The organism is Lentzea sp. NPDC005914 (assembly GCF_040629405.1).
GTDB lineage: Bacteria > Actinomycetota > Actinomycetes > Mycobacteriales > Pseudonocardiaceae > Lentzea.
The window spans coordinates 1-56,229 of the sequence record NZ_JBEXVQ010000049.1; the positions used below are offsets into that span (position 1 = coordinate 1).

Consider the following 56,229-nt stretch of genomic DNA (forward strand, 5'->3'; position numbering starts at 1 on the left):
CAAGTCGACACGCTTTTCGTCGACTTGACCCATCCCTCCGAGTGTGGCTCGCTCCGGCTCGGCTTGTGACGGGACCCCACCCGGACCGCACCACCAACGCAACAGGCAGCCGCCGAAAGCAACAGGCGTGCCATCAACCCGCAAGCGGCGCTGGACCCCCCGATCAGATTGGCGGGGGTTTGGGGGCAGCGCCCCCAAGGAGAAGCACGCAACCGCAAGCCGCCCAACGCAACCGGGGAACGCTATCGGACTAGCAACAGAAACCCCGCCAACGCAACACAACAACCCACGAAACCAAGGCGCACCCAAAGCAAAAGGCCCCCGGCAAAAACCGAGGGCCTCCCACAACAAGCCAACCCCTACTTGGAGTCATCCTCCGACCCAGGCAGCTGAACATCCTCAACAGCCTTCCCACCCTTGGTAGGCGAAGGCATCAAGGAATCCAACGCCGCCCCAGCGATCCGCCGAAACGCCCGCCGAGGCCGAGCCCTCTCCAGCACAGCAACCTCAAGCTTGCTAGCAGGAAGAATCTCCGCAGAACCGTTCCCAGTGGACGGCGACCCAGCGGACAACGCCTTGACCGCAACAGGAACCGCCTCAGCCAACGAAAGCCCGTCAGCAAAGGCGTCCTTCAACGCGGAGTTGGCAGCATCCACGGTGCCACCCATCACGATGTACTGCGGCTCGTCTACAATGGACCCGTCGTACGTCAGCCGATACAGCGTGTCCGACTCGGCGGAGTCCGACACCTCGGCCACGCAGATCTCCACCTCGAACGGCTTGATCTGCTCGGTGAAGTAGGTGCCCAGCGTGGTGGCGTAGACGTTCGCGAGAGACCGGGACGTCACGTCACGCGGGTCGTTCTGGTATCCGCGCACGTCGGCGAAGCGGATGCCGGCCTGGCGGAGGTTCTCGAACTCGCTGTAGCGGCCGACGGCGGCGAAGCCGATGCGGTCGTAGATCTCCGAGACCTTGTGCAGCGTGCTGGACGGGTTCTCCGCGACGAACAGAATGCCGTCGGCGTACTTGAGCACGATGACGCTGCGACCCCTGGCGATGCCCTTGCGGGCGTACTCCGAGCGGTCGCGCATCACCTGCTCTGCCGATGCGTACAGCGGCATCGTCATGGGTGGTGCTCCTGACGTCGAACCTGATGGGGACTCAGCCTGAGGGGCGGGACCGGCGGCCTTCGACGACCGCGTTGGCGACCGTGGCGATCTGGGGCTCCGGTACCTCTACGGCACCGTCGGCGCCGTTGATCGTGACCACGACCGGGTAGAGGCGGCGGACCGGGTCCGGGCCGCCCGTGGCCGAGTCGTCGTCCGCCGCGTCGTACAGCGCCTCGATGACCGAGCGGATCGCGGCGTCGACGTCCGCGTCCGGGTCGTAGAGCTTCTTGAGGGCCGACTTCGCGAACAGCGAGCCCGAGCCGACGGCCTGGTAGCCCTGCGACTCCTCGTAGCGGCCGCCGGTGACGTCGTAGGACACGATGCGGCCCGCGCGGTCCGAGTCGGTGGCCGAGGTGTCGTACCCGGCGAACAGGGGCACCACGGCGAGGCCGGCCATGGCCGCGTCGAGGTTGCCCCTGATCATCGCCGAGAGGCGGTTCGCCTTGCCGTCCAGGGACAGCGAGACGCCCTCGATCTTCTCGTAGTGCCGCAGTTCGACCGTGTACAGACGCACGATCTCGATCGCGATGCCCGCCGTGCCCGCGATGCCGACGGCCGAGTGGTCGTCGGTCACGAAGACCTTCTTCATGTCCCGCTGGGCGATGACGTTGCCCATCGTCGCGCGCCGGTCGCCGGCGATCACGACGCCACCCTTGTAGGTGGCCGCGACGATCGTCGTCCCGTGCGGGGCCTGGACGGTCCCCTCCGGGAGCTTCCGGGCGGAAGGCAGCATGTCCGGTGCCTGCGCCCGCAAGAAGTCCGTGAACGACGACGAGCCCGGCGTCAGGTACGCCGAAGGCAACGCCGCGGCCGGGTAACGCCCGGTCGAGCTGTGGTCCATGTGTTGGTTGTTCTCCCGTCCCCGAAGTGGTCAACAGGCCCGGAAGGCCTACTGACCACCCTTCTGCACGTATGCGCGGACGAAGTCCTCCGCGTTCTCCTCGAGCACGTCGTCGATCTCGTCGAGGATCGCGTCCACGTCCTCGCCGAGCTTCTCGCGGCGTTCCTGACCTGCTCCGGCAGCGCCCTCGGCACCGTCGTCGCCGTCGCCACCACCCTGATGCTGCTTCTGTTCCTGGGACATCTCGGCCTCCCGCTTGCTCGCCTGACAAGAACACTACCCAGCGGCACCGACAAAAATCCTGAGCCACTCGGGTAGACGATCACCCGCGAGTCAGTGCATCGACCAGCTGCTCGGCGGTGTCAGAGGCCTCCAGAAGCGCTCCGACGTGGGCTTTCGTGCCTCGCAGCGGTTCCAGGGTGGGAATTCGCACGAGGGATTCCCGACCGAGATCAAAGATCACCGAGTCCCACGACGCGGCCGCGACCGAGGTCGGGTAGCGCTCCAGGCACCGGCCGCGGAAGTACGCACGCGTGTCCTCGGGCGGCGTGGTGATGGCCGCGATGACCTCTTCCTCGCTGACCAGGCGCTTCATCGAGCCGCGCGCGACCAGGCGGTTGTAGAGGCCCTTGTCCAGGCGCACGTCGGAGTACTGCAGGTCGACCAGGTTCAGCCGCGCGGAGCCCCACGCGAGGCCGTCGCGCTGCCGGTAGCCCTCGAGCAGCCGCAGCTTGGCCACCCAGTCGAGCCGGTCGGCGCACTCCGCCGGGTCACGCGCCAGGGCGTCGAGCACCTCGCCCCACACGCGCAGGACGTCGCGGTCGCCGATGCCCTCCTTCTCGATGAAGGCGGCGGCCCGCTCGTGGTAGGCGAACTGCACGTCCAGGCCGGTGAACTTGCGCCCGCCGGTCATCTCGACCTTGGTCTTCAGGGTCGGGTCGTGGCTGATCTGGTGCACCGCGCGCACCGGGTCGACCATGCGCAGGTCGTCGAACCGCTGACCGGCCTCGATCATGTCCAGCACGATCGACGTGGTGCCGACCTTGAGGTACGTGGAGTACTCGGCCAGGTTCGCGTCGCCGATGATGACGTGCAGGCGGCGGTACTTGTCCGCGTCCGCGTGCGGCTCGTCGCGCGTGTTGATGATGCCGCGCTTCAACGTCGTCTCGAGGCCGACCTCGACCTCGATGTAGTCCGCGCGCTGCGAGAGCTGGTAGCCCGCTTCCTCGCCGGACGGGCCGATGCCCACGCGGCCGGAACCGGTGATGACCTGGCGCGACACGAAGAACGGCGTGAGGCCCGCGATGACGGCCGTGAACGGCGTCGACCGCTGCATCAGGTAGTTCTCGTGCGTGCCGTACGACGCGCCCTTGCCGTCGACGTTGTTCTTGTAGAGCTGCAGGCGGGGCTGGCCGGGCACGGTGGCGGCCTTCAGCGCGGCCTCCTCCATCACCCGCTCCCCCGCCTTGTCCCAGATCACCGCGTCACGCGCGTTGGTGACCTCGGGAGCCGAGTACTCGGGGTGCGCGTGGTCGACGTAGAGCCGCGCGCCGTTGGTGAGGATGACGTTGGCCGCCCCCAGGTCCTCGACGTCGGAGTCGGCGGGGTGGCCACCGGGGCTGCCCAGGTCGAACCCGCGCGCGTCGCGCAACGGTGACTCCACCTCGTAGTCCCACCTGGCACGCCTGGCGCGCGGTATGTCCGCCGCCGCCGCGTACGCGAGCACCACCTGTGTCGAAGTGAGCACCGGGTTCGCGGTCGCGTCGCCCGGCACCGCGATGCCGTACTCGACCTCGGTTCCCATGATCCGCCGCATGCGCAACACCTTATGACCTGACCCCGACAACAGCGTGAGGGGAGCTTCGCCGTGAAACTCCCCCTCACCCTATTCACCCAGAGGCCAGTCCTGCCGCCGGGCGAATGCGAGATGCGCCTCGCGAGGGCCCGAACGCCGCCACCACGGCCAGCACGACGACCGCCGCCGCGCCGATGACCAGCGGCAACACCACCCGCATCCCTGGCAGTGACATGTCGATCCCAGTGGCCAGGATGGCGATTTCCGCGTAGCCGAACCCGAGCACGCCACCGCCGATGACGCCCACGAGCGCCAGCATGATCGCTTCAGCGATGACCCCGCCCTGCAGTCCGCCCCGAGTGACGCCCAAGGCCCGCCTCAGCGCGAGCTCCTTGCGGCGCTCCTGCACCGAGATCGTCAGCGCGGTGCCGATACCGGTCACGGCGACCGCCACGGACAGCCCCAGCAACACCATCATCAGCACGGTGCCGAGGTGCATGTACCGGTCGGTCTGCGCACGCTCGTCGGCGTCGGTCTGCACGATCACCGTCGGGTTGTTCGGCAGCGCGGCCTGCAGGTTCGCCCGGAACGCCGCCGGATCCGCCCCCGGCTTCAACGCGACCAGCACCTTCTCCGCCGGGCTGGAGGTCAGGCCGCCGATGATCGGCGTGTAGCCGGTGATGCCGCCGGGAATCGTGCCGACGACCTTGTACTGCTTGCCGTCGTTCTCGACGAACGGCCGGTCCGACCAGTGCTCCGGCACGATCGCCGTGCCTGAGACGAACTGGTCCACGCCGCCCACGTTCTGCGCCTTGAGCCACGCCTTGAACTCCGCCGGGTCGACCCCGGACCCGTTCTCGGCCTCGTGCAGCACGACGCTGGCGGCCACCTCGGGCTGCACCGGGACGACCGGCAGTGCCCGGTCACCGGCGTCGACCACGGTCGCGTCGGGGCGTTCCTCGTTGGAGTACGCGAACGCCATGTCCTGCGCGCCACCCAGCACGACCAGGAAGAACGTCACCATCGAGCTGGCCAGCAGCAACGGCAGCGCCACCGACGCGGACCGCTGCGGCATCCTGCGCACCTCGGCGCCGGCGAGCTTCCACTGGGTACCGCCGATCTTGCCGAACAGCCGCGCGATGAACGGGACCGTGACCGGGCCGAGGATCCAGAACAGGCCGGTCACCGCGGCGATCGCGGAGAACGTCACGGCCAGAGGAGCAGCAACGGTCCCCTTGGCGGCGATAGCGACCATCGCGAGGAATGCAGCGCCACCGGTGAACAAGACACCGAACACGAGTCGTAGGCGACGCACGGACCGTGGCGGCACCTCGTTCTCCGCGTCACGCAACGCGGCGAGAGGCGACACACGCGCAGCGTTGATCGCAGGCCGAACAGCGGCCATCACGCTCAACATCGCGGCAACAACAACTCCGAGAATCACGTACCCGAGCGACGGCAGCAGGTCCGGGCTCAGCTGCACGGCGCCGAACAGCACCGAGATGCCGGTGACGTCGAACGTCCTGGCCAGCAGCCATGCCATCGGCCCGCCCAGCAGCGCACCGCCGACCCCCGCCAGCGCACCCGTCAGCAACGCCTCGAACAGGCTCCTGCGCACCAACGGCCCGCGCTGGGCCCCGATGCACCGCAGCAACGCCGTCTGCCGCTGACGTTGCGCGTAGACCGCGCGGAACGTGGCCGCCGCGACGAACACCGCCGTGGCCAGCGCGAGCACGCTGAACGGCAGCAGGAGGAACGTCAGGTCGTTGCCGATCTTGTCGGCGTCCGGGCTCGGGTCGAACACGACGTACGAGGCCCCGGCGGCGCTCGCGACGGCGGAGCGAGCACCGCCGATCACCCACACCGCGATGGTGTCGGGCCGCGGGTCGAGCTTGCGGGCGAGGTCGGGCCCGGCGACCAGGATCGGCCGCGCGTCCATCCCGCCCTTCTTCATGACACCGCTGACCGTGACGTCGAACGGCTTGCCGTCCGCGGCGGCGAGCTTGATCTTGTCGCCCGGCTTGAGACCGCGTTCGTACGCGGTGATCTTGTCGACGGCGACCTCGTCGTCGGCGGCCGGCGCCTTGCCCTCGGCCAGCGGCCAGCGCACCAGGTCCGGCTGCTGGACCTGCACCTCGGCCCGGTGCTCCCCCGCCCGGCCGTTGCCGTCCAGCAGGTCCGCGTGCGCCTCCTGCACCGGCACCGCCCTGCCGACCGCGGAGAGCTTGGCCAGCAGCGCGCCGTCCAGCTTCGGGCCGTTCGTCTCCGCGGTGTCCGAGCCGTGGTCGGACGGCTTGACGTTCACCACGTGTTCCACTGTGGACGGAGTGACGGGCGCGCCCTCGTCGACCGACCTGGTGAGCGCGTCGCTCAGCACCAGGGCGGCCAGCAGGCAGGCCACGCCGACGACGAGCGCGACGCCGGGCAGCAGCGCGCGGCCCGGCCGGGCGCGGAACTCGGCGACGCCGAGCCGCAGGGAAGTGGACACGAATCCTCCTCGGTGACACGTCTGACGGTCACGAAGGTAGGAAGGATCGCGATCAGCGGGCGTCGGACTGAGGTAGCAAGCTCGCGTACGACCACAGGAGGACCCCAGGATGATCAACCTCTACGACGAGGACGCGAACGTGATCGGAGAGGTGACCCGCGAGCGCATGCGCGCGGAGAACCTCTGGCACGGCTGCGTGCTCACCCTCGTGCTGTCACTGGACGGGGAGAGGATCTACGTGCACCGCCGCACGGACACCAAGGACATCTTCCCGGGCCTCTACGACTACGCCGCGGGTGGCGTGATCGACGCGGGCGAGACGCCGGACGAGGCCGCCGCACGCGAACTCCACGAAGAGCTCGGCGTGCGAAGCCCACTCACTCCGCTCTTCCGGACCACCTACGTCGACGAACTGACCCGCTACCACGCGTGGATCTACGAGACGCGCAGCGACGGCCCGTTCACCCACCAGCCCGAGGAGGTCGCCTGGGGCGGCTGGATGGACCTCGGCGAGCTGCGCGGCAAGATCGACGACCCCGGCTGGCCTCTGGTGCCGGACGGCCGTGCGATCGGCCGGGAGTGGTTGCGCCGCACCGGTTCCCGCTAGAGCCAGCCGCGCTCGTCGGCCACCCGCAGGGCCTCCGTCCGGTTGCGGGTGCCGGTCTTGGTGGTGGCTCCGGACAGGTAGTTCCGGACGGTGCCCTCGGCGAGGTACAGCCGGGCCGCGATCTCGGCCACGGTGGCGCTGGAGCGGGCCGCGATGAGCACGTCGCGTTCGCGGGCGGTGAGCGGCGACTCGCCCGCCGCCAGCGTGGCCGCGGCCAGCGCCGGGTCCACCACGCGTTCACCGGCCATCACCCGCCGGACGGCGTCGGCAAGAGCGTCGGCCGGGGCGTCCTTCACGACGAACCCGACGGCGCCCGCCTCCATGGCCCGGCGCAGGTAACCGGTGCGGCCGAACGTGGTCAGGATGACCACGCGGCAGCCGGGCACCTGCGCGGTGAGCACGGCGGCGGCCGCGAGCCCGTCCAGCCCCGGCATGTCGATGTCCAGCAGCGCGACGTCCGGGCGGTGTTCCAGCGCAGCGGCCGTGACCTCGTCGCCGCGGCCGACCGAGGCCACCACCTCGAAGTCGGGTTCGAGGCCGAGCAGGACGCCGAGCGCGTGCCGGATGAGCTCCTGGTCGTCGGCGAGCAGCAACCTGATCGTCATACCGCTACCCGCAGACACCAGCCGCGCGGCTGTGCCGGACCGGCCGTCAGCACGCCGCCGGCCGCGGTCACCCTGGTCCGCAGACCGTCCAAACCGGACCCGGTGCCGGCCGGGCCACCGACGCCGTCGTCCCGGACCTGCACGGTGGACGCGGTGAGCTCCACCGTGCACCGGCCGGCCCTCGCGTGCCGCACCACGTTCGTCACCCCTTCCCGGACGACCCAGCCGAACAGTTCCTGACGCTGCGGCGGCACCGCGTCGACTGCGGTGGGCAGGTCGGCGGCGACCCCGGCCGCCCGCAGCAGTTCCCGGCCCTTGGCGAGCTCACCGGCGAGCGTGACGTCCTGGTAGCCGGACACCGCGGCCCGCACGTCGGACAGCGCCTGCCGGGCCAGTTGCTCCACCGACTCCATCTCGGCCCGCGCCTGCGCGGGTTCCAGCCTTCTGGCCAGCGCGCTCTTCACGGTGATCGCGGTGAGCGAGTGGCCGAGCAGGTCGTGCAGGTCGCGGGCGATCCGGTTGCGCTCGGCCTCCGACGCGAGCCTCGCCACCTCCGCCCTGGCCTCGCGCAGCTCCTGATTGGCCCTGGCGGTGCGGCTGAACGCGAGCACCAGCAACGTCGTGAACACCACGGCCACCGCGAAGTACCAGCTCCCGTCGGTGCTCCAGCCCACCGCCCTCGGCACCAGCACACACGCCGCGGCACCCAGCACCACCAGAGCCGCCGCCGTCCGGGCACCGGCTCGCGCCGCCATCGACGGCACGATCACCGCGGCCAGGATCAGCACCATGTCCCTGGCCAGCGGCGCGAGCAGCACGGCCAGCACCGTCATCAGCGCCACCAGCCACCAGTACATCCGCCACGCCGACCGCATCGAGGCGATCACGACGCCCAGGTAGCAGGCGGAGATGGCCACCAGCAGCAGGTAGCCGGCCACGAGACCGCCGCCGTGCGCGTACTGGTTGACGCCCGCGGCCGCGAGGAACGGGTAGCAGAGCATGCCCAGGGAGAGCAGCAGCCGGCGTCGGTCGTCCAGGCCTCGCAGTTCGTCCACGACGGAAACCGTATTAGGCCGCGAACGCGGCGCGCACGCTGCGGGCGAACGTGATCAGGACGACGATGATCAGCAGCGCGCCGCACACGCCGTTCGCGATCTTGAACCAGACGGGGAACGAGCCGGGGATGGACTCGATCACGAGGACGGCCACCACCTGGGCCGACGCGATGATCTTCACCCTGCGGTAGTTGCTGCGCGAACCGCCCGCCATGGAGACACCGAGCGCGAACGTGATCAGCGACGCGACCGCGAGGATCGAGCCGCGGACCCACACCGCGTCGGTGACCATGTCGGGGTTGCCGCTGAACACCACGATCGCCAGCAGCGTCAGCACGCTCACGGCCGCGTAACCGCCGAGCAGCTTCTTGGCGATGTCCAGCTTCTCGCGGGCGTCGGGGTCGGTCACAGTCAGCTTCGTCATGCCCGAAAGCCTGCTCGTCCGGCGTCTTCGCGGGTAGCGATGATCCGCACGTCCTCGCCGTGACATCTGTCAGAAACCGGGCAATTCAGTTCCAGCTGAGCCCGGCGCGGGTCGTCCAGTACTGCTCGGCGGGCTCGGCCAGGTCCGGCAGGTCGACGTCGATCCGCATCGCGTCCACATTGGACCTCAGCTGCTCCGGGCTCGCTGCGCCGGACAGCACGACGTCCACCCACGGCCGGCGCGCGATCGCCGCCAGTGCGACCGCGTCCGGTCCGACACCCAGTGCTTTCGCCTGTGCCGCAACCGCTTGCGGAGGCTCCACGACGAGCCGCCCGTTCGCCACGCCTTCCTTGACGATCACCCGCAGGCCGGCGTCGTGAGCCTCGGCCAACGCCTTCCCCGCCGACGTTTCGAGAACGTTCCAGGTGGACTGGACGGACCGGAAGATGCCGAGGTCCACAGCCTTGCGGATGGCGTCGGCCTGCCGCGGGCCGGACGTCGAGAAGCCCAGCGGCACCCCGATCTCCACCATCGCGTCCTGCAGGGCGCGATCGGAGAACAGCGGGCTGTCGGCGGTCAGCGAGTGCACCTGGTAGAGGTCGACCTGGGGAAGCAGGGCCTGAGTTTCCCGCCACTGCTGGGTGAAGCGGGCGAGCGAATGCTCCTTCACCTCGTGCACCTCGGCGTCGGGCCGCCAGTCCGCGGTGTAGGCGTAGCCCCACTTGCTGGAGATCGTCAGACCGTCGTGGCCGGGCAGCCACGACGACAGGAAGTCCTCCGACAGCCCGTACGAGCGGGCCACGTCCACCCACCGGATGCCCAGTTCGTAGGCCGTGTCGAGCACCAGGTGGCACTGCGCGCGCATGGACTCGACGTCGCGCACGGCCGGCAGCGCGCCCTCCCGGCCCAGGTTGATGTAGGCGGGACGACCGAGCGAGGCGAGACCGAGCGCGAGTTGAGCCATGCCCTCAAACTTAGATCACCACTGGTCGGGCGACCGCACGATGTCACGCACCCAGACACCGGCCGGCTTGAGCTTGCTCGTGCCGCTGAACGACGTGCCCGAGCAGGTGCCCTCCTTGAACACCGCGCCCGAGCGCTCGTCGTCGGAGAAGTTCCAGTTCGTCCAGGAGATCTTCTTGCGCTTCATCAGATCGATGTACTTCTGCGACATGGCGAAGTCGTTCGGGCCGTCACCGGTGGCCTCCTGCGTGCCGAACTCCGTCACGAAGACCGGGACCTGACTCGACACCCGGTCCAGCACCGAGACGTAGTCGTCGCGGTGTTCCTTGGCGTAGAAGTGGAACGAGTACATGAAGTTCGTCGCGTTGACCTTGTTGTTCAGCACCACCGACGGGTCCTGCTCGTCGGAGTGCCCGAACGTCGACCAGCCGTTCGTGCCGGAGATGATCAGGCTGTCCGGGTCCTCGGCGCGAATGACCGGGATGAGCTGCTCGGCATAGGACTTGATCTTCGGCCACGACACGTGGTTCGGCTCGTTGGCGATGTCGTAGATGATGTTCGTCTTGTCCTTGTGCCGCTGGGCGATCTCCTTGAAGAACGTCTTCGCCTTCGCGGTGTAGACGTTCGGGTCGCCTGGGTCGAGCTGATGCCAGTCGACCAGCACGTAGAGGCCGCGACGCGTGGCCTCCTCGATGTAGCCGTGCATCAGGTCCGTGAACTTGCGCGGGTTCGTCTCGTAGCCGTCCTCGCCCTTCGCCACGTACATCGCGACGCGGACGACGTCTGCCTTCCAGTCGTTCTGCAGCGCGTCCCACCACTGGGACTTCGCGCACTGCTGGTACCACTGGATGCCGTGCGTGCTCATGCCGCGCAACTGGATGGCCGTGCCGTTCTTGTTGCACAGCTGGACTCCGCAGACCTTCAGCTGCCCGTTGACCGCCGCGGGCGATCCCGCCGGCATCGCGGGAGCCGCTGCCACCGCCGTCACACCGGCGAACGCGAGCGCGACCGCCGCAGCGCATGCCGCCACAGACCTCAGCCAAGCCATACAGCTTCCCCTCTCGAACTGCGCGGCGGCGTTGGAGGAAAGGTATGGATCTCTTCAAGAGGCGGTCAACGAATCTCGCCAGAACTGTCCTAAAAGGCAAGCGGCACAACGGAGAGCGGCGGCCCCTGCAAGGACCGCCGCTCTCGTGACCCGCCGGGGTCGGTTCTAGCGATTTGCCCTGATGTGGTTGCGCACCCACTTGCCGGCTTCCTTCAGCGGGCCCTCGCCCGTGAAGTTGCTGCCGGAACAGGTGCCTTCCTTGAACACCGCGCCGGACCGCTCGTCGTCGGAGAAGTTCCAGTTCGTCCAGGAGATCTTGGCGGAGTTCATGAACGTGATGAACTTGTTCGCCATGGTGAAGTCGTTGGGACCGTCACCGGAGGCCTCCTGCGAACCGAACTCGGTGACGAAGACCGGCACCTGGCTCGAGACCGTCTTCAGGGCGTTGAGGTAGCTGTCCCTGTGGTCCTTGGCGTAGAAGTGGAACGTGTACATCAGGTTCGAGGCGTTGACCTTGTTCTGGCTGACCTCGTTGATGTTCTTGCCGTCGGACAGGCCGAACGTCGACCAGCCGTGCGTGCCCACGAGCACGAGGCTGTCCGGGTCCTCCGCGCGGATCGTCGGGATGACGGCCTCCGCGTAGGACTTCACCTTCGACCACGACACGCCGTTCGGCTCGTTCGCGATGTCGTAGATGATGTTCGTCTTGTCCTTGTGCCGCGAAGCGATCTCCTTGAAGAACGTCTTGGCGCGCGAGGTGTTGGCGTTCGGGTCGCCCGGCGAGAGCTGGTGCCAGTCGACGAGCGCGTACAGGCCGCGCTTGGTGGCCTCCTCGATGTAGCCGTGCACCATGTCGGTGAACTTGCGAGGGTTGGTCTCGTAGCCACCTTCCTGGATGTACATCGAGATCCGGAGGACATCGGCCTTCCAGTCCTTCGCGAGCGCGTCCAGGGACGCGGTCTTGACGCACTGGGCGTACCACTGGATGCCGTGGGTGCTCATGCCGCGCAGCTGGACCTGCTGGCCCGCCTGGTTGCACAGCTTCACACCGCAGACCTTCAGCTGGCCGTTGACCGCCGCGGGCGAACCCGGCGGCAGCGCTGCGGCGGAGACGTCACCCGCGGGTGCGGCGGCGACCGAACTTCCTGCCATCACACCGGTCAGCGGGAGCACGACTGCCGCGGCGAGCGCCACCACAGACTTCTGCCAAGCCATTCAGCGTCTCCTCTCGGACTGCTGGCGGCGGATTAGTTAGGTAAGTTTCCTTACCGATTAAAGGTATAGATGACCCTAGGGGCGTCCCAAGAGAGAGTCAAGAGTCTCGTCGCACGAGAGTCACCGCTCCGACACCGAGAGTGACCAGTACGTAAACGATCAAACATCCAACAGCGGCCAGCGGTCCCAGCGGTGCGTCGTTCACCGTTCCCGCCACCTCGTGGACCAGGTAGGGAACGAGCGCGGCACTGACGTCCACGTTCCAGGGACTCGGCAGCATCGGGGTGATCGCGGGCAGGCCCCACAGCAGGACGCCGACGACGACGATGGTGACGGCGGTCGACCTGACCGCGAGGCCGAGCCCGAGGCCGACCAGACCTGTCGCCAGGATCGACAGAACGGACGCTCCGGCCCGCGGGAGGACGTCGGTGACGCTGTCCCAGGGAGCGACGGGTGGTGGTCGGTCCCCCATGATCAGCCAGCTCGCGCCGAGGCTCAGGGTGAGTGCCGCGGCGCCGATCACCACGGCTGTGGTGGCGACGAGAGCGCTTTTGGCAGCCAGCAAGCGTTTCCGGTTCGGGACGGCGGTCAGCGCGGTGAGGGCCGGATCGGACGTGGCGACCAGGGCGCCGAGCGCTGCCACCAGGAACTGCGCCATCGGGACGACGACCACGCTGCCGTCCGCCGAGGCGAACCTGGCCTGCTCCGCGGCCGCGGTCGTGTCGTAGTCCTGGACCATCAGCCACGAGATGAGCGCGGCGAAGACGATGGTCAGGCCGATGGTGCCGGCCAGGCCGTACGGGGACCGGACCGTCTTCAGCTTCAGCCACTCGGCGTGCAGTGCGTTCTTCACAGTCCCCTCCCGCTCGTGAGGTCGAGGTAGGCGTCCTCGAGGGACCCGTTGCGCGTCAGGGACTCGATGGACGTCTCCTTGACCAGCTGTCCTTTTGCGACGATCACGACGTGGTCGGCGGTCAGCGCCATCTCGCTCATCAGGTGGCTGGAGACGAAGACCGTCCTGCCTTCTTTCGCGAGGCCGCGCATGAGGTCGCGGATCCAGCGCACGCCCTCGGGGTCGAGGCCGTTGACCGGCTCGTCGAACATCAGGATCCGCGGGTCGCCCAGGAGTGCCGCCGCGACGCCGAGCCGTTGCTTCATGCCGAGCGACAGGGTCCGGATCCGCTTGTGCCGCACGCCTCCCAGGCCGACCTGCTCCAGCAGTTCGACGGCGCGCCCCTGGTCGATCCCGTTGCTCGCCGCGAGCCAGCGCAGGTGGTCGAGCGCCTTGCGGCCGTGGTGGACCGCGGCCGGGTCGAGCAGCACGCCGACGTGCTTCAGCGGCTGGTCCAGATCCGCGTACCGCTTGCCGTCGACCAGCGCCTGGCCCCTGGTGGGCCGGTCGAGGCCGAGGATCATGCGCATGGTCGTGGACTTGCCGGCGCCGTTCGGGCCGAGGAAGCCCGTCACCAGTCCGGGGTGGACGGTGAACGACAGGTCGTCCACCGCTGTCGTGTCGCCGTATCTCTTCGTCAGGTTCCGCACCTCGATCATGGCGATCAGCGTCGGGTGCTCCGGCCTTCGGCGGATCGGACCTCGGGCCGAACTCGGGAATCGGACCGTGGTCCGAGGCATCACGGCCGGGTGGTCGCTAGCGTCGACCCCGTGATCGCACGACTGCACCTCTACCTGGTCGACATCACCGCCGCGGTGGTGATCGGCGTGCTCGTGGCGTACGCGATGGTCGAACAGCGGGATCAGCCGTGGTGGCTGGTCCTGCCCTGCGCCGCCGTCGTCGCGCTGCCCGTCGCGGTCCGCAGGCTCTGGCCGGTGCCCGTGCTGGCGATCACCGCGGCCGGCACGGCAGGGGTGGTGATCGGCCAGGTGCTGCCGACCCAGGCACTCGGCGCCCCGACGGCGGCGGTGTGCTTCGCGCTCTACACCGTGGCCGTCGAACGCTCCCGCGCGTGGTCACTCGCCGGACTCGTGGTCTCGGTCGTCGCGATCTCCGGCGTGTCCGGCGGCGAACCGGAGAACGTGCTGGTCGTGATCGCCGCGGTGGGCGCCGTCTGGGTGATCGGTTACACGACGAGGATGCGGCGGTCGTTCCTGGAGCGGGAGACGTCCCAGCGGTCCGAGCAGGCGCTGTCCGACGAACGGCTGCGCATCGCCCGCGAACTGCACGACGTGGTGGCGCACAACCTTTCCCTGATCGCCGTGCAGGCCGCCAACGCCGCACACGTGCGCTCACCCGAGCACGCCTACGAGGCGCTGGACGTCATCTCCTCGACGAGCCGCGCGGCGCTGGCCGAGATGCGGGGGCTCTTGGGCGTGCTGCGCTCGGACGCGGATCTGACGCCCTCCCCCGGCCTCGACGGGCTGGCCGCGCTGGCCGACCGCGCGTCGCTGGCGGGTGTGCGGGTCTCGCTGGAGGTGCGCGGGGACGCCGCCGTGCCGGAGGGGGTCGGTCTGTCGGTGTACCGGATCGTGCAGGAGGCTCTGACCAACGTCGTGAAGCACGCGGCCCCGGCTTCGTGCACCGCGCTGGTCGACGTGACAGCTTCGTCGGTGCGCGTTGAGGTGACCGATGACGGGCCGGGGGTGCGGGAGTTGGGCGAGGGACACGGGTTGATCGGGATGCGCGAACGGGTCGCGGTGTACGGCGGCACGTTCAGCGCCGGACCGGGTCCCCAGGGCGGTTTTCGGGTCGAGGCGGAGCTGCCGATCCGATGACCCGTGTGCTGATCGTCGACGACCAGGCGTTGCTGCGCGCCAGCTTCCGGTTGCTCGTCGACAACGAACCCGACCTGACCGCGGTGGGCGAGGCCGGCACCGGTGCGGAGGCGGTGAAGCTCGCGGCGGAGCTGCGGCCGGACGTCGTGCTGATGGACATCCGCATGCCGGAGATGGACGGCATCGAGGCCACGCGGCTGCTGGACGGGCCTCGCGTGCTGGTGCTGACGACGTTCGACCTGGACGAGTACGTGTTCGGCGCGCTGCGTGCTGGTGCGTCAGGTTTCCTGCTCAAGGACACCCCGCCGGCCGAGCTGCTGGCCGCGATCCGGGTGGTGGCCGCGGGCGAGTCGTTGCTCTCGCCGTCCGTGACGCGGCGGCTGATCTCAGAGTTCGTGCGGCGGCCGTCGTCTCCGGCGCTCAAAGGCCTGGAGGTGCTGACCGAGCGGGAGAAGGAGGTGCTGTTGTTGATCGCCCGCGGACTGTCCAACGCGGAGATCATGGCGGCACTGCACGTCAGCACGGGCACGGTGAAGACGCACATCGGGAACCTGCTGGCGAAGCTGCACGCCCGCGACCGCGCCCAGCTGGTGATCGCGGCCTACGAGTCGGGCCTGACCGGCTAGATCACGGCATCGCGCAGGAGACGGCCACCCGCGTCGTAGGCCCGGATCCGCACAGCGGTGATCTTCTCCGGCACGTGGCAGAGGAAGACCTCGCCGTACAGCTCGGCCTTGACGACCTTTCCGCTCGGCAGCACGAGCTCGAGCTCGGCGACCTCGGGGGCGACCCGCCCGATCTCGACGCTCTCGTCGTCCCAGACCAAGCCCGTGCGACCGCCGACGTACCGGGTGTCGAGCGCGTCGGTCCGGCCGACCGAGCGGGTGTGTCCGGCGCCGTGGATGGTGCAGACGACGAGCTCGCCAGCGGTGACACCCACCTCCAGAACGCTGCCCCGCAGCATCTGCACGGTGCCGACCCGGTATCCGGGTGGCCGTTCGCAGCCTTCGTCCGCGATGGCGCGCATCGACTCGACCGACAGCGGTGTCGGCGTTCCGGCGATGGCGACCGGGCCCGCCACGTCGTGGGCATAGGCCAGCGCGGTGACCAAGCCCAGTGCTCCCAGCACGTACCAGCTGCGCATCATGTTGCCCCCCGGACGAGATCTTAGGCCGACGCCCGCGGCCACCGGGCGCAAACGCGAAACCGCCCCGGCCGCAGGCGACCGGGGCGGTTTCGTTCGAAGCGGGTCTTACAGGTACGTGCCGGTGTTCGTGGCCGTGTCGATCGCGCGGCCCGCCTCCTGGTTCTTCCCGGTGACGAGCGTGCGGATGTAGACGATCCGCTCGCCCTTCTTGCCCGAGATGCGTGCCCAGTCGTCGGGGTTCGTCGTGTTCGGCAGGTCCTCGTTCTCGGCGAACTCGTCGAGGATGGCGGCCTGCAGGTGCCGGACCGAGAGGCCGGGCTGCTTGGTGTCCAGCAGCGACTTGATCGCCGCCTTCTTGGCCCTGTCGACGATGTTCTGGATCATGGCGCCGGAGTTGAAGTCCCGGAAGTACAGGACCTCCTTGTCACCGTTGGCGTAGGTGACCTCCAGGAACCGGTTGTCCTCGGACTCCTCGTACATGCGCTCCACGGTGTGCTGCACCATGCCCTCGATGCAGGCCTTCGGGTCCCCGCCGAACTCGGCGAGGTCGTCGGCGTGCAGCGGGAGGTTGGGCGTCAGGTACTTGTTGAAGATGTCCTTCGCGCCCTCGGCGTCCGGTCGCTCGATCTTGATCTTCACGTCGAGGCGGCCGGGGCGGAGGATCGCCGGGTCGATCATGTCTTCACGGTTGGAGGCGCCGATGACGATGACGTTCTCCAGGCCCTCGACGCCGTCGATCTCGCTGAGGAGCTGGGGCACGATCGTCGTCTCGACGTCGGACGACACACCGGAGCCGCGGGTGCGGAAGATCGAGTCCATCTCGTCGAAGAACACGATCACCGGGGTGCCCTCGGACGCCTTCTCACGAGCCCGCTGGAAGATCAGGCGGATGTGCCGCTCGGTCTCACCGACGAACTTGTTGAGGAGCTCGGGGCCCTTGATGTTGAGGAAGTAGGACTTGGCCTGCTTGTCGGTCTCGCCGCGGATCTCCCGCACCTTCTTGGCCAGGGAGTTCGCCACCGCCTTGGCGATGAGCGTCTTGCCGCAGCCGGGAGGGCCGTAGAGCAGCACGCCCTTGGGCGGGCGCAGCTCGTACTCGCGGAACAGGTCCGCGTGCAGGAAGGGCAGCTCCACGGCGTCGCGGATCTGCTCGATCTGCCGGGACAGGCCACCGATGTCGGAGTAGTCGATGTCCGGGACCTCTTCGAGCACGAGGTCCTCGACCTCGGCCTTGGGGACCCGTTCGTAGGCGAAGCCGGCCTTCGAGTCGACCAGCAGCGAGTCGCCGGGCTTGAGCGGCGAGTCGAGCAGCGGCTGGGCGAGCCAGACCACCCTCTCCTCGTCCGCGTGGCCGACGACCAGCGCACGCGCGATCGTGTCCTCACCTTCGTCGTCGGTGAGCACCTCCCGCAGCGCGCAGACTTCACCCGACCGCTCGAACCCGCCGCCCTCGACGACCGTCAGCGCCTCGTTGAGGCGGACCGACTGGCCGAAGGACAGCTTCTCCGGCTCGACGGCCGGGGACACGGCGACCCGCATCCGGCGGCCCGACGTGAAGACGTCGACCGTGCCGTCGTCGAAGCGCGCCATGAAGACGCCGTACCCGCTGGGCGGTTGGGCCAGCCGGTCGACCTCCTCACGCAGCGCGAGCAGTTGGCTTCGTGCTTCGCGGAGGGTGTCTATGAGCTTCGTGTTTCGCTCGGTCAGCTGGCTGACGCGCTCTGTCGCCTCAGCCAAGCGCTGCTCGAGCAACCGCACGTGGCGCGGTGACTCGGTCAGCTTGCGACGCAACGACGCGATCTCGTCCTCGAGGAACCTGATCTGCGCGTTCAGCTCAGCAGAATTGTTGCCCTGGTTCAGCTCGCCACCCTCATCGGGTTGGCTGCCGGGATGACCGTGCTGCATGTCGGCACCCTCCTCCCGTGTTCGTACCGATTACGGTACCGGCGATCACCGACAAAATCGTGCACTCACAACATCATCTTCGCTCGTGTGACGCAACGGTCCGGCCTCCAAGAGAGGTCAACTGCTCCATCTCGGTGTTCGGTGCGGCCACCTGACCGCTACGGTGCGTCCTAGAAACACCGACCGGCGTTTTGCCCAGCGACACGCCGATCGACCTGCGAGAAGTCCGAGGAGAGGGTCATGGGAGCACCTGGGCGGGCGCCCGCTCCCCACGCTCCGCGACCACCCTCGGACGACCGCGAACACGCCTGGTACGGCTCACACCCCGGCGACGGGCGGCAACCCGCCGTCGTCCCACCAGGTGGACCACTCGCTGGTCCGATCGGTGGTCACGCACCGCAACCCACTCCTTCCGCGCTCGTCGGAGGACCCGCTCTGCCGCGGCTCCAGTGCGACCGGAGGCCGTGCGGCCAACCGGGTGGTTCTGCCGGCGCAACCGGCGGACCACACCGACAGCGCAGTGCATCGCGCTCGATTCCCGGTGGAGGTGCCGCAATCGTTATCAGACACGGCCTTCGCGCGAGCAGATGGCAACAGCACATCGTGTGCACCGCCACTCGTGCGTGTCGATAGGTCTCATTCGGCCGCGAGCCGGTGCACGAAGTACGACAATGACAACCGATAGATCACCTCATCCGCATCGGGGGAGTTTCGATGACCTACCCGCCGCAGCAGCCCGGGCCCTACGGGCAGCAGCCGCAGCCCGGTGGTCCGTACGGGCAGCAGCCGCCGCAGCAGCCGGGTTACGGGCAACAGCCGCCGCAGCAGCCTGGCTACGGCCAGCAGCCGCCGCCCGGATACGGCCAGCAGCCGCCACCGGGGTACGGCCAGCAGCCGGGTCAGTACGGCCAGCCGCAGCAGGACCCGTTCGGTCAGCAGGGCCCGCAGAGCGGCGGTTTCCCGCAGCAGGGCTACGGCCAGCCCCAGTACGGCCAGCAGCCCGGCTACGGCGGCGGCCCCGGCGGGTTCGGCGGCCCCCCGCCCAAGAAGAGCAACACCGGCCTGATCATCGGCGTCGTCATCGGCGTGCTGGTGCTCGTCGGCGGCGGCATCACGGCCGCCGTGCTGCTCTCGGGCAACTCCGGCAACTCGGCGGCGTCGAACACCGACACGAACACGCCGCCGACGAACGGCACCACGCAGACCACGCCGTCGAAGGGCTCCTCCACCGGCGGCGACGCCGACGCGAAGGACATGCTCGACGACTTCGCCAAGGAGAGCCAGAAGCAGGCCCGGGCGGGCAAGACCGATCTTCCGGCGCTGAAGAAGTACGTCTGCGCGAAGATGTACGAGGACGCCGAAAAGGCCCCGAAGCAGCCCACGAAGGCGTTCCCCGAGGCGACCATCAAGATCGCCGAGGTGAAGACGTCCGGCACGACCGGCACGTTCAAGGCGGAGTACAGCGGCATCCCGAACCCGGACCCGAACGGCACCGGCACTGTGTCGTCGCACATCATCTACAAGCTGTCCCAGGAGGGCGGCGACTGGAAGGTGTGCGGCGTCGAGAGCGTCGGCACGCCGACAAAGTGACCTGATGCGAAAAGGCCCCGCCAGGATTTCGGCGGGGCCTTTCACGTGCGTGCTGCTAGCTCCTCGACGCCGTGGCGCCGATCGCGTAGTCGGGCTGGGCGCACTGGGCGTTGGACGCGACGTTCGGGCTGGCCCACGGCCCGTTCACGGTGTAGATCTGCCCGTTCGCCGCCACGTAGCAGGTGAGCTTGAGGCGCTGGATCCCCGAGTTGCACTCGGAGCGCCCGTAGCCGGCCCACTTCGTGTTGTCCAACTGCACGAACGCCGACGAGCACCCGGCGGGGTCGGCGTTCGCCGCGGGAGCCAGGAACGTGGTCGTCACAAGTGCGGCCGCAACCGCGACACCGATCTTTCGCAAAACAATCCCCCAGGACTGGTTGGAAATCATCCCTTGCAGGTCAGAACTGGACGTCGGCGGCGAATGCCCCGTCCCCGCTCTCGCAGTACCCCCTGGAGCGCTGCCCCGGCCCGGCCCACTGGCCGTACGCCAGGTAGGTGACCAGGGTGTACGGGTTGACGCAGGACAACATGAGCCGCTGGATGTCCCTGTTGCACTCCGAGATCCCGGTGCCGGCGCCAGCGGCTTGGTTGAAGCCCTCGTACGCCGCCGAGCACCAGGGCGGTGGCGTGGCTTCCGCGACGTGCACCGGCAGCACCAACGCGGCGACGGCAACCGTCGCGATCGTCAACTTCCGCATGTCAGACCCCCAGGTCTTGTTGATCGAACTGACCTGGTCATCCAAACGAACTCTCGGGGATCGTTGCGGATCTAACGAAGATCTCTGTCCGGAACCGGACAGAGATCAGCCCTTGCTCGGCCGGCGCTGCGGCCTCGGCGCCGTCACGCCGTCCGCGAGCTTGCGCGTGGTCAGCAGGAACGCCGTGTGCGCGATCATCCGGTGCTCCGGGCGCACCGCGAGTCCGACGACGTGCCACGGGCGGACGAGCGTCTCCCACGCGTGGGGCTCGGTCCAGCACGTCATCTCCCGCAGCGCCTCCGTGACGACGGACAGCTGCGTGGTGGTGGCGACGTACACGACCAGGACGCCGCCTGGGATGAGGTTCTTGGAGATCGTGGGCAGCACCTCCCACGGCGAGAGCATGTCGAGGATGACCCGGTCGACCTCGCCCTCGTGGTTCTTCACGTCGTCGACCGTGATCGACCAGTTGCCGGGGCGCTCGCCGAAGAACGTCTCCACGTTGCGGATCGCGTGGACCGCGTGGTCGTCGCGCACCTCGTAGGACTGGACGCTGCCCTTCTCCCCCACCGCGCGCAGCAGCGAGCACGACAACGCACCGGAGCCCGCGCCCGCTTCCAGAACGCGCGCGCCGGGGAAGATGTCGCCGTACATGACGATCTGTGCGGCGTCCTTCGGGTAGATCACCTGCGCGCCACGAGGCATCGACAGCACGTAGTCCGGTAGCAGCGGGCGAAGCGCCAGGAAGTTCGTGCCGCCCACCGACTGCACCACGGACCCCTCCGGCTGCCCGAGCAGCAGGTCGTGCGGGATGGCGCCGCGGTGGGTGTGGTACTCCTTGCCGGGTTCGAGGACGACGGTGTAGTGCCGCCCCTTGGGGTCGGTCAGCTGAACCCGGTCGCCCGGCTGGAACGGGCCACTTGCGCTAATCACCGCGCAATGGTGTCAAACGCCCTTCTCGATGGCCGCACGCAGGTCCTCCCTGCGCAGCACGCCCGCCGGACGGCCTTCCAGATCGACGACGAGGAACTGCCACGCGGCGGTGCCCTGAACCCGTTCCACGATCTCCTCGCCGGGCTCGTCGGCGAGCAGCACGGTTTCGGGCAGGATCGGCTCGGCCGCCTGTTCCGCCGGGGCGAACGGGCTTGTGGCGGCGAGCTTTCTGGCAGCGTCGGCGTCGAGCAGCCCGGCCGCGACGCCGTCCGCTCGCACCAGCACCACGCCACGTCCCGCCGAGGTGCTCAGGGCATCCGCGACAGGGCTTTCCGCGGGCAGCTGGAGCACCGGGAGGATGAGGTCGCTGAGGGTGACTCCGGCGGGCCACGTGCGGCGGCGTTCGCTGGCGAGCTCGCTCCTCGCTCCGGCGACGACGACCCACGCCGTGAGCGCGCAGACACCGAAACGCAGCCAACGGTCTTCCGCGCCTTCTGCGACGCCGTAGAGCGCCCACGCCACCAGTGCGATGGCCACGGCGAAACCACCGACCACGGCGACACGCGTGCCCATCGCCCGTTGCCCTGTCGCGGCCCACACGCCTGCTCTGACGATCCTGCCGCCGTCCAGCGGGAGGCCGGGCAGGAGGTTGAAGACGGCCACGGCGACGTTCGCGGCGGCGACCTGGAAGACCAGCACCCACACGACGTCGCCCGGTTCCATCACGAACGCGCCGATGCCGAAGATGATCGCCAGCGCCACGGACACGATGGGTCCGGCACCCGCGACGATGCCTTCGTGGCTGGGTTTGCCGGGCGTGCGCATGATCTCGGACAGCCCGCCCAGCAGGTAGAGGCGAAGCCTGCGCACCGGCAGACCCAACCGAAGCGCCGCGACGCAGTGGCCCAGTTCGTGCGCAAGTACCGAGAGGCCCAGGAAGACCGCGAAAAGTGCGGCGAGCAGCAGGCCGACGCCGGGCGGGGTACCGGGCGCGAGATCGTCGACGAGCGGCGCGTAGAAGGCCACCACGATCGCCGACCCGATCCACCACGACGGCGCGAGCAGCACCGGGATGCCCGCCACCCGGAACAGCAGCAGGCCGCCCTCTCGCTCACTGATCCGCGCGGCCACGGGTGCACTGTAGAGCGGCGAGTGTGATCTCGCGGTCTGGTGGGACGGCGTGTGCCGTGGGCGGGCACGGAATTGTCGGACCCCTGTCCTAGGGTGCGAACCATGAGCACCACGTTGCGCAGGCCGGCCCTGTCCCCGTCACGAGCCGGGGACTTCAAGCAGTGCCCGCTGCTCTACCGGTTCCGCGCCGTCGACCGCCTGCCCGAGCGGCCGACGAAGGCCCAGGTGCGCGGCACGGTGGTGCACGCCGTGCTCGAGGACCTCTTCGCCCTTCCTGCCGCGGAGCGCGTGCCGTCCCGTGCCCGCTCGATGATCGTCCCGGCCTGGGAACGCGTGAAGGCCGAACGCCCGGAGTTCTCCTCGCTGTTCTCCGCCGAGGGCAGCGACGAGGAAGCGCAGTGGCTGGAGTCCGCCACCGCCCTGCTGGACGGCTACTTCGGCCTGGAGGACCCGCGCCGGCTCGAACCGGAGTCCCGCGAGCTCCTCGTCGAGTCCGAGCTCCCGTCCGGAGTCCTGCTGCGCGGCTACATCGACCGCGTGGACGTGGCCCCGACCGGTGAGATCCGCGTCGTGGACTACAAGACCGGCGCCGCCCCGCGCGAGGTCGGCGAAGCCAAAGCCCTGTTCCAGATGAAGTTCTACGCCCTGGTGCTGTGGAAGCTGCGCGGCGTGGTCCCCCGCCAGCTGCGCCTGATGTACCTGGCCGACCGCCAGGCCCTCGCCTACACCCCCGACGAGGCCGAACTCTCCCGCTTCGAGCGCACCCTCGACGCCATCTGGCAGGCCATCATGCGCGCGGCCCCGACCGGCGACTTCCGCCCGTCCCCGAGCCGCCTGTGCGACTACTGCGACCACAAGGCGTTCTGCCCGGCGTTCGACGGCACCCCGCCCCCGTACCCCGGCTGGCCGGAGCCCGACGACACCGAGCCCCTCCAGGACCGCGACTGATGGACGCCTTCTACCTGCCGCTGGGCGACGACGTCTTCCGCTCCACCCAGCACACCGTCGGCCCGTGGGGCCCGGACAGCCAGCACCTCGGCCCGCCCTCCGCACTGCTCGTGCGCGCGCTGCTCGCCTCACGTCCAACGCTCTCCCGCGTGACGTTCGAGGTGCTCGGCCCGGTACCGGTGGCCGACCTGACGGTGTCCACTTCGGTCGAACGCCCCGGCCGCTCGGTGGAACTGCTGTCGGCCTCGCTGTCCTGCGACGGCCGCGTGGTGCTCACCGCGCGGGCGTGGCACATCGTAGGCTCCGACACCACAGCCGTGGCGGGCGGCGCCGTCGCGGCCATGGCACCGCCCGCTTCGGCCGTGCCGATGGAGATCCCGGACTTCTGGTCGGGCGGCTACCTCGCCGCCGTCGAGTGGCTGTCGGTGTCGGGCGGCATCTTCACCCCAGGCGATGCGCAGGTGTGGGCGGGGCCGCGAGTCGCCGTGGTGGAAGGCTTCGAGCCCACGCCGCTGGAGCGACTGTTCTCGGTGGTCGACTCGGCCAGCGGCGTTTCGTCGCGTGTGGACATTCGCAAGTGGTACGCCATCAACACCGACCTGACCGTGCACCTGCACCGCCAGCCCGTCGGCGAGTGGGTCGGCCTGGACGCCCGGACGACGATCGGGCCGGACGGGGTCGGGCTCGCGACGAGCGTGGTGCACGACGTCGAAGGTCCGGTGGGAACCACGGCGCAGGCGCTGTTCGTGAGGGAGCGCGGCTGATCACGTCTTCCGCCACACCGCCACCTCCACTCGCCGGTCACCGGCATCGACATCGGGGTGGGCGTACTGATAGCCCCTGCCGGCGACACTGATCCGCTCGGCCGCCACCCCGGAGTTGATCAGCACGAGCCGCACCGAGTCGGCACGCCGGCGGCTGAACTCGACCGCGGTGTCCGCCGATCCGGCTCTGGCCGTGTGGCCGACGACGGTGACCCAGTCGCCCTGCCGGACGCTGTCGCTGACATCCCACAGCGTGACCCTCCCGCTTCCGGACATTTCCAGGGAGTCGGCCGCGAACATGATCTCGGCGCGCGTCACCAGTTCCGGGTCGCCGTACCGGGCCAGCCCCGGAGAAACCGCGCGCGGATCGACAGTCAGTGAAATAGAGGGCGTCGGCGCCGATGCCATCTGCGGGAGATCCGCGCGCAACGGACCCGGCTGCCCGGTTCCGGCGAGCACCACCCCCAGTAGCGCGAGCGTGACGCCGATCCACATCGCTGAGCTCATCGGCTCGAAAGCCGGCACCCGGCTCGCCACGGAATCCAGCCGTGACCTGACCGCGGCCGACAGCACGGCGATCCTGGACACCACAGGCGACGAAACCACGGCAGGCTCAGGTGACCGCCGAACCACCGCGGCGACATCGGCGACGAACCTGTTGTGCCGTGCCTTCAGCATCTCGTCGAACTCGTCATCGGTCATCACTTCTCCTCCCCAGAGGCAACCAGGGCGCGCAACGTGGTCCGTGCGCGCTGGATGCGGTGGTGCACGGTGCGTTCCGCGATGGCCAGAGCGGCCGCGATCTCCTTGGCGGTGAAGCCGTCCACGTGGAGCGCGAACGCCTCGCGCTGGCTCGTGGGCAGGCTGTTGATGGCACGCACGAGGCCACCGTGCCGCTCGACGACCTCACCGAGACCGGAGTCGTCGTGTTCCAGCTGTGGGCGGAAACCTTTGTCCAGCAACCGGTTGAGCGGCCCGCCCCGCTCGGCCTTCGCCTTGCGCACAGCCACGCGTTTCGCGGTGGTGCGCACCCACATGCGCCGGCTGGTGCACACGTCGAACCACGACCAGTAGAGCTCCTCCAACGCCTCGGACGCCGCCTCGTCCGCGATGTGGTGCGAGAACCCGAGATGACACAGAAAGGCGATGATCAGGGGGTACTCCTGCCGGTGGAAGCGACGGAAGTCCGCTTCCCGGTCCGGGGGCTCGTCCTCGGACATCGGTCTCCGTGCGTCGGGTGCCGGTTCACCCAGGAGATCGCGCGACAACGTCATCGCGTCACGACCCGTTCGGCCGGCCGAGGATCGAGAGCGCCGCCAGGCCGGTTGCCAGCACCGCCGCGCCGACCGTGACAGCGACCGAGCCTGTCAGGACGTAGAGGGAGCCCACGCCCGCGAGCACTCCGTTGACCAGCACCGCCGCCTCGCCGCGGCCGGCGCGACCGCCGTTGTGTCTTGTCATGACGCTCAGGGGCGTTCAGCCGGGCATCAGCGCAATCCGGACCCCAGGTTCACTCGATTGGGCCAAAACATTCCACGCGGAGAAACTTCGGCGCGGCAGCTACCCGCTCGGGGACAGGCGTAACGTCGACCGGACTGTGAAGAGGTTCGCGAACCGGCAGGAGGCGGGCCGCGCCCTCGCCGCGCGACTCGCGGACGACCCCTGGCACGACCCGCTGGTGCTGGGCCTGCCCCGCGGCGGAGTCCCGGTGGCCAAAGAGGTGGCGGCCAAGCTCGGCGCCGAGCTCGACGTCGTGGTGGCGCGCAAGATCGGCGCTCCCGGCCACCCCGAGTACGGCGTCGGCGCGGTCACGGCGGACAGCGAGCCCATCTACGACCCGAGCGTGCTCCGAGCCCTGAACCTCACCGAGCACCAGCTGGCCGCGACCTGCGATGCCGAACGCGCGGAGGCGGCCCGGCGCACTGCCCTGTACCGCAAGGACAAGCCGTCACTGACCCTCGCGGGCCGCGACGTCATCGTCATCGACGACGGCCTCGCCACCGGCGTCACGGCCAAGGCGGCGCTGCACTGGGTCGCGAAGCACGAGCCGAGGAGCCTGACCCTCGCGGTCCCGGTCGCCGCCAGGGAGTCGATCCGCACCTTCCGGACACCGGTGGTCGCCCTGCTCGTGCCGAAGCACTTCGGCGCCGTCAGCCGCTGGTACGACCGGTTCGATCAGACCACGGACGACGAGGTGCTCAGAGCGCTCGAGTAGTGCTCCACCACGGGGAACGGCGAGTAGAACTTGTGCAGCAGCGCGGACCACTGCGGGTACGACGACCCCTGCCGGAAGCCGACGGTGTGCGCCTCGACGGACTCCCAGCGCACCAGCAGCAGGTAGCGCGACGGCGTCTCGAACGACCGGAGCAGCTCCAGGCCAAGGAAGCCCGGCGAGGCGGAGATCAGCTCCCGCGCCTCGCCGAACGCCCACTCGAAGTCCGTCTCCTGGCCCGGCACCACGTCCAGGACGGCGTGCTCCAGGATCACAGGCGGCAGAACCTGATGTCCGACGCCAGCACGGCCTTGGCGCCGATCGCGGCCAGCTCGTCCATCACCTGGTTCGCTTCCCGGCGCGACACCATCGCCCGCACGGCCACCCAGTTGTCGTCGGCCAGGGGCGCGACGGTCGGCGACTCCAGGCCCGGCGTCAGGCTGACCGCCTGTTCCAGGAGCGTGCGCGGGCAGTCGTAGTCGAGCATCAGGTACTGCTGCGCGAACACGACGCCCTGCAGACGGGCCGTGAGCTGCTTCTTGGCGGCCGTGAGGTCGGAGCCCGAGCGGTGCACGAGCACGGCCTCGGACTCGCAGATCACGTCGCCGAACGGCACCAGGTCGTGCTGGCGCAACGTGCGGCCGGAGCCCACGACGTCGGCGATCAGGTCGGCCACGCCGAGCTGGATCGAGATCTCCACGGCGCCGTCGAGGCGGATCACCTGGGCGGTGATGCCGCGAGCCTTGAGGTCGCGGCCGACCAGCCTCGGGTACGCGGTGGCCAGGCGCTTGCCCTCGAGGTCGGACACCTTCCAGTCGGTGCCGCGAGGCCCCGCGTAGCGGAAGGTCGACGAGCCGAAGCCGAGCGCCAGGAGCTCCTCGACCGACGAGCCGTTGTCGTCGGCGCCCGAGTCGGCGGCGAGGTCGCGGCCGGTGATGCCGAGGTCGAGGTCGCCGGACGCCACGTAGATCGCGATGTCCTTGGGGCGCAGGAAGAAGAACTCGACGTCGTTGTTCGGGTCGAGCACGGTGAGGTCGCGCGGCTCGTGCCGCTGCCGGTAACCGGCCTCGGTCAGCATGGCGGAGGCGCGTTCGGCGAGCGCGCCCTTGTTCGGGACTGCAACGCGCAGCATGTGAAAGTCTCCGTCAGAGGTACTTGTAGACGTCTTCGAGGGTCAGGCCGCGGCCCAGCATGAGCACCTGGAGGCGGTACAGCAGCTGCGAGATCTCTTCGGAGAGCTTCTCGTCGGACTCGTACTCGGCGGCGATCCAGACCTCGCCCGCCTCCTCCAGGACCTTCTTGCCCTGCGCATGGACGCCGGCCTCGAGCGCTGCGACGGTGCCGGATCCCGCCGGCTTGGTGGCGGCTCGTTCGGTCAGCTCGGCGAACAGGGAGTCGAAGGTCTTCACGGGGTGACATCCTCCCATCCCGCGCACCCCGGTCCACACCGCGGTCAGATCTGTCCCACGCCCTGGACGTGATCTGTCCTGCATGGACACCCAGTAGCGTGAACTTCGTGTCGGAGTTCGCCCAAGTACTGGAAGCACTGCGCCGGGTGCGCGGCATCAACCCCTTCTTCGCTCTCGACGTGGGCCGTCCGGACGAGAGCTGGCTCCCCGGAACAGCACTTCTGCGGGGCCCTGCGCTCAAAACCACCGTCGACGCCATCGCGACCCGGTACAAAGCAGAGGAACCACGCGTCGCCGCGAGCCTGTTCTTCCTCAGCTACACCGCCCGGCTGCTCAGCCCGCTCACCGCGGCGGACATCCCGATCGACATCCGGCCGGAAAACCTGTGGTGGCAACACCATCCGGCCAACGGCCTGAGCGTCCGCATCGACCAGCCGCAGCTCGGTCCGCGAGCCGCGGAGGCGCTCGAACCCGTGGTGGAAGCGATCCAGGGCGTCACGCCGGTGGCGCGCGGATTGTTGTGGGGCAACGCGATGTCGAACATCGCGGGTGCGCTCAAAATGGTTGTCCGCGCACGCATGCTCACGGCCGAGGAAGCGGAAGAACGCGGCAAACGGCTCATGAGCGCGCCACCGTTCGAACAGGCGGGAGAATTCCTCAGTTTCCCGGGCGAGGTCACGTTCCGGCGTCGGTCCTGTTGTCTTTACTACCGCGTCGCCGCTGGTGGGAAGTGCGGGGACTGTCCACTCGTGAAGTGAGGAACGCAACAACTCTTATGGCCGGTTGTGCTTAACCGGCAACTCAACTTACGGTGCACGCGCCGCAGTGACGGGAAGCCGGTGTGAATCCGGCGCGGTCCTCGCCACTGTGACCGGGAAGTTATCCCCGCCGAGAACGTCACTGGTCCCCGCGAGGGGACTGGGAAGACGCGGGGACAGCGTTGATCCGGGAGTCAGGAGACCGGCTGCGGCGCCGCAAGGAGAGTTGACTTCCACGAGGTATGGAGGAGCCCGTCATGACGAGCCCCGCAGCAAATCTGTCCGCAGTTCAGGTGCCCAAGTGGGCCTTCGCAGTCGCGTTGCTCGGCCTGATCGTCACCTACCTGGTTCTGCAGGAGAACGGTCTCGCGCTCGGCGCGAGCTCCGAGATGCTGCACGAGTTCTTCCACGACGGCCGGCACGCTCTCGGCGTTCCCTGCCACTGATCCGCCGGCGAGCGGATCAAGCACATGACGACGTACAAGTCTCTTGCGCTGCGCGGAATCGGGGCGGGCGCCATCGCCGGCGTCGCCTCCGCGCTCGTGCAACTTCTGGTGACCGAGATCCCCATTCGTGCCGCGCTCGCGGTCGAAGAGGCTCGGGAGCCCGCTGCCGGTGAAGGCCACTCGCACGGCGAGGAAGAGCTGGTCAGCCGCGGCGCGCAGGTCGTGGGCGGCATGCTCGGCGTGATCATCGTCGGCATCGCGGTCGGGCTCGTGTTCGCCACGGCCTACGCGCTGTCGAAGCGGTGGTTCGCCGACCGGCCGCCGTTCAGCCGCAGCCTCGCGCTCGGTGCCGCGGTGTTCGGTGCCGTCGCGCTGCTGCCGTGGATCAAGTACCCGGCCAACCCGCCCGCCGTGGGCGACCCGGAGACGGTGAACTACCGGACCGCGCTCTACCTCGGCGTCGTGGCGGCCGGCCTGGTGATCGTCTGGGGCGCGAGCTGGCTCGCCGAGCGGCTCCAGGCCCAGACGCAGCCCGTCCGCGTCACCGCGGTGCTGCTCGCGGTGGTCGCGACCGTCGCGGTGGTGCTGCTGGCGTTCCCCGCGCCGCCGGACACGATCCCCGCGGACATGCCGGTGACCGTGCTGTGGCAGTTCCGCCTCAGCTCGCTCGCCCAGCTGGCCACGCTCTACGTCGGTCTCGGCGTGGTGTTCGGGCTGCTGGTCGACCCGGCCACGCGCAGGACCGCTCGGAAGGCCGTTGTCAGCTGATTGTCGCCTGATTGAGTGGGGTGGCCGAGGGTACGGCCACCCCGCCCAGGCGGCATTGGTACGTTCGGTGCATGGCCGACAGCGCTGAGTTGCTGGAACAGATGCGTCAGAAGCTCGAGTTCTTCGAGCAGGCCAACCGTGCGGCCGATGCCCGTGCCGCCGGTTACGACGCGATGGGCACGGAGCTCAGAGAAGTCGAGGCCAGCGTCCAGTCCCCCGACCGCTCGATCACGGTCGTCGCGGGTTTGTCCGGTTCCATCAAGGAGATCCGGTTCACCGAGGACGCGAAGAAGCTGTCGCCGTCCCAGCTCTCGCAGTCCGTCATGTCCACGCTGCAGCAGGCCGTCGCGGCCGCCGCGCGTCAGCAGGCCGAGATCGTGCAGAGCCACACCGACATCGCGATCGCCGAACGCGTGGCGAAGACCCAGCAGGAGATCTTCGGTCAGCCCGCTTCCCCGCAACCGCGTCCCCCGGTGGACGACGACGGTGACACCGGCAGCATCTACCGCGGGGACGATCGCTGGTGACCGACTTCATCGTGCACCCGGCCGAGCTCGTGCAGTGCGCCAAGAACGTCGGCGCGCTGACCGCCAGCTCCACGAAGCTCAACGACGCGGCCACCACCGCGTCCGTCCCGGCGATCAGCTGGGGCGCGCTCGGGCACCTGCTCGGCATGTACGAGCAGTACGACGCGCTGCTCGGCGACCTGCACGGCCACTTCGGCAAGATGACCGAGGGCTTCGGCAAGATCGACGCCGCCCTCACCGCCACCGCGCAGACCTACGCCGACAACGAGAAGGCGACCACCGACGCGTTCGGCAAGACCCTCCAAACCGGACTCGACAGCGCCAGCGCACCTCCGATGGTCAGCGGCGGCAAGGCGACCTCGAACGCCGGTGGGGTGCTCGGCAGCTACACCGACCAGTACTCCGGCGACAACGTGGGCAAGCAGGCGGCGAAGTCCGTCCCGTTCGGCGGCAGCAGCTACTCGCTCATGAAGGACAGCGCGAAGCTGGCCGACGACATCAAGAAGGGCGACGGCGAGGCGATCGCCAAGGACGTCGTCGGCGTCATCTCCGACATGAACGACTTCATGCAGGAGGGCATGAAGCTCGCCGGTGCCATCGCCGACCCGCTGAACTTCCTCATCTCCAAGGGACTCGGCTGGCTGCTGGACGTCGTCGCGCCGCTCAAGCAGGCCGTCGACCTGGTGACCGGCGATCCTGCCGCGACCAGCAAGGCCGCCGGGACGTTCAACGACATCGCGAAGCAGACCGAGGAGCTAGCCCGCACGTTCGACGAGAAGCTGCACGAGGGCCTGCAGAGCTGGAAGTCCGGCGCCGGTGACAAGGCCGCGGAGAAGCTCGGCGGGTTCCACCACGGCATCGAGGGCACCGCGTCCACCGCGGGTCACATCGCGTCGCTGCTGCAGGGCAGCTCGATGTTCATGCAGGTCGCCGAGGACATCATCAAGGGGATCCTGAGCGACCTGATCGAGTGGCTGGTCGTCACGTGGATCGCCGCGCAGCTCGCCGCCGTCCCCACTCTGGGCGCCTCCGAGGCAGCGGCGGCCGCGGCCACGCCGGTCGAGGCGGGTATCTCGACCGCGAAGGCCGGCAACGAGGTCAACAAGGTCCGTTCGGTGATCCAGAAGATCATGAACGTGCTGAAGCGAATCCGCGAGGTGCTGCGCGAGTCGAAGATCGGACAGGCGTTCGTCAAGGGCGCCGCGGACAAGCCCGGCACGTTCGGCAAGGCCTTGGACAAGGCCGTGCAGGATCAGCTGAAGAAGACCGTCGGCCTGGACAAGAGCGGTCCGAAGGGCTCGGAGTACACCGACCCGGTCAAGATCGCGAACAAGGTCGCCGGGTACGCGGACGGCGTCTACAAGACCGTCGCCTACGACCATCGCGGCGAGGAGTCCGCCAAGACCGGCGAGGAGCTCGACATCTGATGCCGGGCTGGTGGCGGAAGCGGTTCTGGCCGGAGGAGACCGTGTCGTCCGAGCTGTCCGTGGGCGGGCGCGCGTTCACGGTCGTGTCGGAGACGAAGATCGTCGGCCTCGAGTCCGCCGCCGGCGACGACGTGCGGGCCCGGACCGAGACCACGCTGTCGCTGGGCACGGTGATCGGCCCGTGCCCGCCGCTGCGTGTCGCCCCGCGTCAGGAGAACCGCCTGAACGACGACAACGCCGGTGCGGTGGCGACCGGGGTGCCGCAGTTCGACGACAGGTTTCTCGTGTTCTGCGACGACCTGGCATTCGTCCGGCGGATGACGCCGGTGCTGGTGTCCGCGCCGCCCACTGATTCGACCGAAGCGCTCGAACTCGGCGGTGGCCGTGCCGTCCTGCACCGCAAAGGCGCCGGAACCGAGACCATCGCCGCGAACTACCTCAACGCCCTGATCCCGTTGCTGCCACCGGAGCTGCGCCGATGAACGACGCCCCGATCATCGTGCCGCTGTCCCCCGACGTGGCCGTGGTGATCGAGCAGGACCGCGTCTACTTCAGCCGCCTGGTCGCCGGCGCCCCCGTCGACTCGCCGGTGTACGGCACGCCGCTGGCCGCCGTGGTCCTGGTGCAGCCGGGCGAGCTGCGCAAGGAGCTCAAGTACAAGATCGACCAGAGCGACGGCCTGTCCCTGAAGATCGTGCTGCCTCCAGGCCCGGCCGTGTGGATCCGCTACACCTCGGACATCTTCGTGCCGACACCCGATCCGCGCGGGCTGGCCGCCGAGATCGAACGACGGCGTCGCCGGGTGGCTCGTCTCGGCGGCTGGGCGGCGGCGGACGTGTGGAGGATCAACTCGAAGCTGCGGGTCGCGGTGCCGGGCGGGTTCGAGCCAGGGGGCGCCGAGTTCGCGCCTTCCGAGCCGGAGAACGGCACGTGGACGGCCGCGGCACCGGCACCGGTCAGCGAGCCGTCGCCGGGCAGGCAGCCGTCCGCGCCCGTGGTGCCTGCCGCTGTGCCGTACCCGGAGTCGCTGCCGGTGCTCACCGAGACGCTGCGCAACGGCGTGCGGTTCTCGGTGTCGGTGCGCAGGACCTTCCTCGGTTTCGAGCCGGTGCCGCCGGGCGTGGTCACCGAGCCGCTCCTGTCCTCCTCGCTGCACGTGCCGCTGGCTTCGTGGCTCGTGGTCGAGGCGGGCACGCTGCGCGGCGGCCTCGCGCCGATCCGCCGGATTGCCGCCGATGGCCAGACCGAGATCCGGATGGACCTGTCCGACGGGCCCGCGCTGTGGCTGTGGGGTCCGGTGCGGGAGTGGGTGGTGGCCACGCCGCGGGCCGCGGAGTTGGCTGCGGAGATCCGGCTGCGGCAGGCCGTGGGGATGATGTTCCCGGTGTCGAGCGATCTCGGGCCCGAGCGGCGCACGTGGCTGGACCTGCCGATGACCAAGCCGGTGGACACCCCTGCCGGTCGAGCCCTGCCCGCTGCCCCGGAGTGGGCGCCGACGTCGCCGACGCTCGTGCCGCGGGACTGCTGGGTCTGAAAATTGTCGGTGCTGCCTGGGATAATTGAATCAGGGGTCCCCTGGGAGGGGACCCCTGCGTGAGCTTGGGCCAGGAGCTCGGGCTAGAGGGCCTTCAGCACGTCCAGGTCGACGCCCACCAGCGAGTCGCGGAAGATCCGCCGCTCCCCCGCCTCCACCTCGACGTCGCACGGCACCACCAGAACCGTGCACCCGGCGGCAACCGCGGCCGCCACACCCGTCGGCGAGTCCTCGATGGCCACGCACCGCGCAGCATCCACACCCAGCAGCCGGGCCGCCTTCAGGTACGGCTCGGGCAGCGGCTTGTTCAGCCCGTCCACCTCGTCGCCGCACACGGTGACGTCGAAAAGATCCCGGCCGATCGTGTCCAGCGCGACCTCGGTCAGGGAGCGCTCGGTCGACGTCACCAGCGCCATCGGCACGCCGGAAGCACGCACCGCCCGCAACGCTTCGGCTGCTCCCGGACGCCACGGCAGACCGGCGCGGAAGACCTCCTCGGTGCGGCGCGAGATCCACGCGGCGCCGTCCAGCAGGTCGTCGGCGGAAGGCTCGATGCCGACATCGGCGAACAGCAGGCGCATCGTCGTGGGCACGTTGGTGCCGACCATGCGTTCGCGGGTCTCCAGCGAGAGCACCCCGCCGAGCTTCTCCGCGTACTCGTAGAGCGGGATGTCCCAGAGCTTCTCGGAGTCCAGCAGGGTGCCGTCCATGTCCCACAGAACGGCAGAGAGGTCAGACATTGAAGTACTTCGCCTCCGGGTGGTGCGCCACGAAGGCGTCGGTGGACTGTTCGGGGTGCAGCTGAAGCTCCTCGGACAGGGAGACACCGATGCGCGACGGGTCGAGCAGGTCGACGATGCGCTTGCGGTCTTCCATCTCGGGACAGGCGCCGTAGCCGAACGAGTACCGCGCGCCGCGGTAGCCGAGCTTGAAGAACTCCTCGACGTCGGCGGGGTCCTCCTGAGCCACTGACCCGCCCGAAGGCCACACGAGCTCCTCGCGGACCCGCTTGTGCCAGTACTCGGCCAGCGCCTCGGTGAGCTGGACCCCCAGTCCGTGGACTTCCAGGTACTCACGATACGCGTTCTTGCCGAACAGCTCGTTGGCGTAGTCGGCGATCGGCTGGCCCATCGTCACGAGGTGGAACGCGATGACGTCGGCCTCACCGGACTCGCGAGGACGCCAGAAGTCCGACAGGCAAAGCCTGCGATCCCTTTTCTGGCGCGGGAAAGTGAAGCGGAAGCGCTCGGCGGAGTCGGCCGAAGGCTCTTCCAGAATGATCAGATCGTCGCCATCGGACACACACGGGAAGTAGCCGTAGACGACTGCGGCGTGGGCAAGAACACCTTCTGTGGCAAGGCGTTCCATCCAGTAGCGCAGGCGCGGACGTCCCTCGGTCTCGACCAACTCCTCATAGGTCGGGCCGCCGCCGCGCGACCCCTTCAGGCCCCACTGGCCCATGAACGTCGCACGCTCGTCCAGCAACGCCGAGTAGTCCGCGACCGGGATGCCCTTCACGACACGGCTGCCCCAGAACGGCGGCGCCGGGATCGGGTTGTCGGCGGCGACGTCCGAGCGGCCGGTGACGGTCTCCTCCTCGGCCTGAGAAGCCTTGCGGGCGGCGGCGACGCGCAACGCTCGTTCGCGACGAGCCTTGCGCTCCAAGGCTTTCGCCTCGGCCTCGGGGTCGACGAGAGGAGTCTCACCGCGCTTGGCCGCCATGATCGCGTCCATCAACCGCAGGCCCTCGAAGGCATCCCGGGCGTAGCGGACGTCACCGGCGTACATCTCGGTCAGGTCGTTCTCGACGTACGCCCGCGTCAAAGCCGCGCCGCCCAGCAGGACCGGCCACCGCGCGGCGACACCCCGGGAGTTCATCTCCTCGAGGTTCTCCTTCATGATCACGGTCGACTTGACCAGCAGGCCGGACATGCCGATCGCGTCCGCGCGGTGCTGCTCGGCGGCGTCCAGGATCGTGGTGATCGGCTGCTTGATGCCGATGTTCACGACCTCGTAGCCGTTGTTGGACAGGATGATGTCGACGAGGTTCTTGCCGATGTCGTGCACGTCGCCCTTGACGGTGGCGAGCACGATCCGGCCCTTGCCGCCGTCGTCGGAGCGTTCCATGTGCGGTTCGAGGTGCGCGACGGCGGTCTTCATGACCTCGGCGGACTGCAGCACGAACGGCAACTGCATCTGGCCGGAGCCGAACAGCTCGCCGACGGTCTTCATACCCGCCAGCAGGGTGTCGTTGATGATCTGCAACGCCGGGCGCTGCTCCAGGGCGGCGTCCAGGTCGGCTTCCAGCCCGTTGCGCTCGCCGTCGACGATCCGGCGCTCCAGCCGTTCGAACAACGGCAGCGCGGCCAACTCCTCGGCGCGGGAAGCGGAGTTCGACTTCGTGGTGACGCCTTCGAACAGCTCCATGAGCTTCTGCAGCGGGTCATAGCCTTCGCGGCGCCGGTCGTAGACGAGGTCGAGAGCCACCGCGCGCTGCTCGTCGGGAATCCGCGCCATCGGCACGATCTTGGAGGCGTGCACGATCGCGGTGTCGAGACCGGCCTGCACGCACTCGTGCAGGAACACCGAGTTCAGCACCTGGCGCGCGGCCGGGTTGAGTCCAAAAGAGACGTTCGACAGGCCCAGAGTCGTCTGCACGTCCGGGAAACGGCGCTTGAGCTCGCGGATCGCTTCGATCGTCTCGATGGCGTCGCGGCGCACCTCCTCCTGGCCGGTGGAGATCGGGAACGTCAGGCAGTCGACGATGATGTCGGAGCGGTGCATGCCCCAGTTCGTCGTCAGGTCCTCGATCAGCCTGGTGGCGACCCGGACCTTCCACTCCGCCGTGCGGGCCTGGCCCTCCTCGTCGATGCACAGCGCCACGACCGCCGCGCCGTGCTCGGAGGCGAGCCGCATGATCTTCTGGAAGCGGGAGTCCGGGCCGTCGCCGTCCTCGTAGTTGACCGAGTTGACGGCGCAGCGGCCCCCGAGACACTCCAGACCGGCCTGCAGGACGCCGGGCTCGGTGGAGTCCAGCATGATCGGCAACGTCGACGCGGTGGCCAGGCGGGACGCCAGCGCGCGCATGTCCGCCTCGCCGTCGCGGCCCACGTAGTCGATGCAGAGGTCGATCAGGTGGGCACCCTCGCGCGTCTGGTCGCGGGCGATCTCGATGCAGTCCTCCCACTTCTGGGCCAGCATCGCCTCGCGGAACGCCTTGGAGCCGTTGGCGTTCGTGCGCTCACCGATCATCAGCACCGAAGCGTCCTGTTTAAACGGGACGGCTTGGTACAAAGAGGACACACCAGGCTCGGGGCGCGGCCTGCGAGCCGACGGTCCGAGATCTTTGACCGCTTCAGCGACCTGACGCAGGTGCTCGGCCGTCGTGCCGCAGCAACCGCCAACGAGCCGCGTGCCGAACTCCTGCACGAACCCGCTCAACGCCTGCGCCAGCTCCTCCGGCGACAACGGGTACACAGCGCCGTTGGGGCCCAACTCGGGCAGACCGGCGTTCGGCATCACCGACAGCGGGATGCGCGCGTGCTTGGACAACGTCCGCAGGTGCTCGCTCATCTCGGCCGGGCCGGTGGCGCAGTTGAGGCCGATGAGGTCGATGCCCAGCGGTTCCAGCGCGGTCAGCGCGGCGCCGATCTCCGAGCCCAGCAGCATCGTGCCGGTCGTCTCGACGGTCACCTGGGCGATGATCGGAACCACGCGGCCCTCGGACGCCATCGCCCGCTTGGCGCCGATGACCGACGCCTTGGTCTGCAGCAGGTCCTGCGACGTCTCGACGATGATCGCGTCGACGCCGCCGACCAGCAGGCCCTTGCACTGCTCCTGGTAGGCGTCACGCAACGTGGCGTACGGCGCGTGACCCAGCGTCGGCAGCTTGGTGCCAGGGCCGACACTTCCGAGCACGAACCGGGGCTGATCGGTCGTGCTGAACTCGTCCGCGACCTCACGCGCGAGCGCGGCGCCGCGCTCGGACAGGTGGAAGATCTGGTCCGGGATGTCGTACTCGGCCAGGTTCGCGAGGTTCGCACCGAACGTGTTCGTCTCGACCGCGTCCACGCCTACCTCGAGATAGCCGCGGTGCACGGCCTTCACGACGTCCGGCCGTGTCACGTTGAGGATCTCGTTGCAGCCTTCTAGACCGTTGAAGTCGTCAAGAGAGAGGTCAGCGGCCTGAAGCATCGTGCCCATGGCGCCGTCAGCGACGACAACCCGGCTCACCAGCGCTTCCAGGAACGGCGACTCTCCGCGTTCACGCATGGGCCAAGCCTACGATGAGTTAGATAGGTGAGGCCGTAGTCTGGCGCCGTGAACGATCCGTCCCAGGAATCCCCGACCCCCTCGAACCCGCGCATTCCGCTCACGAGTCCGATCATGGTCTGCGCTTTCGAAGGCTGGAACGACGCCGGCGACGCCGCGAGCACCGCGATCGAGCACCTGCAACTCACCTGGGACGCCACCCCGCTCGCCGAGATCGACCCGGACGACTACTACGACTTCCAGGTGACGCGACCCACAGTCCGAATGGTGGACGGTGTCACCCGAAGGGTCGACTGGCCGACGACGCGGCTGTCGGTGTGCCGGCCTCCCGGCTCGGACGTGGACGTGATCCTCGTGCACGGCATCGAGCCGAACATGCGGTGGCGCAAGTTCGCCGCCGAGCTGCTGGGGCACATCGACGCCCTCGGGGTGACGACCGTGGTGACGCTGGGCGCGCTGCTCATGGACACGCCGCACACCCGTCCCGTGCCGGTCACCGGCACCGCCTACGACCCGGACGCAGCCACGAGGTTCGGCCTCGAGCACTCGAAGTACGAGGGCCCGACCGGCATCGTCGGCGTGTTCCAGGACGCGTGCGTGCAGGCGGGCATCCCGGCGATCTCGTTCTGGGCCGCCGTCCCGCACTACGTCTCGCAGCCCCCGTCCCCCAAGGCCACGCTGGCCCTGCTGCACCGGGTGGAGGAGGTCCTCGACATCGAGGTCCCGCTCGGCGCGCTGCCGGAGCAGGCCGAGGAGTGGGAGCGCACGGTCAGCGAGATGGCCGACGAGGACGAGGACGTGCGCAACTACGTGCGCGCGCTGGAGGAGCGCGGGGACGCGGCCATCCAGATCACCGAGGCCTCCGGTGACGACATCGCGGCGGAGTTCGAGCGGTACCTGCGGCGGCGCGGGCGCGGCCCGGGCTGGCCGTCGCCCGGTCCTCGCTGACTAGGGTTTCCACCAGGCCGTCTCGGTTCATTTGGACCGGGACGGCTTTTTCGCGCGCTGAAAGGCTGAGCCGTGCCCGACCGACCTGAGATCGTCTGCATCTGCGGCTCCACCCGGTTCGCGGACGAGATGCGTGCGGCGAACCGTGAACTGACCCTCGCGGGCGTCATCGTCGTGGCGCCGAGCGAAGCCGACGGGTTGATCACCGACGAGCAGAGGGCCGTGGTGGACGCTCTCCACCTGCGCAAGATCGACCTGGCTGACCGGGTTCTGGTCGTGAACCCCGGCGGGTATGTCGGCGAGTCCACGAGCCGGGAGATCGCCTATGCCCAGGCCACCGGCAAGCCGATCTCGTACACCGATCCCGTCGGACCACCTCACTAGACTTGAAATTGGGGGTACCCGGCCGACGTCGTGTGTGTGGTGCGTGCCCATAGAGCGTGCCTATCGAGCGCAGATGGCACCAGCGTGAGCGCAAACCAAGCTGACCGTCGAGCGGTCCCTCGTCGAACGAACACCGGCCGCGCGAGCGCAGCATCGCCACGACGATTCGGAACGTGCAGGCCAGGTCGGCTACCGCCGCAAGCGACCTGCCCGCCCGATCGACTGCGGTGACGAGCAGCGGTGTGTGGTGAGCGCTCATAGGGCGTGGGGCGGCGGCGTGCTGTTGGCCGACTCCCACCAGTGCGACTCGTGTCTCCTCCGTCAACCCGGCGGTTCGCCACGGGCATCGAGACCGAACAAACTTAGCTCCGGCAACCATCGCCGCCGCTCCCCTACTAGGGTGAGCGGCGGAGGTGTCCGTGGGCCGCTTGGCACGTGCCGGGTTGTACGCCGGCGCATTGATCGGGCCGTTCGGCGGCGCCATCACGACGTCGATCCTGCCCGAGATCGGCAGCACCTTCGGGCGCTCGCCGGGTGCGGCGGCCTCGACGCTGACGTTCTACCTCGTGCCGTTCGCGGTGCTGATGCTGGCGTCCGGCACGTTCGCGCAACGCTGGGGTCCACAACGGACCGTCCGCATCGCGTACATCGCTTACGCCATCGCGTCCGCGCTCGCCGCGAGTGCGTGGACCTTCGAGGTGCTGCTGGCTTCCCGGGCGCTGCAGGGCGCGGCGAACTCGTTCACCACGCCGGTGCTGCTCGCGGTGATCGCCGCCTCGACGCCGAAGGAGAAGCTCGGCCGCGCGCTCGGGCTGTTCGGGTCGATGCAGGCCGCTGGGCAGACGAGCGCGCCGCTGGTCGGAGGGCTGGCCGCCGAGATCGACTGGCGGCTGGCGTTCGTCGTGATCTCGGTGGTGGCCGTCGCACTCGCGGTCCTGGGCGTGCCGCAGACCGACACCGAGCCGGAGCGCGATGCAAGCCTGCGCAGTGCGTTCGTGCCCAGCACCCTCAAGCCGGCCGTCGTCGCCTTCGTGTGCTGGGGGTGTCTGGGCGGGCTGTCGTTCCTCGTGGCGTTCCGGCTGGACGACGTGTTCGGTCTCGGCGCGGGACAACGCGGTGTGCTGCTGACCGGGTTCGGCATCGTCGGGTTCCTCACCGCCAGGCAGATCGGCAAGGCCATCGACCGGTTCGGCGCCGCTACCACGGTCGTCGTCGGGGCGACGCTCGGCGCGGGGCTCGTGGCGGCGGTGGGTACGACGCCGTCGGCGGCGATCGCGGTCGTCGCGTGGGCGCTCACCGGGGCGGCCGCTCAGGGTGTGCTCGTGAGCCTCAACGCGTTGGTGCTGCAGAGCGAGAACGCCAACAGGGGTGGCAGCGTCAGTGTCGTGCAGTCACTGCGCTTCATGGGCGCTGCCGTGGCCCCGCTGGCGTTCGTCCCGCTCTACCAGTCCCATCCGCTGCTGGGGTTTCTCGTGCCGGCCGGTCTGCTGGTCACCGTGCCGGCGATCATCACGTGGTCAGGTCGCGGCGCCGGAACCCGACGAACCCCGCAGCCAGGAGCACCGCCGCCACCCCGGTGAGCCACAGCAGCGGCCCCGCGGTGATGTCCGGGTACTTCGGGACGTGCGTGAACGGCGAGACGTCGAGCGCCCACTGGTCGAGCCCCAGCGCCGGGCCGAGCAGCGTGATCACCAGTGCCGCCGACACCACGGCCCAGCTGACGCCCGTGAGCTGCGGGAACAGCCCGAACAACAGCAGTGCCACGCCCGCGATCACCCACGCGGCGGGGAGCTGGGCCAGTGCCGCGCCGATCATCCGCGGCAGAACGCCGCCGAGGTCGTCGGTCTGCGCGCCGTACACCAGGCCCAGACCCAGTCCCGCCGCCGCCAGCACCACCGCGCCGCCGACCAGGGCGAACACCGCGTGCGACGCCACCCAGCCCCAGCGCGAGACCGGCGTGGCCAGGATCGGCTCGGCACGGAACGCGGTCTCTTCCGAACGAAGCCGCAGCACCGCCTGGACCAGGTAGATCGAGGAGATCAGGCCCAGCAGCTGCGTGACGGTGGCGAAGAACGCGTCCACCATCGCGTCGGCACCGCCGATCTTGCTGACGATCTGCCCGAGCGTCGGGTTGTCCTGCACCATCTGCCCGACGGCCTGGGCGACGCTGCCGTAGATCACGCCCACCGCGAGCAGCGCGATGGACCAGCCGATCAGCGAGCCCTTCTGCAGCCGCCAGGCCAGCCCGAACGGCGTACCGATCGTGCCGTGAGCAGGCCCGAGGCGCGCGGACAGCAAGCCCAGCCCCACGTCCCGGCGCGTCACGATCCACGCGGAGACGCCGACCAGGACCACGGTGAAAGCCAGCGAGATGCCGAGTACCCAGAACCGGTTGTCGGCGAACGACCGCACGTGCTCGGTCCAGCCGATCGGCGAGAACCAGGTCAGCCACTGCGGACCGGACTCCCCCGCCGCGTCACCGGCGGCGCGCAGCAGGTAGGTCACGCCGAGGAACCCGCCCGCGATCGCGTTGGACACGCGCGAGTTCTCCGACAGCTGCGCGGTGAACGCGCTGACACCGGTGAAGACCAGTCCCACCGAAGCCGTGGACAGGCCGAACGCGAACGAACCGGCCGGGTCCAGTCCCTTGCCGATCAGCACCACCGCCTGCAGCACGCCGATCAGCAGGCTCGTGCCGCCCGCGACGATCACCGCGGCGGCCAGCGGTGCGTGCCGACCGACGACCGTCGCAGCGATCAGCTCCGTGCGGCCCGCTTCTTCTTCGGCGCGCGTGTGCCGGGTGACGACCAGCATGGCCATGATCGCGACGAACAGGCCCGCGAACACGCCCCAGCGCCACACGACCAAGCCGCCGAGCGTCGACCAGTCGTGCAACGGGCCGAGCATCGCGAGGAACGCCGAGTTGGCGTTCGCTGTCGCACCGAGGAGCGCCCTCGACTGTTCCGTCCCGTAGAGCTCTTCCAGCGCGGTCGTCGTCGACAACGTCGTGAAGACGAGGAAGATCACCCAGACGGGCAGCAGGATCCGGTCGCGGCGCAGTGCCAGCCGGACGAGGTGCCAGGTGCCGATCATTTCGCGTCCTCGTAGTGGCGCAGGAACAGCTCTTCCAGCGTGGGAGGCTGCGAGGTCAGCGTGCGCACGCCCGACGACACGAGCTGCTTGAGCACCGGGTCGAGCTTGTCCGAGTCGACCTCGAACTTGACCCGGTTGCCCTCGGCCACCAGGTCGTGCACGCCGGCCATCGATGTCAGCCCGTTCGGCGGTCCGGCCAGCTCGGCGGAGATCGACGTGCGGGTCAGGTGCCGCAGGTCGGCGAGCGTGCCGGTCTCGACGATGTGGCCGTTGCGGATGATCGAGACCCGGTCGCAGAGCGCCTCGACCTCGGCCAGGATGTGACTCGAGAGCAGGACGGTGCGGCCGCGCTCGCGTTCGTCGTTGATGCAGTCCTGGAAGACGGCCTCCATCAACGGGTCGAGGCCCGAGGTCGGCTCGTCGAGGATCAGCAGCTCGACGTCCGAAGACAGCGCGGCGACCAGCGCCACCTTCTGCCGGTTGCCCTTGGAGTAGGTGCGGCCCTTCTTGCGCGGGTCCAGTTCGAAGCGCTCCAGGAGCTCCTCGCGGCGTTGCTTGTTCAAGCCGCCGCGGAGCCGTCCGAGCAGGTCGATGACCTCGCCACCGGTCAGGTTGGGCCAGAGGTTGACGTCGCCGGGGACGTAGGCGAGGCGGCGGTGAAGGGCTGCGGTGTCCTTCCACGGGTCGCCGCCGAGCAGCCGCGCGGTGCCGGAGTCGGCACGCAGCAGGCCGAGGAGGATCCGGATCGTCGTCGACTTGCCGGACCCGTTCGGGCCGAGGAAGCCGTGCACCTCACCGGTCTGGACGTCCAGGTTCAGGTCGTCCAGTGCACGCGTCGGACCGAAGGTCTTGACCAGGCCCGACACGGATATCGCAGATGTCATGCCCGGTAAGCTACACTTCTTTCACAACTTCGTGAAGGACGTAAATTTTGCCCGATCGGCTGACGAAAGGGGATGATGCCGCCGTGACGAGAGCTACACAGCGTGACACGCAGGCGGTGAGCCAGTTCGTCGAACGCTTCGGCGGGATTCTGGCGGACACCGGCGTGCCCCGCATGCCGGCTCGCATCCTCGCGGCGCTGCTGACGACGGACTCAGGACGGCTCACCGCAGCCGAGATCGCCGATCTGCTGCAGATCAGCCCGGCGGCGGTGTCGGGCGCGGTGCGCTACCTGACCACGGTCCAGATCGTCAGCCGCGAGCGGGAGCCGGGATCGCGCCGGGACGTCTACCGGATGCGCGACAACGTCTGGTACGAGGCGACGTTCCGCAAGGACCAGATGCTGGTGATGATCGACGAGGTGCTCAGCGAGGGCGTTCAGGCGCTCGGGTCGGACACCGAGGCGGGGACGCGGCTGGACGAGACGCGGGAGTTCTTCCGGTTCTGCCACGGAGAGATCGGCTCGATGCTCGACCGCTGGCGCACGCACCGCGAGAAGTGGCTGGAAGAACGCGAAGGCTGAAAATGGCGAAGGGCTCCTTCAACCACGCGAGGTGGATGAAGGAGCCCTTCATCGTGAACGTCAGCCCGTGACGAGCGTCAGACCGTAGGTCGAGAGGATCTCGTTGACCGGCTGGAAGTAGGTCGTGCCGCCGCTGGTGCAGTCGCCGGAGCCACCCGAGGTGACACCCTGCGCCTGCGTGCCGCTGACCCACGAACCACCCGAGTCACCGGGCTCCGCGCACACGTTCGTGCGCGTCAGACCGCTGACCGAGCCCTCCTGGTAGTTGACCGTCTGGCTCTTGGCCTGGACCTCGCCGCAGTGCCAACCCGTGGTCGAGCCGGAACGGCAGATCGACGCGCCGACCGCGGACTCGGTGTGACCGGAGACGACGACGTCGGCGCCGCCGTAGTGGTTCACCTTGGCCGTGGACGTCCACGCCGAGTTCGCGCGGACGAACGAGTAGTCGTTGCCCGGGAAGGACGACTTCTCGAACTGGCCCAGCGCGGTCTTGTCGACCCCGGCCACCGTGTCGCCCGGCGACCCGCAGTGACCGGCGGAGACGAACCCGCCCTGCACCGCGAAGCCGACGGAGCACCGTCCGGCGTTGTTGATGTAGTAGGCGTCGCCACCGCGGATGTCCTTCAACACCCGCGGCGCCTCGTCGGTCTCGACGACCTTCGCGAGCGTGCCCACCTTCTCCACCAACGACTTCGCCGCACCGGCCTGACCGCGCTTCACCGTGATCGTCACCGCGTTCGCACGAGTGTCCACGTACCAGCCGGTGACCTCGGCAGGAGCCTTCTCGGCGTCGAGCTGAGCCTTGGCCGAGTCGAGGTCACTGGCCTTGTGCGCGACCGTGCGGGGCTCGGCACCGAGCCTGCGCAGCCGGTCGGCCTTGGCCCCGTCCGTCACGCCGACGACGAGCTTGCCGATGGACGCGTCGAACCACGCGCCACCGAACTCGTCGCCCGCGAACCCCTTGGCGACGTGCTGCAGGACCGCGGCCGCGCTTTCCTGGCGCAGCCGGTCCGCCGCCTGCTGGGCGTTCAGTCCGAGGTCGCGCTGCATCGCGGCGAGCAGGTCGGCGGAGGGTCCTTCAGCGGCGACGGCGGCAGGGGAGACCGTCGTCGCGAGTGCACCCGCCAGCACGGCGACTGCCGCGACAGCCATGCGCTTCATAGGCATTTCTCCTCAGTTTTCAGGTTCTGCAGGGCCGGTGTAACGCCGGACCGGGCAACCGCGATGAGGAGATCGGCTGTGCTGCAACACAGCCCGCACGACACCGGAAGCATGGCGTCCCCAGGCGGCCGAACTGCCCGATCAGTTCGTTCCTCCGTTTGGGTGACGCTATGTCGTGCTGCCTACCGGACGGTAGGGCCGATCGAGGGTGGACCTCTCGGCGTTCGGGTTGATATAGGGAATTCAAATGCGTTCTCTCAGCCTATTTCCGTGACGGAGAGCGACCGTCCGTATTGACACGAAATGTCAAATCTGTCAACAGTTCGCACTCGACGGCGTATCCCTCTGACCTGCGGTTTAGGTCTAACGTGCGGGTCACCCTGTTCCCTGCACGAGGGAGAACCCTGCCATGCGAAGAGTCTTGAGTACGGGACTCACCGCCGCCGCTGCCCTATGTCTGGCCGCCGCTGTGGTGCCCGCTGCTTCAGCTCAGGAAAACGTGGGGACGATTCTCGGCGCCGACCGCGCCGATGTCGTGAAGGACAGCTACATCGTCTCGCTCAAGGCCGACACGGCGTCGAGGGCCGCCGCGCCGGGCTTGGCGACCAAGTACGGCGGCCAGGTCGACCAGGTCTGGCAGCACGCGCTCAACGGCTTCTCGGTGAAGATGACGGCCAAGCAGGCGGCCAAGCTCGCCGCGGACCCGAAGGTCGCCTACGTCCAGCAGGACGCCGAGGTGCACCTGCTCGACGTCCAGCAGAACCCGCCGTCGTGGGGTCTGGACCGCGTTGACCAGCGCGACCTGCCGCTGAGCAACAGTTACCAGTACGACACCATGGCGTCCAACGTGCACGCGTACATCATCGACACCGGTGTGCGCACCACGCACACGACGTTCGGTGGCCGTGCGACCTGGGGCACCAACACCTCCGGTGACGGCAACAACAGCGACTGCAACGGCCACGGCACGCACGTCGCCGGCAACATCGCGGGCTCGCAGTACGGGCTCGCGAAGGGCGCGCAGGTCGTCGCCGTCAAGGTGCTGAACTGCCAGGGCTCCGGCACCACCGCCGGTGTCGTCGGCGGCATCGACTGGGTGACGGCGAACGCGATCAAGCCCGCTGTCGCCAACATGTCGCTCGGCGGCGGCGGGGACACCACCCTGGACTCGGCCGTCAAGCGTTCCATCGCGGCCGGCATCACCTACGCCATCGCGTCCGGCAACTCGAACACCGACGCCTGCAGCACCTCGCCCGCACGCGTCCCCGAGGCGATCACGGTCAACGCGTCGACCATCAACGACGCGCGCGCCTCGTTCTCGAACTACGGCACCTGCACGGACATCTTCGCGCCCGGTGAGAACATCACGTCGTCGTGGAACACCAACGACACGGCGACCAACACCATCTCCGGCACGTCGATGGCCACCCCGCACGTCGCGGGCGCGGCTGCCCTGTGGCTCGCCACGCACACGACCGACAGCCCGGCCGCCGTGTGGGCCGGCCTGAGCGCCGCCTCCACGCCGAACAAGATCACCAACCCCGGCACGGGCTCGCCGAACAAGCTGCTCTACACGCTCTTCGGCACCCCCCAGCCGGGCAACCCCTCGGTGACGAACCCCGGCAACCAGACCTCCACGGTCGGCACGCCGGTGTCGCTGCAGCTGGCGGCCACCGGCGGCACCCCGCCGTACACCTGGTCCGTCTCCGGTCTCCCGGCCGGCCTGTCGGCGAACGCGTCCGGCGCGATCTCCGGCACCCCGACCACGGCGGGCACCTCCACGGTGACGGCCACGGTGACCGACTCGGCGGGCAAGACCGGCACCACGACCTTCACCTGGACGGTCAACCCAGTGGGTGGCGGCTGTGACGCCAAGACCAACTCCACGCCGGTCACGATCGGCGACCTGCAGACCGTGACCAGCACGATCGCCATCTCGGGCTGCGCGGGCAACGCGTCGGCCACGGCGACGATCAAGGTCGACATCAACCACACCTACAAGGGCGACCTCGTGGTCGACCTGCTCGCGCCCGACGGCACGGTCTACAACCTGCACAACCGGTCCGGCGGCTCGACCGACAACATCAAGGAAACGTTCACCCGCGACCTCTCCTCCGAGGCCGCGAACGGCACCTGGACGCTGCGAGTGCGTGACGCGGCGTTCCTGGACACCGGCACGCTGAACAGCTGGACGCTCGACGTCTGAGCTGTTCTCCGCTGAACGAGACCGCCCCCGGCGCTTCCGCCTCGGGGGCGGTTTCCTTTGGTCGGCGTGCCCGCTGGTGTTTGTAACGAGATACGACGGCTGCCCGACAAGCCCGCTGCACACCGAGCCTGTCGCACCATCTGGGGAATTTCACATGGCACTTTTCAGCAAGACGCCCGAGGAGATCGCTGCCAAGAGGGCCGCCGACGAGCGGCGAGCAGCGGAGGCCGCCGCGGCGCGCTTCGCTGCCTCACCGGCGGGTCAGGCGCGCACCGCCAAGGAAGAGGGAGCAAAGCTCTTCCAGATCTCCATCGATCTCGAGAGCACGTCAGCCAGGTCCAGCCTTGGCATGGCCACCGTGACGAGAAGGAGCAACAACCACACGCAGATGCTGAACGAGGTCGAGGCCGAGGGGTGGAAGTTCGAGGCCATCTCGACGACCTTCATCCCCCAGACCACCACGACCACCGAGCGGTGGTACACGAACGGGTCTCGCGAGGCGACCTCCGGCATCGTGCTGGCGACCTACGTGTTCAGCCTGGCGTGACCTGACGACACTTCCGTCTCGGGCTCGCCACTCCTTTCACCGCAACCGGTCCGCCGCCTCTTTCGCGGCCGTCTGCACCACCGGAGGCAGCCTCGGCACGTGGCGCGCCTGCCGTTGCGCCTCGGCGAACACCTCGCGGGCGAGCCCGATCTCGGCGACCCCGGCCAGCAGGAACAGCTCCTCCACGTACTGGCGGCCGAGGCCCACCTCCTGCCAGCCGTCCACGCCTTCGAGGGCCTTCCCGCACTCCTTCAACGCCTCCCAGGCGGCACGGTGGTCGCCGGCCTTGCGTTCGAGCTCGGCCAGGTTCTGCCACCCCGACGCGAGGTCCCAGCCGGTTTCCGCGAACGCCAGGCCCTCGCGCTGTGCCTGAGCCGCCTCCGCGAACGCGCCCAGACTCGCCAGCTCGTACCGCAACTGGTTCAGGGTGCCGACGTCCCGGGGCCGATCCCGTGCCCACCGGTCCAGCTCCGCGCGGGCCAGCTCCGTCTCCCCCGCCAGCTTGGCGCGCTCGACCCACGTCAGCGCGTCCTCGTCGTCCGGGTCGCGCGGGAACCACTCCCGCTTGCTTTCCGCCCACTGCTCCAGATCGTCGTCGTCCAGGTCCGTCTCGCCGAAGAACTGCAGCATCTCGTCGCGCTCGGGGTGATCACTCGCCCGCACGACGTCGAGCGTGGCGCGCACTCCCGCGGCGAAGACGTACTCGCGGTCGTACCCGCACCAGGTGTCGAAGTTGGCGCGCTTGATCGCGTACTGGCGCCAGACGTCGTCGGGCTGCCGGTGCTCGGCCAGCAGGAACCCGGCCAGCTCGGCCTGCTCGCCCAGGCCCTGGAACGGTGCGTTCCGGCGGCACTGCGCCTCCTGCTCGGCCAGGAACCGCAGCAGGGGCAGGTCTTCGGGCCTGCGGTCGTACTGCAACGCCCACAGCACCAACGCGCGGTGCACCTCGTTGACGTCGTAGTCGAGGTCCTCGGCGTCCTTGGCTTGCTGGTACTCGAGCTCCTGCCACGCCGCTGTCGACTCCCGCATGCGCGCCAGTTCGCGCCGTGCCTGCTCCATCACCGGTCCATTGTGGCGCGGCGATCGGATCGGCCGGCGCGGGGAAATCCGATGTCGCGATGAACATCGCCGCCGGACACGACGTACCGGTCGTCGTCGCCGATCGGATCTAGCGCTTCGTCGACCTGCTCGTCACGAGCGCCCGGCAGGAGGGCGAGCGACGCCACGACCTCGTCGATCGGACCGTGCCGGACGGTGACTACCCCACTCACGAGGCCGCGCACGCGCTGCTGCGGAAGGTCGAGGCGTTGAGCAGGGAGCACGAGCACGTGGTGGTGGAAGGCGGGTCCATCTCACTGCTGAGCAGGTTCGCCGCCTGCCGGGGCCGCTTTCCGTTCCGCCTCGTCACGACGGTGCTGCCGCTCACCGGCGAACGCGCGCATCTGGACCGGCTGCGCGCGCGGGCCGAGCGGATGATCACCGAGGGCATGCTCGACGAGATCGCGAAGGCCTGGCAGCACCGCGAGCAGCGCCCGTTCATCGCTTCGGTCAACGGATCGGAGGCCGTGCTGCGGTGGTGCGGCGAGACCGGCACGGACCCCGAGGACCTGCCGGGGATCGACACCACCGCGACCGCCGAACTGGTCGAGCGGATCGCGGTGGTGCATCACGAACACAGCCTGGAACAGCACGGGGTGTTCACCCGGCTGTTCAGCTGGAATCACGCCTGACCGTTAGAGGTCCACGCCCAGAAGCGCGTCCACGGCGGTGCGGATCTGCGACGGTCCGTGCTTGTCCGAACCACCGTGCGACAGCGCCTCGTCGGCCCACGCGTCGATGGCCGCGAGAGCGCGCGGCGTGTCCAGGTCGTTGCCCAGGTGGTCGCGCAGCCGCGTCACGGTGTCCACAGCGGACGGACCGGTGTCCAGGTCCGTCGCCCGGCGCCACTTGGCCAGCCGCTCCAGAGCCTCGTCCAGCAGCGACGGCGTCCAGGTGCGGTCCGAGCGGTAGTGGCCCGCGAACAGCGCCAGGCGGATGGCGTTCGGGTCGACCTTCTCCGCGCGCAGCTTGGAGACGAAGACCAGGTTGCCGCGCGACTTCGACATCTTCTCGCCGTCGAGGCCGATCATGCCCGCGTGCACGTAGTGGCGGGCGAACGGGTGCTGGCCGGTCTGGGCCTCGGCGTGGGCGGCCGAGTACTCGTGGTGCGGGAAGATCAGGTCCGAGCCGCCGCCCTGGACGTCGAAGCCCATGCCGAGGCGGTTGTGGGCGATGGCGCTGCACTCGACGTGCCAGCCGGGGCGGCCCTCGCCCAGTTCCGACGGCCACGCGGGCTCGCCGGGGCGCTTCATCCGCCACAACAGGGCGTCCAGCGGGTGGCGCTTGCCCGCGCGGTCCGGGTCGCCGCCGCGTTCGGCGAAGAGCTTCGTCATCTCCTCGGACGAGTAGTTCGACTCGTAGCCGAACCGGCCCGTGGCGTCGTGCGAGAAGTAGATGTCCGGGTACTCGGAGTCGTCGGCGCGGTAGGCGACGCCGTCGCTCAGGAGCTTGGCGACGACCTCGACGATCTCGGGGATCGCCTCGACGATGCCGACGTAGTCCTGGGGCGGCAGGACGCGCAGGGCCACCATGTCCTCGCGGAAGAGGGCGGTCTCGCGCATCGCGAGGACGACCCAGTCGTCCTTGTCCCGGATCGCCCGCTCGAGCAGCGGGTCGTCGACGTCGGTGACGTTCTGGACGTAGTGCACGTTGTGGCCGTTGTCGAGCCAGACGCGGTGAACGAGGTCGAAGGCCAGATAGGTGGCGGCGTGGCCGAGGTGCGTCGCGTCGTACGGTGTGATGCCGCAGACGTACAACCTGGCGGTGTCTCCTGGAGCCGTGGGGCGAACCTCGCCCGTAGCCGTGTCGAACAGCCGCAGCGGGCGGGGGTCCCCCGGAACCCGCGGCACAGGAATGGATGACCAGGTCTGCATGAGTCCGACACTAACGCGTGCCGCCGTATGCAGTGCACATTCCGGCTGTTGGGACTACCACCCCACGGGCCATCAGGACAGAAAGATCGGACATTCGTTGACGACGTTGTCATCGCGTCCCTAGCGTCCAAGGGCATGCTTCGTGTCGTTGTGGCCACGTTGACAGCCCTGTTCCTCTCCCCCGTGACGTCTTCGGCGGCCGCCCAGGCCGACCCGCCGAACGCCTTGGCCTACCTGGAGAACCCGCGCATGACGGGGGAGAACCAGGAAGCCCCGCACCCCGATCTCAAGCCCGAGCGCCGCCTGAGCCTCAACGGCGACTGGCGCATCCGGATGTTCGACAAGCCCGAGGACGTCAGAGAGACCGCGGACGGCTGGCGCACGGTCCAGGTCCCCCACACGTGGCAGACCGACTTCCTCGACCACCCGATGTTCCGCAACATCCCCACCGAGATGTACCCGGACGCCCCGCCCGCGATCCCCCGGGACGTGAACCCCACCGGCGTCTACGAGAAGACGTTCGACCTGCCCGCGAACTGGGACCGCACGCTGCTCAGGTTCGAGGGCGTGACCAGCGGTTATCTCGTCTGGCTCAACGGCACGTACGTCGGCTACGACCAGGGCGGCTACACCCCCGCCGAGTTCGACATCACGACCAGGCTCAAGGCCGGCCGCAACACCCTGAGGGTCCAGGTCCACCGCTGGGGCTCCGGCTCCCACCTGGAGGACTACGACCAGTGGCGGTTCTCCGGCATCTTCCGCGAGGTCTGGCTCTACACGACCCCCAAGACCTACCTCCAGGACGTCACCGTCAAGACGGACCTGGACGCCCAGTACCGCGACGCCACGATCACCGCGGACGTCAAGATCGGCGGCCCGGCGGAAGGCCACACCGTCCGGACAAGGCTGTTCGACCCCCAAGGCCGCGAAGTCGCCATTCGAGACGGCAAGGTGACCGACCCGCTCAAGTGGACCGACGAGACGCCGAACGTCTACGAGCTCCGCATCGAGTTGGTCAAAGACGGACGGGTGATCCAGACCGGCAGGCAGCCCGTCGGGTTCCGCAAGATCGAGATCGTCGACAAACAGCTCAAGATCAACGGCAAGCGCGTCGTGTTCCGAGGGACCAACCGCGCGGAGACCTCAGTGCACGGCGGCCGCTACGTCACCCGCGCTGACCAGGACAAAGACGTCGAGCTGATGAAGCGGTTCAACATCAACGCGGTCCGCACCTCGCACTACCCGAGCGACCCGTACTTCTACGAGCTCGCCGACCGCAACGGCCTGATGATCGACGACGAGGTCGACATCGAGACCCACCACCACGACGGCTGCCCGGACAACTGCCTGGCCGAGCGTCCGGAGTGGCAGGACGCGTTCCACGACCGGTTCGTCGCGATGATGCAGCGCGACAAGAACCACCCCAGCGTGATCATGTGGGACACCGGCAACGAGGCCGGGCTCGGCAAGGCGCACTACGCGATGGCCGAGTACGCGAAGAAGAACGACACGCGCCCGCTCTACCACCAGCCGAACTCCCCCGACGGTGACGCGCCGTTCGCGGACGTCTGGGGCCCGCGCTACCCGTCGCCCGCGAGCCTGGAAGCCAAGGCGAAGACCACGACCAAGCCGATCATCATGGGCGAGTACGCGCACGCGATGGGCAACAGTCTCGGCAACTTCAAGGAGTTCTGGGACGTCGTGCGGGCCTATCCGCAGGTGCAGGGCGGCTTCATCTGGGACTGGGCCGAGCAGAACATCGCGCTGCCGTTGTTCACGACCCCTGACCAGGCCAACGGGATCCTGACCTGGCTGAGCGGCAAACCGTCGCACGTGGACGGTCCGCACGGCAAAGCGTTGCAGCTCAGCGGACTCGACGACTTCGTGGAGGTCTACCGCGACCGCAAGCTCGACGAGGTGTCCGCCGGGCTCACCCTCGACGCCCAGGTCAAGCCCGCCTCGTGGACCGGCGACTTCACCGTCATCTCCAAGGGCGACCACCAGTACGCGCTCAAGATGGCCAACGAGACCACGCTGCAGTTCTTCATCTACAGCGGCACGTGGCGCACGGTCGAAGCGCAAGTGCCGGCCGACTTCTACGACAACTGGCACCGCGTCACCGGCACGTTCGACGGCACAAAGCTGCGGCTGCTGATCGACGGCCGTGAGGTCGGGGCCACGGCCTACACCGGCACGATCGACCGGTCGCACTGGCCGGTCAACATCGGCCGCAACGCCGAGACCATGCAGGAGAACGTCCGGACCCGCATGGCGCGCGGCACGATCGACCAGGTCCGCGTCTACCACCGCGCCCTGACCGACGCCGAGCTCGCCGCCGACCCTGCCAAGACGGCAGTCCTGGCGCTCGACTTCGAGCGGCTGGAGGACAAGGGCCGCAAGGAGTCCTACGGCTCGGGCACCGGCGGCGTCGACGGCGTGGTGTGGGCGGATCGCAGGCCGCAGCCGGAGACCACCGAGCTGACGGCGGTCCACTCCCCCATCCGGTTCTCGTTCTCCGACAACAAACTGACTGTGGAGAGCGAGCGTCAGTTCACCGGTACCGACGACCTGGAGCTGCGCTGGCAGGTGCAGGACAACGGCCGCACGATCGCCCAGCACCGCGGCAGGCTCCAGCCGGGCACCATCACGTTGCCGGACTTCGGGGCCCGCACCGAACGCCTGCTGACCGTCCGCGCCACCGACCGGCGGGGCAACGACGTCGGCATCGCCCAGTTCCCGCTGGGCGGCACGCAGATCGCCGGTCTGCACGCTCCCGGTGCGCCGGGCAAGCTCACCACTTCCACGAACGACAACGAGATCGTGGTGTCCGGCAAGGATTTCCGGTACGTGGTAGGCAAGAAGTCCGGCACGCTCACGTCGATGCGAGTGCGCGGCACGGAGCTGCTGAAGACAGGACCGGAACTGGACGCCTGGCGGGCCCCGCTGTCCAACGAGTTCATGAGCGAGGACGGTGCCTGGTACCGCAACGGCCTCGACCGGCTCCAGACCACGCCGTCGAGCGTCACGGTCACCTCGGACGGCCCTGACACGGTCATCACGGCTCGGTCCACCGCACAGGCGGTCTCCGACTCGTCGTTCGGCCAGACCTTCACCTACCGGATCACCGGGGACGGCGAGATCCAGGTGGGCCACCGGGTCGCGGCTCGCGGCAAGATGCGCGACCTGTCCTACCTGCCCGGCATCGGTTTCACCCTGAAGGTTCCCTCCGAGTACCAGAAGTTCACCTGGTACGGCCGCGGTCCTGGCGAGAACTACGACGACCGCAGGTCCGGCAACCCGGCCGGCGTCTACCAGTCCACTGTGGACCGGGAGTTCAACGACTACTACAAGCCGCAGGACTTCGGCAACCACGCGGACACCCGCTGGGCGACGCTGTCCAACGGCCGCGCGGGTCTGCTCGTCGCGGGCGACCTGGACGTCCGCGTCTCGCAGTACGACGACCTCGACCGGGCGCCGTACCCGTTCGCGCTCAAGAAGAACGACGGCTGGACCACCCTGCACGCGGCACACCGCGTGACGGGCGTCAGCGAGACGTTCCACGAGCCGTTGCCGCAGTACCAGGTGGAGGCGGGTAACGAGTACGCGTACTCCGTGCTGCTGCGCCCGCTCACGCCGGCCGAAGCCGCGACGGGCAAGCTCGGCCGGCAGGTCACCTGTGCGCCGTCGGCCGAACTGCGGGCCGCCGACACCGCTCTCGAACCGGGTGAGCAGGTCGAGGCCGAACTCGTGGTGACCCAGCCGTGCCCCGGGACCACCACGGCCACGCTCTCCGCACCCGAGGGCTGGTCGGTCTCCCCCGGCACCGTCGACCTCACCAGCGGTTCCGCGAAGGTGACGATCAGGCGCTACGGCGGCGAGACCGGCACCCGCCCGGTGCTCGCCGAGGTGAGGTCGGGCCGCGCCACCACGACCGCGACCAAGGACTTCACCGCCACCCCGCCCGCGCCGAGCGGGGAAACGGCGGTGTCGTCGCTGCCGTTCCTCAGCGAGCGCAACGGCTGGGGCCCGATCGAACGCGACCGCAGCAACGGCGAGAACTCCGGCGGTGACGGCGCTCAGATCAGCATCCGGGGCGCCAAGTTCTCCGTGGGCGTCGGCGCGCACGCCGAATCCGAGTTCCAGGTCTACGCGGGCGGCAAGTGCTCCGCGCTGACCGCCACGATCGGCGTCGACGACGAGACGAACGGCAGCGGCAGCGTCCGGTTCGAGGTCCTTCGCGACGGCCAGTCGGTCTACCAAAGCCCTGTGCTGACAGGGCAGAGCGCGGCGCTGCCTCTCTCAGTCGACACGAGTGGAGCAGCGGTGCTGACGTTCCGGGTGTCAGACGGAGGTGACGGCAACGCCTGGGACCACGCCGACTGGGCTAACCCCGTGCTGAGCTGCCGGTAATTGTCAGACCCCAGGCGTACCGTTGGAGATCAAGGGCATTCGCCGGTGAAGGGCGGGTCTCATGATCTTGGAAATCCTCGGCGGACTGGTCGCGTTCGGAGGCCTCGGCCTCGCCATGAGCGCCAGAGTGATCAAACAGTTCGAACAGGGACTGGTGTTCCGGTTCGGCAAGCTCCAGCAGGGCGTGCGCGGGCCGGGGCTGACGATGCTGATCCCAGGTGTCGACCAACTCAGGAAGGTCAACCTGCAGATCGTCACCCTGCCCGTGCCGGCCCAGGACGGCATCACGCGCGACAACGTCACCGTGCGCGTCGACGCCGTCGTGTACTTCAAGGTGCAGGACCCGGCGAAGGCCGTCGTCAACGTCGAGGACTACCGGTTCGCGATGCTGCAGGTGGCCCAGACGTCGCTGCGGTCGATCATCGGCAAGAGCGAGCTGGACGACCTCCTGTCCAACCGCGAACACCTCAACCAGGGCCTGGAACTGATGATCGACACCCCGGCGCTGGCCTGGGGCATCGACATCGACCGCGTCGAGATCAAGGACGTGGCCCTGCCGGAGAGCATGAAGCGCTCGATGTCCCGCCAGGCGGAGGCCGAACGCGAACGCCGCGCCCGCGTCATCACCGCGGACGGCGAACTGCAGGCGTCCAAGAAGCTCTCCGAGGCGGCCGGCACCATGGAACAGACGCCGGCGGCCCTGCAGCTGCGGCTCCTGCAGACCATCGTGGAGGTGGCGGCCGAGAAGAACTCGACGCTCGTGCTGCCGTTCCCGGTGGAGCTGCTGCGGTTCCTCGAACGCAACACCCTCACCGACCAACCCGCCGGCAAGCCTGCGGAGACACCGGCGGAAACGCCCGCCGTCGCACCGGCGGACAAGGCCGCGGACAAGGCCGTCGAGGCGCGCGCGGACAAGGCGGTCGACGCACCGGCGGACAAGCCGGCGGGTGAGTTGCCTCGAGGTGATGCCGAGAAGAGTGCTGTCAGGGAGGGTGATTCGACGGCGTGAGGTGACTCCTGCCTGGGAGTGCCGCCGGACCGCGAGCTGGGCAGCCGACTCCGGGGGCGGGTGACCGATGCACCGCTTCCTGCCTGGGAGCGCCGTCTGGGCAGGGGTTGTCGCCATTGACGGCTGGCGGCTGGCGGCTGGCGGCTGGCGGCTGGCGGCTGGCGGCTGGCGGCTGGCGGCTGGCGGCTGGTGAGACGCAACCCCACCTGCCTGGCGACGACGTCCAGGTGGGACGGCGAGCTCGCCGAGTCGATTCCCGGCGGGCGGCTCGCCTGAGCCAGCGGACCCGACGCACCGCCCCCGCCTGGGCATCACCGCCTGGACAGGCTCACCGCCTCCTGCCCTGAGCACACCACCCCGGCAGGCCCTCCACCCTCGCCCGCACCCATCCCGCCGACAGGCCCCGAGCGATCCACCGAACGGGGTTCGTCCGTGTGAGTTAACCGGCGTAACACCCCCTGTCCTGCAGCGACGTGAGGACAGGGGGTTGTGCAGCATGCAGGAAAGGGTCAGAGGCAGGTTCGTCGGCATCGGCGTCGGCTCCTACGAGCTGGTGCAGCCGCTGCAGCACGCCGTGAGCGACGTGCGGGAGCTGCGTGCCCTGCTCAAGGGGTACGAGGGCGAG

At 69.0% G+C, this 56,229-nt stretch carries 56 protein-coding genes, 1 pseudogene and 1 riboswitch (1 of these 58 only partly in view); of the genes and pseudogenes, 24 read left to right on the plus strand and 33 right to left on the minus strand.

Annotated features, from left to right (window positions below; genetic code table 11):
- Window positions 1-359 precede the first annotated feature (359 nt).
- The 5 genes from prcA to ABZ345_RS42330 form a co-directional block, all read right to left on the minus strand.
- On the minus strand, window positions 360-1,127 hold the full coding sequence (prcA, locus tag ABZ345_RS42310) for a proteasome subunit alpha (protein ID WP_359860598.1): 768 nt from the start codon (window positions 1,125-1,127) through the stop codon (window positions 360-362).
- A gap of 34 nt (window positions 1,128-1,161) precedes the next feature.
- On the minus strand, window positions 1,162-2,010 hold the full coding sequence (gene prcB / locus ABZ345_RS42315; RefSeq protein ID WP_359860599.1) for a proteasome subunit beta: 849 nt from the start codon (window positions 2,008-2,010) through the stop codon (window positions 1,162-1,164).
- Between the two features lie 48 nt (window positions 2,011-2,058).
- Window positions 2,059-2,253, minus strand: a complete 195-nt coding sequence (locus tag ABZ345_RS42320; protein ID WP_053733492.1) for a ubiquitin-like protein Pup — start codon at window positions 2,251-2,253, stop codon at window positions 2,059-2,061.
- Window positions 2,254-2,332: 79 nt separating this feature from the next.
- Entirely contained in the window at window positions 2,333-3,826 is a 1,494-nt protein-coding gene (gene dop, locus ABZ345_RS42325; protein ID WP_359860600.1) for a depupylase/deamidase Dop, read from the minus strand.
- Window positions 3,827-3,899: 73 nt separating this feature from the next.
- The gene (locus tag ABZ345_RS42330; RefSeq protein WP_359860601.1) at window positions 3,900-6,293 is read right to left on the minus strand and encodes an FtsX-like permease family protein; all 2,394 of its coding nucleotides are present in this window, start codon (window positions 6,291-6,293) and stop codon (window positions 3,900-3,902) included.
- Window positions 6,294-6,402: 109 nt separating this feature from the next.
- On the opposite strand from ABZ345_RS42330, the gene ABZ345_RS42335 reads away from it, so the two are divergent.
- Window positions 6,403-6,900, plus strand: coding sequence for an NUDIX domain-containing protein (locus tag ABZ345_RS42335; RefSeq protein ID WP_359860602.1), 498 nt, complete (start codon window positions 6,403-6,405; stop codon window positions 6,898-6,900).
- Here the strand turns inward: ABZ345_RS42335 and ABZ345_RS42340 are convergent.
- From ABZ345_RS42340 to ABZ345_RS42375, 8 genes and pseudogenes are all read right to left on the minus strand, one after another.
- Window positions 6,897-7,505: a response regulator transcription factor gene (locus ABZ345_RS42340; RefSeq protein WP_359860603.1), complete on the minus strand. Its 609-nt coding sequence runs from the start codon at window positions 7,503-7,505 to the stop codon at window positions 6,897-6,899. The two genes, ABZ345_RS42335 and ABZ345_RS42340, sit on opposite strands and share 4 nt — an antisense overlap.
- Window positions 7,502-8,560, minus strand: coding sequence for a histidine kinase (locus tag ABZ345_RS42345; protein WP_359860604.1), 1,059 nt, complete (start codon window positions 8,558-8,560; stop codon window positions 7,502-7,504). The genes ABZ345_RS42340 and ABZ345_RS42345 overlap by 4 nt, the downstream gene beginning before the upstream one ends.
- Before the next feature lie 13 nt (window positions 8,561-8,573).
- Window positions 8,574-8,984 carry a hypothetical protein gene (locus tag ABZ345_RS42350; protein WP_359860605.1) on the minus strand — a complete coding sequence of 137 codons (411 nt, stop codon included), beginning with the start codon at window positions 8,982-8,984 and terminating at the stop codon, window positions 8,574-8,576.
- An 85-nt stretch (window positions 8,985-9,069) separates the two neighbouring features.
- Window positions 9,070-9,948, minus strand: a complete 879-nt coding sequence (locus ABZ345_RS42355; RefSeq protein WP_359860606.1) for an aldo/keto reductase — start codon at window positions 9,946-9,948, stop codon at window positions 9,070-9,072.
- A gap of 15 nt (window positions 9,949-9,963) precedes the next feature.
- Window positions 9,964-10,995: a glycoside hydrolase family 5 protein gene (locus ABZ345_RS42360; protein ID WP_359860607.1), complete on the minus strand. Its 1,032-nt coding sequence runs from the start codon at window positions 10,993-10,995 to the stop codon at window positions 9,964-9,966.
- 165 nt (window positions 10,996-11,160) lie between these two features.
- Window positions 11,161-12,210, minus strand: coding sequence for a glycoside hydrolase family 5 protein (locus ABZ345_RS42365; protein ID WP_359860608.1), 1,050 nt, complete (start codon window positions 12,208-12,210; stop codon window positions 11,161-11,163).
- 97 nt (window positions 12,211-12,307) lie between these two features.
- Window positions 12,308-13,063, minus strand: coding sequence for an ABC transporter permease (locus tag ABZ345_RS42370; protein ID WP_359860609.1), 756 nt, complete (start codon window positions 13,061-13,063; stop codon window positions 12,308-12,310).
- A 65-nt stretch (window positions 13,064-13,128) separates the two neighbouring features.
- Window positions 13,129-13,761: pseudogene (locus tag ABZ345_RS42375) on the minus strand (ATP-binding cassette domain-containing protein); the annotation flags it as partial.
- A 111-nt stretch (window positions 13,762-13,872) separates the two neighbouring features.
- On the opposite strand from ABZ345_RS42375, the gene ABZ345_RS42380 reads away from it, so the two are divergent.
- Entirely contained in the window at window positions 13,873-14,940 is a 1,068-nt protein-coding gene (locus ABZ345_RS42380; protein WP_359860610.1) for a sensor histidine kinase, read from the plus strand.
- On the plus strand, window positions 14,937-15,566 hold the full coding sequence (locus ABZ345_RS42385) for a response regulator transcription factor (RefSeq protein ID WP_359860611.1): 630 nt from the start codon (window positions 14,937-14,939) through the stop codon (window positions 15,564-15,566). Before ABZ345_RS42380 ends, ABZ345_RS42385 begins: the two co-directional genes overlap by 4 nt.
- On the opposite strand, the gene ABZ345_RS42390 is transcribed toward ABZ345_RS42385, so the two are convergent.
- Window positions 15,563-16,087, minus strand: coding sequence for a hypothetical protein (locus tag ABZ345_RS42390; RefSeq protein ID WP_359860612.1), 525 nt, complete (start codon window positions 16,085-16,087; stop codon window positions 15,563-15,565). The two genes, ABZ345_RS42385 and ABZ345_RS42390, sit on opposite strands and share 4 nt — an antisense overlap.
- Window positions 16,088-16,192: 105 nt before the next feature.
- Window positions 16,193-17,992 (minus strand): proteasome ATPase, encoded by a 1,800-nt coding sequence (arc, locus tag ABZ345_RS42395; RefSeq protein WP_359860613.1) that lies wholly within the window; start codon window positions 17,990-17,992, stop codon window positions 16,193-16,195.
- A 714-nt stretch (window positions 17,993-18,706) separates the two neighbouring features.
- Here arc and ABZ345_RS42400 point away from each other — a divergent pair.
- Window positions 18,707-19,582, plus strand: coding sequence for a hypothetical protein (locus ABZ345_RS42400; RefSeq protein WP_359860614.1), 876 nt, complete (start codon window positions 18,707-18,709; stop codon window positions 19,580-19,582).
- 55 nt (window positions 19,583-19,637) lie between these two features.
- Here the strand turns inward: ABZ345_RS42400 and ABZ345_RS42405 are convergent, their stop codons facing one another.
- The 4 genes from ABZ345_RS42405 to ABZ345_RS42420 all read right to left on the minus strand — a co-directional run bounded on the left by ABZ345_RS42405 (window position 19,638) and on the right by ABZ345_RS42420 (window position 22,344).
- On the minus strand, window positions 19,638-19,940 hold the full coding sequence (locus tag ABZ345_RS42405) for a hypothetical protein (protein ID WP_359860615.1): 303 nt from the start codon (window positions 19,938-19,940) through the stop codon (window positions 19,638-19,640).
- Window positions 19,941-19,980: 40 nt separating this feature from the next.
- Window positions 19,981-20,280 (minus strand): hypothetical protein, encoded by a 300-nt coding sequence (locus tag ABZ345_RS42410; RefSeq protein WP_359860616.1) that lies wholly within the window; start codon window positions 20,278-20,280, stop codon window positions 19,981-19,983.
- 105 nt (window positions 20,281-20,385) lie between these two features.
- A complete protein-coding gene (locus ABZ345_RS42415; RefSeq protein ID WP_359860669.1) occupies window positions 20,386-21,210 on the minus strand; it encodes a tRNA (adenine-N1)-methyltransferase in 825 nt (274 codons plus the stop codon).
- Between the two features lie 15 nt (window positions 21,211-21,225).
- Window positions 21,226-22,344, minus strand: a complete 1,119-nt coding sequence (locus ABZ345_RS42420) for a site-2 protease family protein (RefSeq protein WP_359860617.1) — start codon at window positions 22,342-22,344, stop codon at window positions 21,226-21,228.
- Window positions 22,345-22,446: 102 nt separating this feature from the next.
- On the opposite strand from ABZ345_RS42420, the gene ABZ345_RS42425 reads away from it, so the two are divergent.
- Entirely contained in the window at window positions 22,447-23,292 is an 846-nt protein-coding gene (locus ABZ345_RS42425) for a PD-(D/E)XK nuclease family protein (RefSeq protein WP_359860618.1), read from the plus strand.
- A complete protein-coding gene (locus ABZ345_RS42430; protein ID WP_359860671.1) occupies window positions 23,289-24,056 on the plus strand; it encodes a thioesterase family protein in 768 nt (255 codons plus the stop codon). Before ABZ345_RS42425 ends, ABZ345_RS42430 begins: the two co-directional genes overlap by 4 nt.
- On the opposite strand, the gene ABZ345_RS42435 is transcribed toward ABZ345_RS42430, so the two are convergent.
- From ABZ345_RS42435 to ABZ345_RS42445, 3 genes are read right to left on the minus strand one after another with little or no spacing between them, the layout of a single operon-like run.
- Window positions 24,057-24,758, minus strand: a complete 702-nt coding sequence (locus ABZ345_RS42435) for an OmpA family protein (protein WP_359860619.1) — start codon at window positions 24,756-24,758, stop codon at window positions 24,057-24,059.
- On the minus strand, window positions 24,758-25,276 hold the full coding sequence (locus ABZ345_RS42440) for a sigma factor-like helix-turn-helix DNA-binding protein (RefSeq protein WP_359860620.1): 519 nt from the start codon (window positions 25,274-25,276) through the stop codon (window positions 24,758-24,760). The genes ABZ345_RS42435 and ABZ345_RS42440 overlap by 1 nt, the downstream gene beginning before the upstream one ends.
- Before the next feature lie 58 nt (window positions 25,277-25,334).
- Entirely contained in the window at window positions 25,335-25,517 is a 183-nt protein-coding gene (locus ABZ345_RS42445) for a hypothetical protein (RefSeq protein ID WP_359860621.1), read from the minus strand.
- Between the two features lie 136 nt (window positions 25,518-25,653).
- On the opposite strand from ABZ345_RS42445, the gene ABZ345_RS42450 reads away from it, so the two are divergent.
- A complete protein-coding gene (locus ABZ345_RS42450) occupies window positions 25,654-26,271 on the plus strand; it encodes a phosphoribosyltransferase family protein (RefSeq protein ID WP_359860622.1) in 618 nt (205 codons plus the stop codon).
- On the opposite strand, the gene ABZ345_RS42455 is transcribed toward ABZ345_RS42450, so the two are convergent.
- The 3 genes from ABZ345_RS42455 to ABZ345_RS42465 are packed head-to-tail and all read right to left on the minus strand — an operon-like array spanning window position 26,232 to window position 27,677.
- Window positions 26,232-26,543, minus strand: coding sequence for an antibiotic biosynthesis monooxygenase (locus ABZ345_RS42455; protein WP_359860623.1), 312 nt, complete (start codon window positions 26,541-26,543; stop codon window positions 26,232-26,234). The genes ABZ345_RS42450 and ABZ345_RS42455 overlap by 40 nt on opposite strands.
- On the minus strand, window positions 26,540-27,400 hold the full coding sequence (hisG, locus tag ABZ345_RS42460; protein WP_359860624.1) for an ATP phosphoribosyltransferase: 861 nt from the start codon (window positions 27,398-27,400) through the stop codon (window positions 26,540-26,542). The genes ABZ345_RS42455 and hisG overlap by 4 nt, the downstream gene beginning before the upstream one ends.
- A 13-nt stretch (window positions 27,401-27,413) precedes the next feature.
- On the minus strand, window positions 27,414-27,677 hold the full coding sequence (locus ABZ345_RS42465; RefSeq protein WP_086667212.1) for a phosphoribosyl-ATP diphosphatase: 264 nt from the start codon (window positions 27,675-27,677) through the stop codon (window positions 27,414-27,416).
- A gap of 107 nt (window positions 27,678-27,784) precedes the next feature.
- On the opposite strand from ABZ345_RS42465, the gene ABZ345_RS42470 reads away from it, so the two are divergent.
- The 7 genes from ABZ345_RS42470 to ABZ345_RS42500 all read left to right on the plus strand — a co-directional run bounded on the left by ABZ345_RS42470 (window position 27,785) and on the right by ABZ345_RS42500 (window position 33,137).
- Window positions 27,785-28,435 carry a (2Fe-2S)-binding protein gene (locus ABZ345_RS42470; protein WP_359860625.1) on the plus strand — a complete coding sequence of 217 codons (651 nt, stop codon included), beginning with the start codon at window positions 27,785-27,787 and terminating at the stop codon, window positions 28,433-28,435.
- A 34-nt stretch (window positions 28,436-28,469) separates the two neighbouring features.
- Window positions 28,470-28,661, plus strand: a riboswitch (cobalamin riboswitch).
- Between the two features lie 31 nt (window positions 28,662-28,692).
- A complete protein-coding gene (locus ABZ345_RS42475) occupies window positions 28,693-28,881 on the plus strand; it encodes a CbtB-domain containing protein (protein WP_359860626.1) in 189 nt (62 codons plus the stop codon).
- Window positions 28,882-28,905: 24 nt separating this feature from the next.
- Window positions 28,906-29,649, plus strand: a complete 744-nt coding sequence (locus ABZ345_RS42480) for a CbtA family protein (protein ID WP_359860627.1) — start codon at window positions 28,906-28,908, stop codon at window positions 29,647-29,649.
- A gap of 71 nt (window positions 29,650-29,720) precedes the next feature.
- Complete coding sequence (locus tag ABZ345_RS42485; RefSeq protein WP_359860628.1) at window positions 29,721-30,176, plus strand: YbaB/EbfC family nucleoid-associated protein; 456 nt, start codon at window positions 29,721-29,723, stop codon at window positions 30,174-30,176.
- Window positions 30,173-31,603 carry a hypothetical protein gene (locus tag ABZ345_RS42490; RefSeq protein WP_359860629.1) on the plus strand — a complete coding sequence of 477 codons (1,431 nt, stop codon included), beginning with the start codon at window positions 30,173-30,175 and terminating at the stop codon, window positions 31,601-31,603. Before ABZ345_RS42485 ends, ABZ345_RS42490 begins: the two co-directional genes overlap by 4 nt.
- Entirely contained in the window at window positions 31,603-32,085 is a 483-nt protein-coding gene (locus tag ABZ345_RS42495; RefSeq protein WP_359860630.1) for a hypothetical protein, read from the plus strand. The genes ABZ345_RS42490 and ABZ345_RS42495 overlap by 1 nt, the downstream gene beginning before the upstream one ends.
- Window positions 32,082-33,137 carry a hypothetical protein gene (locus ABZ345_RS42500; protein ID WP_359860631.1) on the plus strand — a complete coding sequence of 352 codons (1,056 nt, stop codon included), beginning with the start codon at window positions 32,082-32,084 and terminating at the stop codon, window positions 33,135-33,137. Before ABZ345_RS42495 ends, ABZ345_RS42500 begins: the two co-directional genes overlap by 4 nt.
- 83 nt (window positions 33,138-33,220) lie before the next feature.
- Here ABZ345_RS42500 and ABZ345_RS42505 read toward each other — a convergent pair whose 3' ends face one another.
- On the minus strand, window positions 33,221-33,877 hold the full coding sequence (locus tag ABZ345_RS42505; protein ID WP_359860632.1) for an HAD family phosphatase: 657 nt from the start codon (window positions 33,875-33,877) through the stop codon (window positions 33,221-33,223).
- The gene (metH, locus tag ABZ345_RS42510) at window positions 33,870-37,409 is read right to left on the minus strand and encodes a methionine synthase (RefSeq protein ID WP_359860633.1); all 3,540 of its coding nucleotides are present in this window, start codon (window positions 37,407-37,409) and stop codon (window positions 33,870-33,872) included. The genes ABZ345_RS42505 and metH overlap by 8 nt, the downstream gene beginning before the upstream one ends.
- Before the next feature lie 48 nt (window positions 37,410-37,457).
- On the opposite strand from metH, the gene ABZ345_RS42515 reads away from it, so the two are divergent.
- From ABZ345_RS42515 to ABZ345_RS42525, 3 genes are all read left to right on the plus strand, one after another.
- A complete protein-coding gene (locus ABZ345_RS42515) occupies window positions 37,458-38,357 on the plus strand; it encodes a PAC2 family protein (protein ID WP_359860634.1) in 900 nt (299 codons plus the stop codon).
- A 72-nt stretch (window positions 38,358-38,429) separates the two neighbouring features.
- On the plus strand, window positions 38,430-38,741 hold the full coding sequence (locus ABZ345_RS42520; RefSeq protein ID WP_359860635.1) for a hypothetical protein: 312 nt from the start codon (window positions 38,430-38,432) through the stop codon (window positions 38,739-38,741).
- Between the two features lie 419 nt (window positions 38,742-39,160).
- The gene (locus ABZ345_RS42525; RefSeq protein ID WP_359860636.1) at window positions 39,161-40,321 is read left to right on the plus strand and encodes an MFS transporter; all 1,161 of its coding nucleotides are present in this window, start codon (window positions 39,161-39,163) and stop codon (window positions 40,319-40,321) included.
- Here the strand turns inward: ABZ345_RS42525 and ABZ345_RS42530 are convergent.
- Together ABZ345_RS42530 and ABZ345_RS42535 are read right to left on the minus strand one after the other, a co-directional pair.
- Window positions 40,251-41,834: an ABC transporter permease gene (locus tag ABZ345_RS42530; RefSeq protein ID WP_359860637.1), complete on the minus strand. Its 1,584-nt coding sequence runs from the start codon at window positions 41,832-41,834 to the stop codon at window positions 40,251-40,253. The genes ABZ345_RS42525 and ABZ345_RS42530 overlap by 71 nt on opposite strands.
- Window positions 41,831-42,718: an ABC transporter ATP-binding protein gene (locus tag ABZ345_RS42535; protein ID WP_359860638.1), complete on the minus strand. Its 888-nt coding sequence runs from the start codon at window positions 42,716-42,718 to the stop codon at window positions 41,831-41,833. Before ABZ345_RS42535 ends, ABZ345_RS42530 begins: the two co-directional genes overlap by 4 nt.
- An 83-nt stretch (window positions 42,719-42,801) precedes the next feature.
- Here ABZ345_RS42535 and ABZ345_RS42540 point away from each other — a divergent pair, with 83 nt between their 5' ends.
- Window positions 42,802-43,299 (plus strand): MarR family transcriptional regulator, encoded by a 498-nt coding sequence (locus ABZ345_RS42540; RefSeq protein WP_359860639.1) that lies wholly within the window; start codon window positions 42,802-42,804, stop codon window positions 43,297-43,299.
- Window positions 43,300-43,359: 60 nt separating this feature from the next.
- Here the strand turns inward: ABZ345_RS42540 and ABZ345_RS42545 are convergent, their stop codons facing one another.
- Entirely contained in the window at window positions 43,360-44,460 is a 1,101-nt protein-coding gene (locus ABZ345_RS42545) for a S1 family peptidase (RefSeq protein WP_359860640.1), read from the minus strand.
- Window positions 44,461-44,869: 409 nt separating this feature from the next.
- Between ABZ345_RS42545 and ABZ345_RS42550 the strand changes: the two genes are divergently transcribed.
- Window positions 44,870-46,666, plus strand: coding sequence for a S8 family serine peptidase (locus ABZ345_RS42550; protein WP_359860641.1), 1,797 nt, complete (start codon window positions 44,870-44,872; stop codon window positions 46,664-46,666).
- Between the two features lie 154 nt (window positions 46,667-46,820).
- Window positions 46,821-47,213: a hypothetical protein gene (locus tag ABZ345_RS42555; RefSeq protein WP_359860642.1), complete on the plus strand. Its 393-nt coding sequence runs from the start codon at window positions 46,821-46,823 to the stop codon at window positions 47,211-47,213.
- Between the two features lie 36 nt (window positions 47,214-47,249).
- Here ABZ345_RS42555 and ABZ345_RS42560 read toward each other — a convergent pair whose 3' ends face one another.
- On the minus strand, window positions 47,250-48,272 hold the full coding sequence (locus tag ABZ345_RS42560; RefSeq protein ID WP_359860643.1) for a hypothetical protein: 1,023 nt from the start codon (window positions 48,270-48,272) through the stop codon (window positions 47,250-47,252).
- Entirely contained in the window at window positions 48,272-48,439 is a 168-nt protein-coding gene (locus tag ABZ345_RS42565) for a hypothetical protein (protein WP_359860644.1), read from the minus strand. Before ABZ345_RS42565 ends, ABZ345_RS42560 begins: the two co-directional genes overlap by 1 nt.
- A gap of 18 nt (window positions 48,440-48,457) precedes the next feature.
- Here ABZ345_RS42565 and ABZ345_RS42570 point away from each other — a divergent pair, with 18 nt between their 5' ends.
- Window positions 48,458-48,943, plus strand: a complete 486-nt coding sequence (locus tag ABZ345_RS42570; protein ID WP_359860645.1) for an isopentenyl transferase family protein — start codon at window positions 48,458-48,460, stop codon at window positions 48,941-48,943.
- 3 nt (window positions 48,944-48,946) lie between these two features.
- On the opposite strand, the gene mshC is transcribed toward ABZ345_RS42570, so the two are convergent.
- Window positions 48,947-50,185, minus strand: a complete 1,239-nt coding sequence (mshC, locus tag ABZ345_RS42575) for a cysteine--1-D-myo-inosityl 2-amino-2-deoxy-alpha-D-glucopyranoside ligase (protein WP_359860646.1) — start codon at window positions 50,183-50,185, stop codon at window positions 48,947-48,949.
- A 135-nt stretch (window positions 50,186-50,320) separates the two neighbouring features.
- Here mshC and ABZ345_RS42580 point away from each other — a divergent pair, with 135 nt between their 5' ends.
- From ABZ345_RS42580 to ABZ345_RS42590, 3 genes are all read left to right on the plus strand, one after another.
- On the plus strand, window positions 50,321-54,595 hold the full coding sequence (locus ABZ345_RS42580) for a glycoside hydrolase family 2 TIM barrel-domain containing protein (protein WP_359860648.1): 4,275 nt from the start codon (window positions 50,321-50,323) through the stop codon (window positions 54,593-54,595).
- 61 nt (window positions 54,596-54,656) lie between these two features.
- Window positions 54,657-55,604 carry a slipin family protein gene (locus ABZ345_RS42585; protein WP_359860650.1) on the plus strand — a complete coding sequence of 316 codons (948 nt, stop codon included), beginning with the start codon at window positions 54,657-54,659 and terminating at the stop codon, window positions 55,602-55,604.
- 496 nt (window positions 55,605-56,100) lie between these two features.
- Window positions 56,101-56,229: the 5' portion of a caspase family protein gene (locus ABZ345_RS42590; protein ID WP_359860651.1), read on the plus strand. The gene runs 3,801 nt beyond the window's last position; only the first 129 of its 3,930 coding nucleotides appear in the window; the start codon lies at window positions 56,101-56,103; its stop codon lies off the right edge, out of view.

Bases quoted from the DNA above. Each gene is read 5' to 3' on its own strand.
- prcA (WP_359860598.1), bottom strand. From the start codon at position 1,127: ATGACGATGCCGCTGTACGCATCGGCAGAGCAGGTGATGCGCGACCGC.
- prcB (WP_359860599.1), bottom strand. From the start codon at position 2,010: ATGGACCACAGCTCGACCGGGCGTTACCCGGCCGCGGCGTTGCCTTCG.
- ABZ345_RS42320 (WP_053733492.1), bottom strand. From the start codon at position 2,253: ATGTCCCAGGAACAGAAGCAGCATCAGGGTGGTGGCGACGGCGACGAC.
- dop (WP_359860600.1), bottom strand. From the start codon at position 3,826: ATGCGGCGGATCATGGGAACCGAGGTCGAGTACGGCATCGCGGTGCCG.
- ABZ345_RS42335 (WP_359860602.1), top strand. From the start codon at position 6,403: ATGATCAACCTCTACGACGAGGACGCGAACGTGATCGGAGAGGTGACC.
- ABZ345_RS42340 (WP_359860603.1), bottom strand. From the start codon at position 7,505: ATGACGATCAGGTTGCTGCTCGCCGACGACCAGGAGCTCATCCGGCAC.
- ABZ345_RS42350 (WP_359860605.1), bottom strand. From the start codon at position 8,984: ATGACGAAGCTGACTGTGACCGACCCCGACGCCCGCGAGAAGCTGGAC.
- ABZ345_RS42355 (WP_359860606.1), bottom strand. From the start codon at position 9,948: ATGGCTCAACTCGCGCTCGGTCTCGCCTCGCTCGGTCGTCCCGCCTAC.
- ABZ345_RS42360 (WP_359860607.1), bottom strand. From the start codon at position 10,995: ATGGCTTGGCTGAGGTCTGTGGCGGCATGCGCTGCGGCGGTCGCGCTC.
- ABZ345_RS42365 (WP_359860608.1), bottom strand. From the start codon at position 12,210: ATGGCTTGGCAGAAGTCTGTGGTGGCGCTCGCCGCGGCAGTCGTGCTC.
- ABZ345_RS42385 (WP_359860611.1), top strand. From the start codon at position 14,937: ATGACCCGTGTGCTGATCGTCGACGACCAGGCGTTGCTGCGCGCCAGC.
- ABZ345_RS42390 (WP_359860612.1), bottom strand. From the start codon at position 16,087: ATGATGCGCAGCTGGTACGTGCTGGGAGCACTGGGCTTGGTCACCGCG.
- arc (WP_359860613.1), bottom strand. From the start codon at position 17,992: ATGCAGCACGGTCATCCCGGCAGCCAACCCGATGAGGGTGGCGAGCTG.
- ABZ345_RS42400 (WP_359860614.1), top strand. From the start codon at position 18,707: ATGACCTACCCGCCGCAGCAGCCCGGGCCCTACGGGCAGCAGCCGCAG.
- ABZ345_RS42410 (WP_359860616.1), bottom strand. From the start codon at position 20,280: ATGCGGAAGTTGACGATCGCGACGGTTGCCGTCGCCGCGTTGGTGCTG.
- ABZ345_RS42425 (WP_359860618.1), top strand. From the start codon at position 22,447: ATGAGCACCACGTTGCGCAGGCCGGCCCTGTCCCCGTCACGAGCCGGG.
- ABZ345_RS42435 (WP_359860619.1), bottom strand. From the start codon at position 24,758: ATGACCGATGACGAGTTCGACGAGATGCTGAAGGCACGGCACAACAGG.
- ABZ345_RS42440 (WP_359860620.1), bottom strand. From the start codon at position 25,276: ATGTCCGAGGACGAGCCCCCGGACCGGGAAGCGGACTTCCGTCGCTTC.
- ABZ345_RS42445 (WP_359860621.1), bottom strand. From the start codon at position 25,517: ATGACAAGACACAACGGCGGTCGCGCCGGCCGCGGCGAGGCGGCGGTG.
- hisG (WP_359860624.1), bottom strand. From the start codon at position 27,400: ATGCTGCGCGTTGCAGTCCCGAACAAGGGCGCGCTCGCCGAACGCGCC.
- ABZ345_RS42475 (WP_359860626.1), top strand. From the start codon at position 28,693: ATGACGAGCCCCGCAGCAAATCTGTCCGCAGTTCAGGTGCCCAAGTGG.
- ABZ345_RS42480 (WP_359860627.1), top strand. From the start codon at position 28,906: ATGACGACGTACAAGTCTCTTGCGCTGCGCGGAATCGGGGCGGGCGCC.
- ABZ345_RS42485 (WP_359860628.1), top strand. From the start codon at position 29,721: ATGGCCGACAGCGCTGAGTTGCTGGAACAGATGCGTCAGAAGCTCGAG.
- ABZ345_RS42495 (WP_359860630.1), top strand. From the start codon at position 31,603: ATGCCGGGCTGGTGGCGGAAGCGGTTCTGGCCGGAGGAGACCGTGTCG.
- ABZ345_RS42500 (WP_359860631.1), top strand. From the start codon at position 32,082: ATGAACGACGCCCCGATCATCGTGCCGCTGTCCCCCGACGTGGCCGTG.
- ABZ345_RS42505 (WP_359860632.1), bottom strand. From the start codon at position 33,877: ATGTCTGACCTCTCTGCCGTTCTGTGGGACATGGACGGCACCCTGCTG.
- metH (WP_359860633.1), bottom strand. From the start codon at position 37,409: ATGCGTGAACGCGGAGAGTCGCCGTTCCTGGAAGCGCTGGTGAGCCGG.
- ABZ345_RS42530 (WP_359860637.1), bottom strand. From the start codon at position 41,834: ATGATCGGCACCTGGCACCTCGTCCGGCTGGCACTGCGCCGCGACCGG.
- ABZ345_RS42535 (WP_359860638.1), bottom strand. From the start codon at position 42,718: ATGACATCTGCGATATCCGTGTCGGGCCTGGTCAAGACCTTCGGTCCG.
- ABZ345_RS42545 (WP_359860640.1), bottom strand. From the start codon at position 44,460: ATGAAGCGCATGGCTGTCGCGGCAGTCGCCGTGCTGGCGGGTGCACTC.
- ABZ345_RS42550 (WP_359860641.1), top strand. From the start codon at position 44,870: ATGCGAAGAGTCTTGAGTACGGGACTCACCGCCGCCGCTGCCCTATGT.
- ABZ345_RS42555 (WP_359860642.1), top strand. From the start codon at position 46,821: ATGGCACTTTTCAGCAAGACGCCCGAGGAGATCGCTGCCAAGAGGGCC.
- ABZ345_RS42560 (WP_359860643.1), bottom strand. From the start codon at position 48,272: ATGGAGCAGGCACGGCGCGAACTGGCGCGCATGCGGGAGTCGACAGCG.
- mshC (WP_359860646.1), bottom strand. From the start codon at position 50,185: ATGCAGACCTGGTCATCCATTCCTGTGCCGCGGGTTCCGGGGGACCCC.
- ABZ345_RS42580 (WP_359860648.1), top strand. From the start codon at position 50,321: ATGCTTCGTGTCGTTGTGGCCACGTTGACAGCCCTGTTCCTCTCCCCC.
- ABZ345_RS42585 (WP_359860650.1), top strand. From the start codon at position 54,657: ATGATCTTGGAAATCCTCGGCGGACTGGTCGCGTTCGGAGGCCTCGGC.